Annotated in this window: 43 protein-coding genes (1 of these 43 running past the window's edge); 36 read left to right on the top strand and 7 right to left on the bottom strand. The window is 38.6% G+C overall.

Annotated elements, in window-relative coordinates:
• The 28 genes from EO114_RS05520 to sufU form a co-directional block, all read left to right on the top strand.
• A partial coding sequence (locus EO114_RS05520) for an ATP-dependent endonuclease (protein ID WP_127062000.1) occupies positions 1-1,643 on the top strand: 1,643 nt, incomplete at its 5' end.
• Complete coding sequence (locus tag EO114_RS05515) at positions 1,631-3,544, top strand: UvrD-helicase domain-containing protein (RefSeq protein WP_127061998.1); 1,914 nt, start codon at positions 1,631-1,633, stop codon at positions 3,542-3,544. The genes EO114_RS05520 and EO114_RS05515, both read left to right, overlap by 13 nt.
• 731 nt (positions 3,545-4,275) lie before the next feature.
• Positions 4,276-4,578, top strand: a complete 303-nt coding sequence (locus EO114_RS05510; RefSeq protein ID WP_127061996.1) for a TRAM domain-containing protein — start codon at positions 4,276-4,278, stop codon at positions 4,576-4,578.
• Positions 4,579-4,584: 6 nt separating this feature from the next.
• Positions 4,585-5,013, top strand: a complete 429-nt coding sequence (locus EO114_RS05505; protein ID WP_127061994.1) for a hypothetical protein — start codon at positions 4,585-4,587, stop codon at positions 5,011-5,013.
• A gap of 210 nt (positions 5,014-5,223) precedes the next feature.
• The gene (locus tag EO114_RS05500; protein WP_127061992.1) at positions 5,224-5,463 is read left to right on the top strand and encodes a GlsB/YeaQ/YmgE family stress response membrane protein; all 240 of its coding nucleotides are present in this window, start codon (positions 5,224-5,226) and stop codon (positions 5,461-5,463) included.
• Between the two features lie 170 nt (positions 5,464-5,633).
• A complete protein-coding gene (locus tag EO114_RS05495; RefSeq protein WP_127061990.1) occupies positions 5,634-6,980 on the top strand; it encodes an anaerobic C4-dicarboxylate transporter in 1,347 nt (448 codons plus the stop codon).
• A 92-nt stretch (positions 6,981-7,072) separates the two neighbouring features.
• Positions 7,073-8,356, top strand: coding sequence for an APC family permease (locus EO114_RS05490; RefSeq protein WP_062403123.1), 1,284 nt, complete (start codon positions 7,073-7,075; stop codon positions 8,354-8,356).
• 390 nt (positions 8,357-8,746) lie between these two features.
• Positions 8,747-10,012 carry an N-acetylmuramoyl-L-alanine amidase gene (locus tag EO114_RS05485; protein WP_127011104.1) on the top strand — a complete coding sequence of 422 codons (1,266 nt, stop codon included), beginning with the start codon at positions 8,747-8,749 and terminating at the stop codon, positions 10,010-10,012.
• Positions 10,013-10,015: 3 nt separating this feature from the next.
• A complete protein-coding gene (locus tag EO114_RS05480; protein WP_009353602.1) occupies positions 10,016-10,570 on the top strand; it encodes a GerMN domain-containing protein in 555 nt (184 codons plus the stop codon).
• A 113-nt stretch (positions 10,571-10,683) separates the two neighbouring features.
• Positions 10,684-12,225 carry a glycine betaine ABC transporter substrate-binding protein gene (locus EO114_RS05475; RefSeq protein ID WP_127061988.1) on the top strand — a complete coding sequence of 514 codons (1,542 nt, stop codon included), beginning with the start codon at positions 10,684-10,686 and terminating at the stop codon, positions 12,223-12,225.
• Positions 12,226-12,954, top strand: coding sequence for an ABC transporter ATP-binding protein (locus EO114_RS05470; protein ID WP_127061986.1), 729 nt, complete (start codon positions 12,226-12,228; stop codon positions 12,952-12,954).
• Positions 12,955-13,170: 216 nt separating this feature from the next.
• On the top strand, positions 13,171-15,111 hold the full coding sequence (gene thiL, locus EO114_RS05465) for a thiamine-phosphate kinase (RefSeq protein ID WP_206168668.1): 1,941 nt from the start codon (positions 13,171-13,173) through the stop codon (positions 15,109-15,111).
• A complete protein-coding gene (gene tsaE / locus EO114_RS05460; protein WP_127061982.1) occupies positions 15,108-15,581 on the top strand; it encodes a tRNA (adenosine(37)-N6)-threonylcarbamoyltransferase complex ATPase subunit type 1 TsaE in 474 nt (157 codons plus the stop codon). The genes thiL and tsaE overlap by 4 nt, the downstream gene beginning before the upstream one ends.
• Positions 15,578-16,366: a tRNA (adenosine(37)-N6)-threonylcarbamoyltransferase complex dimerization subunit type 1 TsaB gene (gene tsaB / locus EO114_RS05455; RefSeq protein ID WP_164723774.1), complete on the top strand. Its 789-nt coding sequence runs from the start codon at positions 15,578-15,580 to the stop codon at positions 16,364-16,366. The genes tsaE and tsaB overlap by 4 nt, the downstream gene beginning before the upstream one ends.
• On the top strand, positions 16,366-16,818 hold the full coding sequence (rimI, locus tag EO114_RS05450) for a ribosomal protein S18-alanine N-acetyltransferase (protein WP_127061978.1): 453 nt from the start codon (positions 16,366-16,368) through the stop codon (positions 16,816-16,818). Before tsaB ends, rimI begins: the two co-directional genes overlap by 1 nt.
• Complete coding sequence (gene tsaD / locus EO114_RS05445; RefSeq protein WP_127061975.1) at positions 16,815-17,855, top strand: tRNA (adenosine(37)-N6)-threonylcarbamoyltransferase complex transferase subunit TsaD; 1,041 nt, start codon at positions 16,815-16,817, stop codon at positions 17,853-17,855. Before rimI ends, tsaD begins: the two co-directional genes overlap by 4 nt.
• Complete coding sequence (locus EO114_RS05440) at positions 17,848-19,308, top strand: sensor histidine kinase (RefSeq protein WP_164723773.1); 1,461 nt, start codon at positions 17,848-17,850, stop codon at positions 19,306-19,308. Before tsaD ends, EO114_RS05440 begins: the two co-directional genes overlap by 8 nt.
• Positions 19,286-19,858, top strand: a complete 573-nt coding sequence (locus tag EO114_RS05435) for an ANTAR domain-containing response regulator (RefSeq protein ID WP_127061971.1) — start codon at positions 19,286-19,288, stop codon at positions 19,856-19,858. The genes EO114_RS05440 and EO114_RS05435 overlap by 23 nt, the downstream gene beginning before the upstream one ends.
• Before the next feature lie 173 nt (positions 19,859-20,031).
• Entirely contained in the window at positions 20,032-20,310 is a 279-nt protein-coding gene (groES, locus tag EO114_RS05430) for a co-chaperone GroES (protein ID WP_038144714.1), read from the top strand.
• A gap of 42 nt (positions 20,311-20,352) precedes the next feature.
• Positions 20,353-21,981, top strand: a complete 1,629-nt coding sequence (gene groL, locus EO114_RS05425) for a chaperonin GroEL (RefSeq protein ID WP_009353625.1) — start codon at positions 20,353-20,355, stop codon at positions 21,979-21,981.
• A 365-nt stretch (positions 21,982-22,346) separates the two neighbouring features.
• The gene (locus EO114_RS05420; RefSeq protein ID WP_009353608.1) at positions 22,347-23,816 is read left to right on the top strand and encodes a catalase; all 1,470 of its coding nucleotides are present in this window, start codon (positions 22,347-22,349) and stop codon (positions 23,814-23,816) included.
• 345 nt (positions 23,817-24,161) lie between these two features.
• On the top strand, positions 24,162-24,581 hold the full coding sequence (locus tag EO114_RS05415) for a DoxX family protein (protein ID WP_127061969.1): 420 nt from the start codon (positions 24,162-24,164) through the stop codon (positions 24,579-24,581).
• Positions 24,582-25,234: 653 nt separating this feature from the next.
• On the top strand, positions 25,235-26,488 hold the full coding sequence (locus EO114_RS05410) for a diaminopimelate decarboxylase (RefSeq protein WP_127061967.1): 1,254 nt from the start codon (positions 25,235-25,237) through the stop codon (positions 26,486-26,488).
• Positions 26,489-27,096: 608 nt separating this feature from the next.
• Positions 27,097-27,840 (top strand): Fe-S cluster assembly ATPase SufC, encoded by a 744-nt coding sequence (gene sufC, locus EO114_RS05405; protein ID WP_127061965.1) that lies wholly within the window; start codon positions 27,097-27,099, stop codon positions 27,838-27,840.
• Positions 27,841-27,849: 9 nt separating this feature from the next.
• Entirely contained in the window at positions 27,850-29,259 is a 1,410-nt protein-coding gene (gene sufB, locus EO114_RS05400) for a Fe-S cluster assembly protein SufB (RefSeq protein WP_009353634.1), read from the top strand.
• 9 nt (positions 29,260-29,268) lie between these two features.
• Entirely contained in the window at positions 29,269-30,318 is a 1,050-nt protein-coding gene (locus EO114_RS05395) for a SufD family Fe-S cluster assembly protein (protein ID WP_009353616.1), read from the top strand.
• Positions 30,319-30,332: 14 nt separating this feature from the next.
• On the top strand, positions 30,333-31,562 hold the full coding sequence (locus EO114_RS05390; RefSeq protein ID WP_127061963.1) for an aminotransferase class V-fold PLP-dependent enzyme: 1,230 nt from the start codon (positions 30,333-30,335) through the stop codon (positions 31,560-31,562).
• Positions 31,563-31,575: 13 nt separating this feature from the next.
• Positions 31,576-32,001: a Fe-S cluster assembly sulfur transfer protein SufU gene (sufU, locus tag EO114_RS05385; protein ID WP_009353628.1), complete on the top strand. Its 426-nt coding sequence runs from the start codon at positions 31,576-31,578 to the stop codon at positions 31,999-32,001.
• A 109-nt stretch (positions 32,002-32,110) separates the two neighbouring features.
• Here the strand turns inward: sufU and EO114_RS05380 are convergent, their stop codons facing one another.
• Positions 32,111-32,335 (bottom strand): (2Fe-2S)-binding protein, encoded by a 225-nt coding sequence (locus EO114_RS05380; RefSeq protein ID WP_009353629.1) that lies wholly within the window; start codon positions 32,333-32,335, stop codon positions 32,111-32,113.
• A gap of 221 nt (positions 32,336-32,556) precedes the next feature.
• Between EO114_RS05380 and EO114_RS05375 the strand changes: the two genes are divergently transcribed.
• Entirely contained in the window at positions 32,557-33,228 is a 672-nt protein-coding gene (locus EO114_RS05375; RefSeq protein WP_127011092.1) for an HAD hydrolase-like protein, read from the top strand.
• A 236-nt stretch (positions 33,229-33,464) separates the two neighbouring features.
• Here EO114_RS05375 and EO114_RS05370 read toward each other — a convergent pair whose 3' ends face one another.
• Entirely contained in the window at positions 33,465-34,691 is a 1,227-nt protein-coding gene (locus EO114_RS05370) for an aminopeptidase (protein WP_127061961.1), read from the bottom strand.
• Between the two features lie 85 nt (positions 34,692-34,776).
• On the opposite strand from EO114_RS05370, the gene EO114_RS05365 reads away from it, so the two are divergent.
• From EO114_RS05365 to EO114_RS05335, 7 genes are all read left to right on the top strand, one after another.
• Positions 34,777-35,373, top strand: a complete 597-nt coding sequence (locus EO114_RS05365; RefSeq protein WP_127011090.1) for a helix-hairpin-helix domain-containing protein — start codon at positions 34,777-34,779, stop codon at positions 35,371-35,373.
• A gap of 65 nt (positions 35,374-35,438) precedes the next feature.
• Positions 35,439-37,580: a ComEC/Rec2 family competence protein gene (locus EO114_RS05360; RefSeq protein WP_206168667.1), complete on the top strand. Its 2,142-nt coding sequence runs from the start codon at positions 35,439-35,441 to the stop codon at positions 37,578-37,580.
• Between the two features lie 10 nt (positions 37,581-37,590).
• Positions 37,591-38,559: a DNA polymerase III subunit delta gene (holA, locus tag EO114_RS05355; protein WP_127061957.1), complete on the top strand. Its 969-nt coding sequence runs from the start codon at positions 37,591-37,593 to the stop codon at positions 38,557-38,559.
• Positions 38,560-38,566: 7 nt separating this feature from the next.
• Positions 38,567-39,919 (top strand): VanW family protein, encoded by a 1,353-nt coding sequence (locus EO114_RS05350; protein WP_127061955.1) that lies wholly within the window; start codon positions 38,567-38,569, stop codon positions 39,917-39,919.
• Positions 39,920-39,943: 24 nt separating this feature from the next.
• Positions 39,944-43,642, top strand: coding sequence for a PolC-type DNA polymerase III (locus EO114_RS05345; RefSeq protein WP_127061953.1), 3,699 nt, complete (start codon positions 39,944-39,946; stop codon positions 43,640-43,642).
• Positions 43,643-43,654: 12 nt separating this feature from the next.
• Entirely contained in the window at positions 43,655-45,208 is a 1,554-nt protein-coding gene (locus EO114_RS05340) for a gluconokinase (RefSeq protein ID WP_062403057.1), read from the top strand.
• Between the two features lie 18 nt (positions 45,209-45,226).
• The gene (locus tag EO114_RS05335; protein ID WP_009353623.1) at positions 45,227-46,546 is read left to right on the top strand and encodes a gluconate:H+ symporter; all 1,320 of its coding nucleotides are present in this window, start codon (positions 45,227-45,229) and stop codon (positions 46,544-46,546) included.
• Between the two features lie 49 nt (positions 46,547-46,595).
• On the opposite strand, the gene EO114_RS05330 is transcribed toward EO114_RS05335, so the two are convergent.
• From EO114_RS05330 to EO114_RS05310, 5 genes are all read right to left on the bottom strand, one after another.
• A complete protein-coding gene (locus tag EO114_RS05330; protein ID WP_127061951.1) occupies positions 46,596-47,777 on the bottom strand; it encodes a sodium/glutamate symporter in 1,182 nt (393 codons plus the stop codon).
• 303 nt (positions 47,778-48,080) lie between these two features.
• The gene (gene pflA, locus EO114_RS05325) at positions 48,081-48,851 is read right to left on the bottom strand and encodes a pyruvate formate-lyase-activating protein (RefSeq protein ID WP_127061949.1); all 771 of its coding nucleotides are present in this window, start codon (positions 48,849-48,851) and stop codon (positions 48,081-48,083) included.
• Positions 48,852-48,857: 6 nt separating this feature from the next.
• The gene (gene grcA3 / locus EO114_RS08010) at positions 48,858-49,097 is read right to left on the bottom strand and encodes an autonomous glycyl radical cofactor GrcA3 (protein WP_009353611.1); all 240 of its coding nucleotides are present in this window, start codon (positions 49,095-49,097) and stop codon (positions 48,858-48,860) included.
• Positions 49,098-49,099: 2 nt separating this feature from the next.
• Positions 49,100-51,229: a formate C-acetyltransferase gene (pflB, locus tag EO114_RS05315; protein WP_062403048.1), complete on the bottom strand. Its 2,130-nt coding sequence runs from the start codon at positions 51,227-51,229 to the stop codon at positions 49,100-49,102.
• Between the two features lie 246 nt (positions 51,230-51,475).
• On the bottom strand, positions 51,476-52,822 hold the 3' portion of the coding sequence (locus EO114_RS05310; RefSeq protein ID WP_127061947.1) for a nitrilase-related carbon-nitrogen hydrolase. Its footprint extends 756 nt past the window's final position; only the last 1,347 of its 2,103 coding nucleotides appear in the window; the start codon falls outside the window, past its right edge; it ends in the stop codon at positions 51,476-51,478.

Below are 52,822 nucleotides of genomic sequence, written 5' to 3'. Positions count from 1 at the left end.
AATTTATTAGTAAAAATTTTACAAAATTCTTTGAAATAAAAAAATATTCAAGGGGATTTGATGTTGGAAGCAATTTAATCAGGCAAGATAGATCAGAAGAATTTGATAATAAAGATATTCAAAAAGTTATCAAAGTTGCAGGCATAAGAGCTGATCGAGCGGTTTCTAATGATGATAGGAACCATGTTTTATCCGCTTTAACTAGTAAATATTTCAGTTCATATAAAACAGCAAAAGATAAAAGTGAGTCAGTTTTTACAAGACTTGAAGAAACATTATTGGAAGCTGACCAAGAATTATATAAGATTTATAATGGAGAAAAAAGTGAAAGTGGAGAGCTTATTAATGGTATTTTTAGTAATGTTATAGAGGCTGTAAAAAAATATAGCGGTGCAGAAAATGGAATTGATATAGCAATAGAGTCATCTATTTCAGAGAAAAATTTGTTGCTAGATAATACAAACCTAAGTTATAGACAAGGAGGAAATTCCTCACTTCCAGAAACATATAATGGATTAGGGTATTTAAATTTAATTGGTATTGTATTTGAGATTGAAACTAAAATACAAGAATTATTTGAGAAACTAGCAGATATAAATCTCATATATATTGAGGAGCCCGAAGCTCATACTCACCCTCAGTTACAGTATATATTTATAAGGAATATTAAATCTCATATTAGAGAACATAAAAAAAAATTTCTTGAAGACAAGAATAAACAGTTACAGATTTTAATCACATCACATTCATCACATATCGTTTCTGAATGTAACTTTGATGACATTATATATTTAAGAAAGGATGGTAATGGGGTTGAAGCTAAGAGTTTTAATTCTTTAAAAGAAACATATAGTGGAGATGGGCAAAATGGGTTTAAATTTGTAAAGCAATATCTGACATTAAATAGAAGTGAATTATTTTTTGCAGATAAAGCTATTTGTATAGAAGGAGATACCGAACGTATACTAATGCCAATGATGATGCATAAGATTGATAAAAAAGAAAAGGTAAACTCAGATTCTATTCCACTATTATCACAGAATATTTCTATAATTGAGGTTGGAGCTCATTCACATATATTTATACCTTTATTTTCTTTTTTAGGAACAAAAGTTTTGTTTGTTACGGATATTGATTCTGCAAAAGCTAAAAAAACAATAGATAAAAATGGAAAAGAAAAAACTGTATATAAGAGCTGTCACCCTGATGAGGGAACACATACAAGTAACAAATCTATAAAAAATTTTTTTAAAGATACAGGAATTGATGCAGTGGATAATCAATTTAAGGTACTTGTAGAGAAAAAATCTGAGGATAAAATTAAAGATAATATGAGAATAGCCTATCAGATACCAGAATCTAATGGTGAGTATCAAGCAAGTAGTTTTGAAGATGCATTTATAGCTTTAAATAAAGATTTTATATTAAAAAATAAAGAAGGACTTTGTGAATATGGAGCTTTAAAAGATTTTGAAATTAATGAAATAGAAAGTGGCGACTATTATAAATTTGTATTAAATAAAGTTAAAAAGAAGCCAGCATTTGCATCAAGTTTATTATATTTCGATATAGAGGATGGGAATAAGGATGAAAAATGGCTAGTTCCACGCTATATTGAGGAAGGCTTATTATGGATACAGTAACTTTAGAAAAGGAAGTTGTAGAAGCTTTTGAATGTATAAAGAATGGTAAAAATTTTATTTTAGAGGGTGGAGCTGGAAGTGGAAAAACATATTCCTTAATTTCCTTAATAAATACACTGATAGAAGAATTGCCAGATATTAAAATAATATGCATAACATATACAAATAATGCAGTTGCAGAAATTTTATCAAGAATAGAAAATGAGAATATTTGGGTTTCAACAATACATGAACTTATCTGGAATCTTATCAGAAAGTATCAAAATGAAATTAAGGGTGTTTTAGTCGAACTTATTAATGATGAAGAAGAAAAGATCTTTAAAAAGCCGAAAGATTTTTACGAGGGTTTAATTTGTAAAGATTACTTTAATAATCTATATGTAGATTATGACGAATATTATTCTATGACTCCAAACCATGAGAATAAAATTAAAATTAGCCATGATCATATTTTGGTTATTGCAGAGAAAATATTCAAGAAATACAAAAAAATAGCAGATATTTTAAAGGATAGTGCAGACTGTATTTTTATTGATGAATACCAAGATACAAGTCCTTTAGTCGCTGATATATTGTTAAAACATCTTGAACAAAGCAACAAGACAAATGTAATTGGCTTTTTTGGGGATTCAATGCAATCTATATATGACAGCGGGGTTGGTAACTTAAATAAATATAGTTTGACTAAAATAGTAAAAACTCAAAACCGAAGAAATCCAAGAGTCGTAATTGAACTAGCTAATAAATTTAGAGAAGATGGTATTATACAAGAACCTTCAGTTGATATAAATGCACCTAATATGGAGAATGGTGCTATTATAGAAGGGGATATTAAGTTTTTATATGGTAATGGAAATGTTAATTTTAATTTTATAAATATAAAACAAAAGAGTGTTTTTAAATCTTGGGATTTTTCCGATGAAAAGCAATCAAAAGAGCTAAGGTTAACTCATAAGTATAATGCTGAAATGGCTGGATTTAAAGAACTATATGATTTATATAATTCTGATTTGATAATTACACTTATAAACAAGATAAAAGAAAAAGTTGATAAGGGAAAATTAGACAGTACTAAAACTTTGGGAGAGTTGTCATTAGCTGTAAAACCAACATATAAGAAAGTAGACTTACTGAATCAAATTAGAGAAAATGAAGTTTATCAGTCAATATATAGTATTCTAGAAGATATGACATGGGAAGAAGTTTGTGAAAAATGCAGAGTTACTAAGGAATCACTTATGTCATATAAATTAAACGGTATGAGTGGTAGATATGAAGCTAATTCTTATAGAGATAGGATTTTACGTAGATTAGATATATTAGAGGAGGTTATTGAATTATATTTAGCTAATAAGTTTAATAATTTCCTACGAATGACAAATTTTTCTATCCATAATAGGTATGATAAAATTCATATAAAGCAAGCGATTGATTATGTTATGGTTGAAGGTAATCAAACAATAGAAGATGTTTTGAAACTTGCGGAAGAAAAAGGATTACTCAAAGAAGATGAATTATTTGATGCTTATATTTTAAATAAAGGGTTTTATTTATGGGAGAGGATAAAGAAAATAACATTTAGTCAATATAGAAAAAGTATTTTATATTTAAAAGAATTTTCACCAATTTGTACACAACATAGTGTCAAAGGTAGTGAATATGATAATGTACTTCTTGTATTAGATTCCAATTGGAATAAATACGATTTTAATACATTATTTGGTAAAGGGTCAGTAAATTATGATGTTCAGCAAAGAACAAAAAAATTATTTTATGTATGTATAACAAGAGCAAAAAAGAACTTAGTAATATATATGCCTACTAATGATTCTGACATATTGAAAAAAGCAAAGGATCTTTTTGGGAACGAAAATGTTATGGATATTTCTTTGGTTGAATAAAGGAACTACCTATTTCTTACTTTCTTTTCTCATATAATGGCATATTTTCTAGGCTATAAAGCGTATCCACAATAGATTTTGGGATGGTATTGTAATAAAATAATCTGATTAAACAAATTTTCTACGTATTCTTTATAAGTGATGATTATAATCGCTTACATTTATATAGATAAATCAATTGAAAGAATCTTTAGAATAGAATTGGTGATCTCTCTTGGTATACCGTGTTAAATGCTCATTTTATGATTTTAATAATATTGGGGCTATAAAAGCTAAACTGGATGCTTTGAGAAATTTGTAAGAAAGTAAATAAGCAGGTTATTTTAACGTTGAAATCAACGTGCATCTAACACTATTGATAAAGGCTGTTGTTGAATATGTTGCAACATATTTTATCCAGCACATTAAACTTACTATCCTTCATCAATGAAAAATTTATTATTCCACCATAGTGGATAATATTATTTCGATTATTCGATTACAGAAATCCAAAGACCTTATATTGTTTTGACAACGTGGTACACTATGGGAGTTTGGAGGGTGAGCTTCTTAAAGGACTAGTTATTAACCAAACCAATTACTACATTTCTAAAAAGTAGGTAGGACGATGTCGAATTTGCTTGCATATAGTACTGAAGTACATACCGTATTTCAGTTATTTGGAAACCACGAAAATGATATAATAACAAAATAATGATAAAATTCTATTATATGTATTAAAGGATATATAGATGAGCGGGAAGAAGAAACAACAGAAAGCACCGGTGTGCGTTGGAACTACATATACCATAGAGATTCATGGGATGGGTAGTAGTGGTGAAGGAGTAGGTAGATACGAAGGGTTTATCGTATTTGTACCCTATGCTTTGCCCAATGAAACGGTACAAGTGAAGATTACTTTAGTAAAGAAAAATTATGCTGTAGGTGATATCGTATCAGTTATGACACCCTCTGCAGAGCGAGTGGACCCGCAATGCGAAGTATATGGCAATTGTGGGGGCTGCCAATTACAACATGCATCGTATACAGAATAATTGCGATTGAAAACAGAATCTGTAAAAGCTGTCGTCGAACGTATTGCTAAATGTGACCCAGAGTTGGTATTACCTTGCATAGGTCCAGATGAACCTTGGCGCTATCGTAATAAAATGCAAATGCCTGTAGGGGGCACCGTAGGTAATGTCCGCATGGGCTTTTATCAAAAAGGTTCTCATAGCATTATCAATTACGAACAGTGTCCTATTCAAGATACAGGCAATGATGATATACGTAGGGTTTGCTATAATGCCATGAAAGAACTAGGAATGGAACCTTATGATGAACATAGAGGAATCGGGGTAGTTCGTCATGTAGTAGGTCGTATCGGTAAAGAGGAATGGATGGTTATTCTTGTAAGTCGGATAGCTAGCATTCCTCGCGAATCGGAATTGGTAATCCATCATCCATGGCCCGAGATAAAGAAATATTGACGAAACAAGGTTACGAATTGGTAAAAGTCCAACCAGTGGATATGTTCCCGCAGACGTATCATACAGAAGCAGTGGCATTACTTACTAGGAATGGATCGAATTTGATTAATCATAACAGTTGATGTAGAATACAATTGAAGTCTTCATTACAGGAGCCACTAGAGATAGTGCTTCTATATAAATATATACATTTTATAAAGGAGGAGTAGTATGATTTGGTCATGTATCATTGGTGGATTGATTGGATTTATTGCTGGTAAAATTACTAAAAAAGCTGGATCTATGGGGATTATTGCTAGAATTATTGCAGGCTTAATAGGTTCTTCTGTGGGACAAGCAATTTTTGGCACCTGGGGACCAAGCTTAGCTGGAATGGCATTGATTCCTTCAGTTATTGGTGCAGTGATTGTTATTGCTGTGGTATCTTTTTTCTTTGGTAAGAAAAATTAAATAGTTTTATGGTTATTTCTTAATACTAGAACATGCTAAACATAAATACTATAACTAACTTTCATGCAAAATATATCCTATAGAAGCGGTTTATCACTGTTTTTATTACGTCACTTGCCGTATAATGATTACGGCAAGTGTTTTTTTATTAGAAAGGATTTAGTAATTTCATGATTATTTTATTCGGATTTATTCTATTGTTAGCTTGCTTAATTGTTGGTGTAAGACATGGTGGCTTAGGTTTAGCCGCTGTATCTGGTATCGGTCTTGCTATTTACGTATTTGTAATTGGTCTTGTACCCGGTAAACCACCAATTGACGTAATGCTAACGATTATGGCAGTAGTAACGTGTTCTGGTTTCTTACAAGCCTCCAAAGGCTTGGATGTCATGCTTGTATACGCAGAAAAATTTCTTCGTAGCAATCCAAAACAGATTACTATTTTAGCGCCGATCACAACATGGTTCTTAACTGTGTTATGCGGAACAGGACACGTAGTGTATACGATGTTCCCAATCATCTATGACATTTCTATCAAAGAGGGGATTCGTCCAGAACGACCAATGGCTGTGGCATCCATAGCTTCTCAAATGGGGATTTGTGCATCTCCAGCATCCGTTGCGGTTGTATCTGTAGTAGCTATGTTAGGGGCAGTCAACTTCCCAGCTAGCGTGGTAACGATTTTATCTATCACGATTCCAGCTACCTTCGTAGGCGTTATTGTTGCTGGGATCTGGAGTATGCGTCGTGGTAAGGAATTGGCGAACGATCCAGATTTCCAAGCACGTATCCAAGATCCTGAACAACGTGCCTATATCTATGAAGAAAATAAAGAAGCTAGTGTTGTAAAAGAACTTCCTCGCACAGCATATTGGGCAACTATCATTTTCTTACTAGGTATTTTGGTCATTGCTTTATTCGGTAGTTTCCCTAACCAATTATTGCCATTAGTTCCTAATGCAAAAGGTCTATGGAAACCATTATCTATGACTCCAACAATTCAAATTGCTATGCTTGTGATGGCAGCTTTAATTTTGTTGGTATGTAAAGTAAAAGTTAGCGATGTAACAAGTGGTTCTGTATTCAAATCTGGTATGATTGCTGTTGTGTCGGTATACGGTGTAGCTTGGATGGCAGAAACCTATTTTGGTGCCTATATTCCACAATTCAAAACAACTCTATCGAGTGTGGTAGTAGAGCATCCATGGACCTATGCACTTGTATTGTTTATCATTTCTAAATTGGTTAACTCTCAAGCAGCAGCACTTGCTATCGTGGTGCCAATGGGCTTAAGTGTAGGTGTAGATCCATTGATTGTGTTATCCTTCATACCTGCATGTTATGCATACTTTGTATTGCCAACGTATCCATCTGACTTAGCATGTATTGGTTTTGACCGTTCTGGTACAACACGAATTGGTAAATTTGTTATTAATCATAGCTTTATTATTCCAGGTATTATCGGAGTATTTACAAGCTGTGTTGTTGGGTATTTTATTGCTCACGCATTATTCTAATATGATGTGATGATATGTATATACTGTCTGTATATACATTCTAGTAGTACAACTATGAGCTTTGAAAGGCAACAGTACAAGGAGAAAGTAGTATGTTAAACAACAAGTTAGGCCTCATGAGTATCATACTCTTAGGGGTGAATGCAATTATTGGTACAGGAATTTTCCTGCTTCCAGGTAAAGCGGCTGCGTTGGTAGGCGTCAACAGTTTATGGGTTATCGTATTCGATGCTCTACTAGTGATGTCCATTGCCTTATGTTTTGCCGAAATGGGCGGTATGTTCAATAAGAACGGCGGTCCATATGTCTATGCAAAGGAAGCATTTGGTAACTTCGTAGGTTTTGAAGTTGGTTTTATGAAATGGGCAATTGCAACAATTGCTTGGTCTGCTATGGCAGTAGGTTTTGCTACTGCTCTTGGTGCGGTATGGGAACCAGCAAGTACAGAAATGGGTAAAAATGTGATTGCCACATTGATTATCGTGGTACTTGGTATCATGAATATCATGGGTGTTAAAATTTCAAAAATTATCAATAATATCGTAACTATAGGTAAATTGTTGCCATTAATTTTCTTCATCCTAGTAGGTATTTTCTATGTGAAAGGTGTTAACTTCCAACCAATGCAATCTGTGCCAGATATGACGCAAGCAAGCTTTGGAGCGGCAGCTTTAATTATTTTCTACGCTTTCACAGGTTTTGAATCTATTGCGGTAGCAGCGGAAGATATGGAAAACCCTGAACGCAATGTGCCAAAAGCAATTATTCTTGTATTAACACTGGTATCTATTGTATATATCTTAATTCAAGCGATTTGTATTGGTATCATGGGTGATTCCCTTGTTACATCTAAAACTCCTGTAGCCGATGCAGCCTTTGTGTTCATGGGACCTTTGGCGAAAGCAATTGTTACAGCAGGTACACTGATTTCTATCGGTGGTATTAACGTAGCATCTTCCTTCTTGGCACCACGTTCTGGGGTAGCTATGGCGGATGATGGACTGATTCCTAAAGTAGTATCCAAACGTAATAAAAAAGATGCTCCTTATGTAGCTATTATTGTCACTGTAGTATTTGCAGTTGTATTATCTTGGACTGGTAGTTTTGAAAAATTAGCAGCTATTTCCGTAGTATCTCGTTTTGCTCAATACTTACCTACATGCTTAGCAGTACTTGTGTTCAGAAGCAAACGCCCAGATATGGATAGAACGTTCCGTGTTCCAATGGGACCAGTGATTCCAGTATTAGCTATTGTAGTTAGTGTTTGGTTGATAACACAATCTTCTTTGGAAAAAGTATTCTGGGGACTTGGTGGCTTAGTAGTAGGTGCTGTATTGTACTACATTATGAATCGTAATGGAAAACAAACAGCTTAGTCGCCTAAAATAATAAGTTCATAAGATATTTGTGGGTTCTTATCATTAGAGGATTATAAGTAGGTTATGAATGATTGAGCGGAAAGCTCTACATAACATGTATATATAAAAGTAAGAAACATAGGTAGGCATGTAATATAGTCAGTTTTGATGGATACATAAAGCCTACTTATGTTTCTTTTTTATTTTCTTTTTATATACTGTATGAAATGCTCAATGTAGTGAATCTTTTCTAGAAATACACAAGCAGATGCTAGTTCTGGATTTTAGATAAAATTGTAAAAAGAATAACTTTCATTACTTTTTCATGTATATAGCTCACAAGTATGGTATAATAAGGATACTGTCTAAAGAAAACTATCCAGTGCAATACAGATTGGAGTGAGATATTTGCGTAAGTTATTTGCCCTATTGGGTATGTTAGTATTGGTGTTACCAGTTCTGTTTGGTGTCACGAAGGCTGCGAATGTGACAGATCTTCATTGGGTGACAAGAAATGATGCACCAATTCCTTTTGTGAGAATGGTCTTTAGTTTATCAAGTCCTGTTCATGCTACGGCTTCTATTAGTGCTAGTGGTACATCGACTACATTAGTGCTAAAAAATGCTACTCTAGCAGGAGCACCTACATCAATTATGATGGATGATGGTATTGCTAAAAGTGCTACACTTTCACAACAAGGACAAGATACGCTAGTAAAAATTGAAACACCAAAAGCTATTGATGTAGAAGATTTAAAAGTATTTACATTAAAAAAAGACACTGTAAATAATAAGCCATACCGTATGGTGGTGGATATTCAGAAAAAAGGGGTGGCTCCACGAGAAAACTACTATGGGAAAAAGCCTGTAGTGGAGGCTAAATCTGCTGTAGCTGCTAAACCAGTGGTAGCTACTACATCTGCAGAGGTAAAACCTGTTGTACCTAAGGAAATACCAAAACCAGTGGCTAAGGTGGAGAAACCTAAGGCAAACTCACCGGCAAAAACAGAATCCAAGGAAGGACCTAAAAAACCAATTGTCTTACCAACAATCCCAGAAAAACCAGTGCCACAATCAGTAAGTTATCGCACATCTGGTGGCATCAAGGGTAAGATTATTGTGTTGGACCCTGGACATGGTGGTAGTGATCCAGGTGCTATTGGACCAACCGGATTACAAGAGAAGCAAGTGACCTTGCCTATATCAGAATATTTAAAATCTATACTGGAAGCGAAAGGTGCTAAAGTTATCTTAACTCGTACTACAGATGTAGATGTGTATGGTCCACATGCAAGTGGTGTTGATGAATTACAAGCTCGTGTAAATGTGGCAAATGCTAATCAAGCTGATGCATTTATCAGTATCCATATTAATTCTTTTTCCAATCCTAATGTAGGTGGGATTGCCACCTATTATTTTGATGGATCTGAGCAGTCGAAAAAACTAGCTTCTTCTGTACAAGGTCAGATTGCTGATCATAGTGGATTTAATGGTGATCGTGGTATTCAACCAGGAAATCTGTATGTATTACGACACTCCTTTATGCCATCTATATTGGTAGAGTTAGGATTTATTTCAAATCCTAAGGAGGAAGGTCATTTAAAAGAATCATCTACACGACAACAATTTGCTAATGAATTAGCAAAAGGGTTGGAAATCTATTTTGGAGGTTAATTCATGAAACAATCATTACGCTATGGCTTAGTGGCTATGATGAGCGTTTGTGTCATTGCTTTGGCGGGGTGTAATTCTCAAGATTTGAAACTAGATCTAGGAAAACAAACAACCGTTCAATCGACTACATCAGAAGATAAAAAAGCGATGGATAAGATGACAAAAATTGTGGTCTATGTACCGCGACAAGATGGGAAAGGCGTAATGCCACAACCGCTTACGATTGATAAAGAGCGTAAAACGGTAAAAGATGCCATAAATTTGATGATTGAGCAAGATGGTCGTGCAGAATATCCAGTCTTTGCAAAAGGCACAAAAGTAGTCGAAACATCAAAACATGATGATACAGTCACAGTGGTTTTAAATGATGACTTTTTACAGGATGCTACAGGTTTAACAGCCACACTTCGCATTGCATCTATCGTCAATACAGCAGTGGAATTTGATGGTGTACATAAGGTGTATGTAAAGGTAAAAGGAGTGACCTTGCCGACTTATGGTAATATTGATTTAACGCGTCCATTGAAACAAATGAAAGATAAAATCGTAAAAGATTAAGTACTATGTTGGGGGACTCTTCATAAAGAGCCTCCAACATTTTTATACTTTAAATTCATGGTAATTTAGCATGAAAAAAGATCTACAAACATATTGTAAAAAGGGAGGATTTGATGATACAAAATTTATTAGAAGAGTTAGGGAAGAACTGGCCATTTTATATGCATTTATTGCTAGAGCATATAGGAATTACTTTTACAGCAGTCATCATTGCCACGATTTTGGGTTTGGCTATAGGAGTGTTCATCACACGGAAGCAAAAATTGGCTAATTCTGTTATATCCGTAGTGAATATTGCTTACACCATACCCTCAATTGCTTTGTTGGGCTTTTTGATTTCTTTTACTGGTGTGGGAAATACGACGGCTATTATTGCTCTTACCATCTATGCGTTGTTACCTATCGTGCGTAGTACCTATGTAGGGATTACCACTATTGATCCAAAGATTATTGAGGCTAGCCGTGCTATGGGTAGTACAGATAGGCAAATTTTATGGAAAATACAGTTACCGCTAGCATTTCCTGTTATCTTCGGAGCTATTATGAACATGGTGACTATGACCATTGCCTTAGCAGGGATTGCCTCCTTTGTAGGGGCAGGGGGTCTAGGTGTTGCCATTTACCGTGGGATAACTACTAATAATGAAATATTGATTTGGATTGGAGGCATTTTGATTGCTGTCTTAGCTTTGGTCATAGATGGCATACTAGGCTTCATGGGTAAATTAGTAGAACAGCACAAGATGCATACGGTAGTGAATAAAAAAATAGGCTATGCATTGGGAGCTATCTTAGTGATTATTTTTGGTGTCGTGGGAATGCAACAGTATAGTAAAAATGATACCATTCACATTGCATCAAAACCTGTATCGGAAGGATACATTTTGGCGGAAATCGTGGGTACTCTCATTGAGGCTGATACTGACTTGAAGGTTAAGTACACCCATGGTGTAGGTGGTGGCACATCTAATATTCATCCTGGCATGGTGCGAGGCGACTTTGATATGTATCCAGAGTATACAGGGACATCTTGGCAAGTCGTGTTAAAACATAAGGAAGAGTACAAAAATGACAAGTTCTCCATGTTGACTGGGGAATACAAGGATAAGTATCACTTCCTATGGAAAGGTATGTTTGGCTTTAATGATACCTATAGCATTGGTATTCGTGCAGACTTAGCAAAGGAATATGGTATCCGCACATTTACTGATTTGGCGAAGTATGCAGGACAGCTAACATTTGGTGCAGAATATGATTTTTTTGAACGTGAAGATGGTTATAAAGCGTTAGCTAAAGCCTATAACTATCACTTCAAAAAAGAAGTAGATATGGACAATGGATTAAAATATCAAGCCTTGTTTGATAAGAAAATTGATGCGATGACTGTGTTTACTACAGATGGTCAACTGTCTGATCCACGGGTTGTAGTATTAGAGGACGATCGAAACTTTTACCCAAGTTACATGGCAGGCATGGTTGTACGTGAGGAAACGTTGCAGAAACATCCTGAGCTAGAAAAGGTATTACATCGTTTGGATGGTATCTTAGATGAAAGTACTATGGCACAGCTGAATAAAAGGGTAGAAATTGATAAGGAAGACCCGAAACAAGTGGCAAAGGAATTTTTGCAATCTAAAGGATTGGTGGTGAAATAGATGAATCAAATTATAGAATATAAAAATATTGGAAAATCCTATCAAGGCAAATGGGTGGTGAGAGATTGCAATTTAACAATCAATGAAGGTGACTTTCTTTGTATTGTGGGTACATCTGGGTCAGGGAAAACGACACTCTTAAAAATGATTAATGGATTGATAGTACCCGACGAGGGAGATATTACTATTTTTGGAACTCGTGTTATTGATCAGGATATTATTTCTTTGCGGAGAAAGATTGGCTATGCTATTCAAGGGGATGGACTGTTCCCCCATATGACAGTAGCAGAGAATATTGGGTATGTGCCTAGACTAGAGGGTGTATCGAAAGAAGAGGTAGATGCTATTGTAGAACGCATGCTTTCATTAGTGGGCTTACCACTAGATAGTAAGGAAAAGTATCCTAAAGAATTATCTGGAGGTCAACAACAACGGGTTGGTATCGCTAGAGCCTATGCGAACTCGCCGAAGATATTGCTCATGGATGAACCATTTGGAGCGGTGGATTCCATTACGAGGTATCAACTACAAGAAGACTTGAAACATATTCATAAGCAAACGGACTGTACTATTGTGTTTATCACCCATGACATGCACGAAGCTTTCAAGTTAGGCACACATATCCTTGTCATGCACGAAGGTAAGATACAACAATATGGAACAACGGAGGAAGTAAAGAATCATCCGAGTAATGACTATGTGAAACAGCTAGTGGAGATGACGCGGTAGGGATATACAAATATACGGAAACATAGTAAAAGGGAATCCTTATAGGGGTTCCTTTTATTTTTGTTATCCTTTGGTCCCTAGTATGGTACAATAAGAACAACGTGTATAGAAAAGTGATATACAGATCTTATAGTTCAATTGCAATAGTATATCGTTATTATCCGTAACGGCATAGATACGTTAGTTTGTTATTACACAATGAAACGAGGTGGTACCATGCATAAGGATCCTTTTGAGGAATATATCCGTCAAGGTGAAGCTAGTCAATATGAAAAAGCTCAAGCCTGGAAGACAGCTATTGGTTTACAAGCTGTCGATGGGTTGACGCCGTCTGCCTATTTAGTAGACTTAGCAAAGAAGAATATTGAAGGGCAGATGTCCCTACAGGTTCTTCATACATTGTTGGAAAATTATTATGAATCCTATCCGAATCAAGAAGATAGAACAGCAGAAGCGGATATAGTATCACTTCGTATGTCGGAGTTGCTCTTAGAGAAAGCTTTCAGTTTTACGCCGAATGAGTACCTATCGATTCATAGACAATTGTTTACAGATATCTATGCCCATGCGGGCAGTATACGAGATTACAATATCACAAAAAAGGAATGGATTCTCGATGGCGATACGGTGACCTATGGTAGCATGTCTGAACTAGGGGCGACCTTACTCTATGACATAGAGCAAGAAAAAAATTTTTCCTATGCCAATTTGGATATGTCAGAGACGATTCGTCATTTGGCTACTTTTGTTGCCAGATTGTGGCAGATTCATGTATTTGGTGAAGGAAATACGAGAACGACCGCTGTATTTTTTATTAAATATCTCCGCACCCTAGGCTTTACAGTGACGAATGATATGTTCGCCAACTATGCGTGGTACTTTAGAAATGCCTTAGTACGAGCCAATTATCAAAATTTGAAACTAGGAGTGTATAGAACAACGGAATATTTAGAGCGTTTCTTGCAGAATTTGTTGTTAGACGAAAGCCATTTGTTATCGAATCGTTGTATGCATATTTATAGTACTAACGGGAACATACAGGAAGAAAGCATACAATATAATGACAATGGGTATACTATCAGCAGGGATGCTATATCAGATTATGATGCTACTTCGGAGAGTGAAACTGTGGAGGACATGCGCTGTCACATGGAAAATAGTACTACTGTACCTGAGGGTAGGGTATCGTCGCTTGACGAATTTGCTCTCATCAACAAATTAACCCAACACAGTATCTATAATCCTACGTACGTAAAGGTTGGTGTCGGCGATGACTGCGCTGTTTATGATACGCCTTGCGATGTGGATCAACTGGTCAGCACGGACATGATGGTAGAAGGCATCCACTTTAGTGAAAGCACAACCTCTCCTTTTGATGTAGGGTATCGATTGGGGGCAGCAAACATTAGCGACATAGCAGCGATGGGTGGCACCCCAAGGCATATGGTGGTGTCTATTGCAGTACCTAAGGGGCGACATACGTCCTATGTAGAAGAAGTGTATCAAGGTTTGCATGACATATGTGCGGAGTATAGTGTAAATATCATTGGCGGCGATACGGTGTCAACCGAGGGACCTTTTGTGATTTCTGCCACAGTGTTTGGAGACATTCCAACAAATCAATCTGTCCTACGCAGTGGAGCTCAAGATGGTGATGCAGTGTTCATCACGAATTGTCTAGGTTTATCTTATGTGGGTCTCCACAGTTTGTTAGAGGGCAGCGAGGACTATCCGGTGAGTAGGTCTGTCCATCAACGGCCCATTCCTCATATAGAATGTGGTATAATAGCAAGAGACTTAGGTGCCACGTCTATGAACGACATCAGCGATGGCTTGTCCAGCGAGCTTAACGAGATTGCCAAAGCATCGCAGGTGATTATTTACATTGATGAAAGTGCGTTGCCCATCCATCCAGAGGTTCAGGCCTATTGTGAAAGCCATCAGATGAGTCCTTATCTTCCTATGTGGACAGGGGGCGAAGATTTTCAGCTAGTGGGAACCATTCCAGCTGAGATGGCAGAACACTTGCCTACAGAGACTTTCACTATCATTGGGTATGTCAAAGCAGGCAATGCACAGGTATTAGTAGACCGTGATGGACAATGGATGAGAGTGGAACCTAAAGGATATAATCATTTGGATAAAGGAATACTATGAACACCATACAATATACAACACACTCCGTAGAGGAAACGTTGGCTCTAGGTTATAGCCTAGGGAATTTTATGAAAGACTATGAAAGTCCTATATGTATTGCCCTAGATGGCACGCTAGGGGCAGGGAAAACGCATTTTTCCCAAGGGATTGCAAAGGGCTTTGGAGTTACAGAAGAAGTGACAAGTCCTACATTCGCCTTGATGAACACCTATGAAGTAGATGGTTCTAACTTGTACCATTTCGATTTGTATCGAATGGACTCGGTAGAAGAACTGGAAACCATCGGCTTTTACGAATATACAGAGGAAACGAAGGCCGTTGTGGAATGGGCTAGTAAGTTTGTCAATGAATTACCAGATGCGACAGTGTGGATTGAGATTTCCATCGGTGATGATGGATCTCGTCAGTTTACAGTTCGTACGGACTTACTTTCAGAGGAAACATTACAATGCATAGGAGAGAACCTATGATTTTAGGAATTGAAACGAGTAGCGCCATTGCTAGCGTAGCGGTAGGAAATGACAAAGAAATACGAAGCGAACTCATTGTACAGGCAGGGCTTACTCATTCTGAGCAATTGGTGCCACATATTGAAGCGGTGCTGACAACGGGGAAAGTAAAGAAATCTGACATTACCGGCATTGCTGTAACCATTGGGCCTGGTTCCTTTACAGGCTTGCGCATTGGCTTGGGCACGGCAAAGGCCTTGGCTTATGCTTGGAATATACCCGTAGTAGGCGTGCTAACCACTGATGTGTTAGCCCAAAGTTTTATGTATTCTAACTATCGGGTATGCACTGTCATTGATGCACAAAAGAAACAGGTCTATGGCCGTCAGTATGATTGGAATGGCGCGGATATGATTGCTTTAGATACAATAGAAGTACATCAAGTAACTGAATTGTTAGAGAAACTAGTACAACTATCTGGAGATACTCCAGTGGTCATCGTAGGGGATGGTCTGAAGCGATTGGAAAAAGAATATGCTCTAGGTGTAGAAGCAGGTCGTATTGACCCTATTAGACTTGTTATCGGTCATGAATCGAAACAACGCCCACGGGCATCTCATGTTATTCAAGTGGCATTACCACAATTCGTGAGTGGTACGATTCCTGATGCGCAGTCCATTGAGCCATTCTATATTCGTAAATCGGAAGCGGAAGTGGTGTGGGATGAGAAAAATAAACACATCTTAGCTACTGGTAACTATGTGGAACCTACGGTAGTAGTCCGTGAAGCAGCAGGTGAACGATAATGGTCACATTACGAGAAGCCTTACGAAGTGATATTGAAGGTATCTACCAAATAGAGAAGGCCTGTTTTTCAACACCTTGGTCAAAGGAAGCTCTATTAGATGATTTAGAAGTAGAAGATAAGCTGTACCTTGTGGCAGAAGCAGAAGATGGCAAGATTATTGGTTATGCAGGATCTTGGCTAGTCTTGGATGAAGGACAGATTACGAATATTGCCATACATCCTGAACATCGTCGTGCAGGTTATGGAGCTAAAATGACTCGTAAGTTAACGCAAATGCTCCGTAAACAAGGTATGAAACATATTTTTTTAGAAGTGCGTGTCTCCAATATTGCGGCTCAAGCCATGTATCGTAGACTTGGCTTTACAGCGGTAGGAGTACGCAAACAATTTTATTCAGATCCAGTAGAAGATGGGCTGATTATGAGGAAAGAAATGGAGGAACTGGCATGAGTATCTACACACTAGCTATTGAAACTAGTTGTGATGAAACATCGGCAGCAGTGTTGCAAGATGGCAGAACGGTCGTTTCTAATGTAATTTCCAGTCAAGTACCCATACATAGAAAGTTTGGTGGTGTCGTGCCAGAAGTGGCGTCTCGACATCATATAGAACAGATTATGCCAGTTATTGACCAAGCTTTGGCAGATGCGAATGTAACATTAGATGATATGGACCATATCGGTGTCACTTATGGGCCTGGTTTAGTTGGGGCTTTGTTGGTAGGTGTGTCAGCGGCGAAGGCTCTATCTTTTGCAAAAGATATTCCCTTGATTGGCGTTCATCATATGGAAGGTCACATCTTTGCAAATTTCTTGTTACACCCTGATTTAGAGCCTCCCTTCTTGTGCTTAGTGGTATCTGGGGGGCACACTATGATTGTTCATGTGACAGATTATGAAAGCTTTCAGGTATTAGGACAAACACGTGATGATGCGGCAGGTGAAGCCTTCGATAAAATCGCTCGCGTATTAGGCTATCCTTACCCAGGAGGGCCACATATTGATGCATTGGCAAAAGAGGGCAATCCAGATGCCATCGATTTTCCACGGCCTTTATTAGAAAAAGGAAACTTCGATTTTAGTTTCAGTGGCTTAAAATCTGCGGTGCTTAACTATATCAATGGAAAACAACAAAAAGGTGAATCCATCTGTCATGAAGATGTAGCAGCCTCCTTTCAAAAGGCCATTACGGACGTATTGGTAGAAAAAATGAAAGAAGCGGCTCATACATTAGGAGAAACGAAGATCGCTTTAGCTGGTGGCGTGTCGGCTAACAGTGGATTGCAGCGAGATTTACAAGCCATGTGTGAAGCAGAAGGCTTGACGTACCTCACAGCAGGATCTATGTTGGCTACAGATAATGCAGCTATGATTGGTTGCCGAGCCTATTATATGGCACAAGCTGGTAAATTCAGTAACTACACTTTGAATGCAAAACCGTCCATTCCATTGGGCAGTGATTTGTGGAAAGGAAACCAACATGATTAGTTGGAAAGACAGCCTAGACAAAGAAACAGATTTATATCCTACACAACAGGCTTTACTATTGCAGTTCTCTGAACGATTAAGCTTTGGTAAAGCTATCAGTGAGCAAGGGGTGTCCCTCTTAGTGCAAGCTAAGGACGGACACCTTTTACTTAGTGGAGCGTTGGATAGTCGTCATACGGGGACAGTACAGAAATTAGACATACCCCTAGAGCATCCAATTCAACAGATATTAGATACAGGAAAACCTTTTGCAGGCCTATTGGAGTGGGAAGAAGAAACAGATAGTGGGATTACAGTAGAAACCTATCACGCTTATATCTATCCTATTGTAGATAATGGAGGCAAATGTATTGGTGCTTGTGCCTTTACTAATCCTGTGTCTGAAGTGTATTCTAATCGTTATGATGAATTTATGTCCATGGTATCACAGACTACGTTTCAAGGGATGTTAGTACCACAATTACAACAACCTGAGTTATATGATGGGATTTCCGTATTAGATGGAATTATTTTCTTTGAACAGGATGGAACTATTTTATATGCGAACCGTGCTGCGAAAAAATTAGGGGATATATTTGGTATCGACAGACGCATACAGGGTACATCAATCTATAGCAGCACATTGAAAGTAGGTCGTATTAAAAAGGCTTTAGAAGATAGACTAGGTACGATTGACGAAGAATTATATGGTGATATTGCCTTGCGACAAGTGATGATTCCCGTTGTTCTTGGAGTTAGATGGAAACGTGGTATTTTGGTGTTACAAGATAAGACGGAGCTTCGAAAACGGGATCAACAGTTACTAGTAAAAAATTCTGTCATTAAAGAAGTGCATCATCGAGTGAAAAATAATTTGCAATCTGTAGCGGGTTTATTGCGCATGCAAAGTAGAAGAAGTACTTCCGAAGATGTAAAACAAGCCTTACAAAACAGTATTCATCGGATTGAAAGTATGGCTCTTGTCCATGAAATCGTGTCTAATTTTGATGAAGACTATGTGGCGTTGCGCAGTATTATAGAAGAACTGTGGCGCTTGTTGCGACAAGGGTTAGGGTCTTCTGAGCAACGCATAGACATGGAATATATTGGAGAAGACATTATTATGTCATCTCACAAGGCCAGCTATGTGTCCTTGGTAATGAATGAACTCTTTTCCAATCTTTTTAAACATGCTTTCAAAGACAGAATAGAAGGTCAAGTACAGGTAGAGGTACGAGACGTAAGGGACGTTGGACATCATGACATGCTACACATTAGTATCCGTGACTCAGGCTGTGGTTTGCCAGACGATTTTGAAAGTACTAGAAAGGGCCATTTAGGATTACAGATTATAGAGAATTTAGTGCGAAATGAATTGGATGGAAGAATTTCTTGGACATCTAAAGGAACAGGGACTATGGTAGATATTTGGATTTATAAAGGAGAAGAGTATGCGCGTCTTAGTAGTCGATGATGAGTCGCTCATTCGCATGGACTTGCGAGATATATTAGAAAGCCAAGGTCATACCGTTGTAGGGGAAGGTTGTAATGGTGTAGAGGCTATTCAACTATGTCAAACAGTACAACCAGATATAGTATTGATGGATGTGAAGATGCCTGAATTAGATGGCATAGAAGCGGCTCGACAAATTCGCCATCAACGATTGGCTCCGGTGGTGTTATTAACAGCGTACAGCCAAGATGATTTAATCCAAAAGGCATCTCAATCCGGAGTGTATGGCTATTTAATAAAACCTCTACGAGAATCGGACTTAGGTCCAGCTCTACAGATGGCTATGGGTCGTTTTCAAGAAGAAGAAAACTTGCTAGAACAGGTCAAAGGATTGGAAAGTTCCTTAGAAGAACGAAAATATGTGGCGAAAGCGACCGGCATATTGATGGAACTACACGGATTCTCTGAGGAAAAAGCCTATGAAAAAATACGTGCTTTCAGTATGGATAAACGGATTAGTGTCGTAGATACTTGTAAGAAAATTATTGCAGCCCATGAAGCTAAATCATAAAAAAATTATGGCTGCTATGAAGCAAAGTTTTAACTATGAAAAAGTATTTAGTCAAAAAGTCAAAAAAGACTTGCAAAAATTTAAAAATGATTTATAATAATACTTGTGATTAGCACTCACCACTCTTGAGTGCTAACATCGATATTATAGTGTATAAGAGAAGAGGTATAACAATGAAACCATTAGGCGATCGTGTCATTATTCGTGTATTAGAAGTAGAAACAAAAACGGAAAGTGGTATCTTTTTAGCATCTTCCACAAAAGAACGTCCATCTGAAGGTACGGTTATTGCTGTGGGTCCTGGTAAATTATGTGACAATGGCGAACGTGTAGCACCAGAAGTTAAAGTGGGCGATACAGTTATGTTCTCCAAATATGCTGGTACTGAGTTCAAAATTGATGGCATTGACCATTTAATCATCAGCGAAAAAGATATTTTAGCAGTATTATAATCTGACCAAAGAAGGGGACAACCCCATATAGGAGGCTATACAATGGCAAAAGAAATTTTATTTAACGAAGAAGCACGCCGTGCATTAGGCCGTGGCGTTGATCAATTAGCAAATGCAGTAAAAGTAACATTAGGACCTAAAGGTCGCAATGTAGTATTAGAGAAAAAATTTGGTGCCCCAACAATCACTAACGATGGTGTGACTATCGCTCGCGATATTGAACTTCCAGATCCATTTGAAAACATGGGTGCTCAATTAGTGAAAGAAGTTGCTACTAAAACTAACGATGTTGCTGGTGACGGTACTACTACAGCGACTGTACTAGCGCAAGCTATGATTCAAGAAGGTATGCGCAATGTAGCAGCTGGTGCTAACCCAATGATCCTTAAAAAAGGTATCGAATTAGCCGTTAAAAAATTAGTGGCTGAAATTCAATCCAAAGCGATCGATGTAAACGGTAAACAAGACATCGCTCAAGTAGCGTCCGTATCCGCAGCTGATGAAGAAATCGGCGCATTGATTGCAGAAGCAATGGACCGTGTAGGTAATGACGGTGTTATCACTGTAGAAGAATCTAAAACATTACAAACTGAATTGAACGTAGTAGAAGGCATGCAATTCGACCGCGGTTACCTATCTCCTTACATGGTAACTGACCCAGATAAAATGGAAGCAGTTGTGAACGAACCATTGATCTTGATCACTGACCGCAAAATCTCCGTTATCGCTGATTTATTACCAGCTCTTGAAAAAGTTGTAAAACTTGGTAAAGAACTTGTGATCATTGCTGAAGACGTAGACGGCGAAGCATTGGCTACATTAGTAGTGAACCGCCTTCGTGGTACATTAAAAGCAGTAGCTGTGAAAGCTCCTGGTTTCGGCGATCGTCGTAAAGCTATGTTAGAAGATATCGCTATCTTAACTGGCGGTGTTGTCATCAGTGAAGAAGTTGGCTTGAAATTGGACAATGTGGACTTAGAACACTTGGGTACAGCTCGTCAAGTTCGCATCACAAAAGACGAAACTATCATCGTTGATGGCAATGGCAATAAAGACGTAATTGCTCGTCGTGTTGCACAAGTTCGCGCACAAGCAGAAGAAGCGACTTCTGAATTCGATAAAGAAAAATTACAAGAACGTTTGGCTAAATTGTCTGGTGGTGTCGCTGTGATCGAAGTAGGTGCAGCAACAGAAGTGGAATTAAAAGATAAAAAACTTCGCATCGAAGACGCATTGAACGCTACTCGTGCAGCTGTAGAAGAAGGTATCGTTGCAGGTGGTGGTACTACATTAATCGACATCATCCCAGCATTAGACGGTATCGAAGCAACTGGCGATGTATTGACAGGTGTAAACCTTGTTCGCCGTGCTGTGGAAGAACCACTACGCCAAATCGCTTACAATGCAGGTTTAGAAGGTTCCGTGGTAGTAGAACGCGTAAAATCTACTGAAAGCGGCATCGGTTTCAATGCATTAACAGAAGAATATGTAGACATGGTAAAAGCTGGTATCGTGGACCCTGCTAAAGTAACACGCTCTGCTTTACAAAATGCAGCATCCATCGCAGCATTAGTATTAACAACTGAATCCATTGTAGCTGACAAAGTAGATGAAAATGCTCCAATGATGCCTCCAATGCCTCCAATGGGTGGTATGGGCGGTATGATGTAATTTCAGATTGCATCAGTGGATCGCAGTATTGACTAAGTAAATACTATGGGGACTGTGAAAGAATAGGTGACTATTCTTTCATAGTCCCTTTTTGTTATATGGGATATATAGAAATGCCCTTGAATGCCTTGGGTATCCTTCTGGGGTATAGTTTCATATATATATGGATGATATATAATTAATAACTTGATAATGTTATAGTTAATAACATGAAGAATAATGAAAATTAATGGAAAATCATTATTGACAATACATAGAAAAAGTTTTATAATTACATCATAAAGTAACGGATAATTATTATCCGTTGTAAAAGATATAGGTTTTAATTTTATTATAATATGTATAAGTTTACAAAGGAGAAAGTTATGAAAGAAGAAAAATTGACAACAGCCTTTGGTGCTCCAGTGCCGGATAATAACAACAGTGCTACAGCTGGAAAACGTGGTCCTGTATTGATGCAAGATGTGTGGTTGATGGAAAAATTAGGCCACTTTGCTCGTGAAGTGATTCCCGAACGCCGTATGCATGCGAAAGGATCCGGTGCATTCGGTACTTTCACAGTGACAAACGACATCACTAAATATACAAAAGCAAAAGTATTCTCTGAAGTAGGTAAACAAACTGATTTGTTTGTACGTTTCTCCACAGTAGCTGGTGAACGTGGTGCCGCTGATGCGGAACGTGATATCCGTGGTTTCGCTGTGAAAATGTACACAGAAGAAGGTAACTGGGATTTAGTAGGTAACAACACACCAGTATTCTTCATCCGCGATCCATTGCAATTCCCAGACTTGAACCGTGCGGTAAAACGTAATCCTGAAACTAACTTGCGTGATGCTACTGCAAACTGGGACTTCTGGACTAGCTTGCCAGAAGCAATGCACCAAATCACAATCGTAATGAGTGATCGTGGTATTCCTGATGGCTACCGTCATATGCATGGTTTCGGTTCTCATACATATAGCTTAATCAATGAGAACGACGAACGTGTATGGGTGAAATTCCACTGGGTATGCCAACAACCAATTAAAAACTTAACAGAAGATGAAGCAGCTGCTATCATTGCGAATGATCGTGAAAGTGCACAACGTGACTTATTTGATGCGATCGCTAAAGGTGATTTCCCTCGTTGGAAATTATACATTCAAGTGATGACAGAAGAACAAGCAGAAGCTCTTCCATACAATCCATTTGACCTTACAAAAGTATGGTATAAAAAAGACTTCCCATTAATCGAAGTAGGGGTGATGGAATTGAACCGCAACCCAGAAAACTACTTCCAAGATGTAGAACAAGCAGCATTTGCTCCATCCACAATTATCCCTGGTATTGGATTCAGCCCTGACCGTATGTTACAAGGTCGTTTGTTCTCCTATGCAGATGCGCAACGCTACCGCTTAGGCACAAACTATCCATCCATTCCTGTGAATGCGCCTAAATGCCCATTCAATTCTTACCATCGTGATGGACAAGGCCGTGTAGATGGCAACCATGGCGCTACTATTGGATATGCTCCAAATAGCTTTGGCCAATGGGCTAACCAACCACAATACAAAGATCCAGGATATGATGTATCTGGTAAAGCATACCAATACGACTTCCGTGAAGATGATTCCGATTACTATACACAACCTGGTAAATTGTTCCGTCTCATGACTCCAGAACAACAACAAGTATTGTTTAGTAATACAGCTCGCAATATGGCAGGAGTTCCATTGTTCATCCAAGAACGTCATGCTAAACATTGCTATGCATGTGACCCTGCATATGGTGAAGGCGTAGCGAAAGCATTGGGTATTACAGTAGATTTCTCTACACCTGCTGACATCGGGTAACACTTGCAGCGCTATTCAGTCTATGGCGTTCCTTTGAAAATAGCATAATAGTAGGAGTGCGACACATTCTCTCACAAACGGTATTTCATAATGTTTGTTCGGGAACATGTCGCACTCCTTTTGTGTTGTCATTATTTTAGTAAAGGAAACGTCATAGACTTTTATGCACAACTGCGTTCAAAGGGATAGGGAAACATGGGCAATCGTATTAAACAGTTCTTGATAGGATATAAGGTATAGGGGTATGTGTAGAATTGTATTTAGGAGAGTGGTAAGGTGTTATGGTATACTTATGTATATTAGTTAATTAATTGCAAGAAAATTTGTTGAGGGAAGGATACACATATGGTTCATTTTTTATTGCGTGGTAAACCTACGTATGTTAACTTTGGAATATTGGTGTTGCGATTAGCTCTTGGTATCTCTATGGTCTATCATGGATATGTGAAGTTCTTAAGTGGCGCATCGGGGTTATATAAAGTAGGTGCTATGTTAGGATCATTAGGATTGCCTGGGTACTTTGAAGTGTTTGGAGCTTTTGCAGCATTCAGTGAATTATTAGGTGGTATTTTGGTAGCCCTTGGTTTATTTACACGTTTAGGATCCTTATTGTTAGCTGGGGTTTTATTTACAGCTACGATTCTTCATATAGATGCAGGTTTCTTTGCATGGGATTATCCATCACAAATGGGATTTGCTGCACTGGCTATATTCTTTATGGGTGGTGGACGATATAGTGTAGATGCGTCTTTATTTGGGAAGTAACTTGTTGTGCTATGTAGTCTGTGGTGTTCTTACTTAATACAGTGGGAAGAAAGACCGCAATGTACCTCTTCAGAAACGGTATTTCATAATGTTTCTTCAGAGGTATATTGCGGTCTTTTGGGTTTTATAGTGTATGCAGTAAGGAACGCCACAAGTCTACTACTCGTAACTACGTTTCTTGGGGGAGTTTATGCTGTTCGTTCGAGGGCGCACCATGCTCTTTTTATGTTTGGCTATTTCAGTGCAATATATCTCGCTATGAGATTACTACGCGAAATAGCATTCCTTAAGGGGCGGGGTACTAGGTATAAGTTTCCATGTTTAGTGGTAATAGGAGATAGAAGTGCTTGAAATAGCTAAATTGTATATGGTATATAGAATACGGTTCTTTTTACATGGAACATTCTATAGAATCTTTACAATTCTATAGAATGTATGTTACAATACGTTACGGTATTCCTGGATTACCTTTAGCTTGATGGCATAGTGTTATGTATATCTTTCATAGGTAATTATATATCTTATTAAGGCTTAGGCGAAATGTGTAACCCCTTATTGAGATAATACAGAAAGAGTGCCTATTGTTTAATATATTGCTATGTTACAGAAAGAGGCTGTCACATAGTACATTACAAATAGATTGAGGAGTTAAGATGAACGCAAAGACAACACCATTTACAAAGGAACAATTAGAAATGATTATCGCGCAATATCCAACGCCGTTCCATATTTATGATGCGAAAGGTATTATGGATAATATGCGCTCATTTTTAGATGCTTTCAGTTGGGCACCAGGGTTCAAACAATATTTTGCTGTGAAAGCAACGCCAAATCCATATATTATGAAAATGATGAAAGAAATCGGTATTGGTGCAGACTGTTCCTCTATGGCAGAACTAATTTTGAGCGAAAAGGTGGGGATCACAGGAGATGACATCATGTTCTCCTCCAATGATACGCCGTACGAAGAATACAAAAAAGCGATGGATTTAGGTGCGATTATTAACCTAGATGATATTACGCACATTGCCTATTTGGAACAACATGGTGAGTTGCCAGATCGTTTTTGTTTCCGTTATAATCCAGGTTCTTTAAAAGAAGGTGGTAACACAATTATCGGCCTTCCGGAAGAAGCGAAATATGGCATGACGGAAGCACAAATCATGGAAGCTATCAACTACTTAAAAGGAAAAGGTATTACTAACTTCGGTTTACATACGATGGTGGTATCCAATGAACTAGATGTTGATGGCTTAGTAGGCACGGCTGAATTGATGTTTAACCTAGCATTGCGTGTGAAAGAACAAACTGGTGTAGAAGTATCTTTTATTGACCTTGGCGGTGGTATTGGTGTTGCTTATAAACCAGAGCAGACTCCAGTAGATTATAAGGTGTTAAGTGCAGGTGTAAAAGCAGCCTATGACCGTTTGATTACAGGAACTGGTCATAGCCCGATTCAATTGGCATACGAGTGTGGTCGTATGGTGACAGGTCCTTATGGGTATTTGGTGGCTACAGCGATCCACAAAAAAGATATTTATAAACATTACATTGGCTTAGATGCATGTATGTCTAACTTGATGCGTCCAGCTTTATATGGCTCGTATCATCATATTACTGTGATGGGAAAAGAAAATGAGCCAGCTAACATGACCTATGATGTGACTGGATCTTTATGTGAAAATAATGATAAATTTGCCATCGATCGTCAATTACCAAAAATTGACATGGGCGACCGCATTGTGATTCATGATGCTGGTGCTCATGGTCATGCTATGGGCTTCAATTACAATGGTAAATTACGCTCCGCAGAGCTATTACTACATGAAGATGGCAGTGTCACACAAATTCGCCGAGCAGAAACACTAGATGATTATTTTGCTACATTAGATTTTTCTAATTTATAGGTAGAAATGTAAAGGGCTGTTCTTTACGATAGTTATTTAGGCTAATATAGACATATGCTTTAGTTACTTCTGAGACATTGTTATACATCTCAGGGAAATAGAGTATATGTCTATTTATATATAATTAGCATCTAATCGTGAGGGGCAATCTATTAGAGTTGGTATATAATTGTGTAGGATAAATTGCAAGTCTATATTTATAGAAATTGAGTGTAGTTATATGAAGAGAGTAAAATGCTTTATATCCCTAAAAAAATATGGGAATAGCATTTACAATATTGAGAAAATTCGGTATAATAAACATTGTCGAGTCTCTTGGTGGAGAATTTAAATTTCAATATGCTATAAATGAATAGATGATATGTTAATATATCATTAAAATCATAGTAAAATAGTAGAAATTACCTTGCGGTTCGAGTCTATACACAGTATAATATAAATAGTATATTTACTAAATTAGATTTAAGCCAAAGTGGCGTTCTCATGCTATGAATATAACAGCGGATTACACTTTGGTGGAATCCGTTTTTTTACGGTATTCAACATATGCTAAGACCTAACGAGTCTTCTTTTGTATATAGTAACTTATTTGATAAGGAGTGACATACGTGGCAGAATTACTTCGCGTAGAAAATGTGCGTGCCTCTATTGAAGAGAAAGAAATCTTAAAGGGCATCAATTTAACAATTAATAAAGGTGAAATCCATGTAGTAATGGGCACAAACGGTGCTGGTAAATCTACATTGGCCAATGTAATCATGGGCAACCCTGCTTATGAAGTAACAGAAGGCTCCATCGTATTTGATGGTGAGAATATCACTGAAGAAGCTGTAAACGATCGTGCGAAAAAAGGTATTTTCATGTCTTTCCAACATCCAATTTCCGTGCCTGGTATTACAGTAGAAAACTTTATCCGTACGGCTAAAAACACAATTACTGGTGAAAACGTACGTGCTTTAGCTTTCAAAAAAGAATTGAAAGCAAAAATGGAAGAATTATCTTTCGATACTTCTTACGCTAACCGTTATGTGAACGAAGGTTTCTCCGGTGGTGAAAGAAAGAAAAATGAAATTCTTCAAATGTCTATTTTGAATCCTAAATTGGCTATCCTTGATGAAACTGATTCCGGTCTTGATGTAGATGCTGTTCGTATCGTATCTGAAGGTGTAAACCGTTTCCATAATGAAGAGAATGCGGTGCTAATCATCACTCACCATAATCAAATTCTTCAAAAATTAAATCCAAACTATGTACACATCTTAATCGATGGCCGTATTGTAAAAACTGGTGGCCCTGAACTCGTTCGTGAAATCGAAGAAAAAGGCTACGACGCATATAAAAATTTAGTATAGGAGGATTTCATGGAAGCGAGAAAGAAAACTCAAATTGAGGAGATGGATCGCGGCGTCTATGACATTCGTAATGAATTTGATTTCTCCTATAAATCAGAAGCTGGTTTAACAGAAGATATCATTCGTGAAATATGGGCTAACAAAAATGAGCCACAATGGATGTTAGATTTCCGTTTAAAATCTCTTGAAATTTACAATCAATTAGAGGTTCCTAATTGGGTGCCAGATATTAGCGCCTTAAATATGGCAGATATTGTGACCTATGTAAAACCTAAAATTGATATGAAAGAAGACTGGAACGAAGTTCCAGAAGATATTAAAGAGACATTTGACCGTCTGGGTATCCAAGAAGCTGAAAAAACTTCTTTGGCTGGTGTAGGCGCTCAATATGACTCTGAGGTTGTATATCATAGTATTCAAGAAGACTTGATTCGTCAAGGCGTTGTATATACTGATATGCAGACAGCACTACACGAACATGAGGATATTGTAAAACAATATTTCATGACATTAGTGCCACCTACAGATCATAAATTTGCAGCTTTACATGGTGCAGTATGGTCTGGCGGTTCCTTCGTGTATGTACCAAAAGGAGTGACTGTAGATATTCCATTGCAGTCTTACTTCCGTTTAAATGCACCAGGCGCAGGTCAGTTTGAACATACTTTAATCATCGTAGAAGAAGGGGCAAAAGCACACTTCATTGAAGGTTGTTCCGCTCCAAAATACAATGTAGCTAACTTACATGCTGGTTGCGTTGAGTTATTCGTAAAAGATAATGCTACTTTGCGTTATTCTACTATTGAAAACTGGTCTAAAAACATGTACAACTTGAATACAAAACGTAGTCGAGTTGGTAAAAATGGTACAATCGAGTGGGTATCTGGATCCTTCGGATCTGCTGTATCTTGCTTATATCCAATGAGTATCTTGGCTGGTGAAGGCGCGCATTGTGAATTCACAGGCGTTACATTTGCTGGGGAAGGACAATATTTAGATACAGGGGCAAAAGTTATTCATGCCGCACCACATACAACAAGTAATGTTAACTCTAAATCTATTTCTAAGAGTGGTGGTACAGCGATTTACCGTGGTGTCTTGAACATCGGTAAAAATGCAGACCATTCTAAAGCGACAGTATCTTGTGAGTCCTTAATGTTAGACCAAGAGTCTCAATCCGATACCATTCCATCTATAACTATTGAAAATGATAATGTCGATTTAGGGCACGAAGCAAAAATCGGCCGTATTTCCGATGAAGCGATTTTCTACTTAATGACTCGTGGTATTAGTGAAGAAGAAGCAAGAGCAATGCTTGTACGTGGTTTCGTAGAACCAATTTCTAAAGAATTACCATTAGAATATGCCGTAGAAATGAATAATTTGATTACCTTAGAACTTGAAGGTTCTATCGGATAGGAGGTTAGGATGAGCAACACATTACATTTTAATGAATTGCCTAGACCGACTTTCCGTTGGTTAAAGGTAAATCATACAGAAGGCAATGTATGGGCTGGTACAGAACGTGCTACAGTGACAGTTGAAGGGTCCAAGCACATTGTAACAGACATTACAAATAAGGAACTATTAGAACCTTCTTATGAAGGTGTCCATGCTGGTGCGTTGCGCGATGCATCTCATCACTTTACACATGGCTATCACATTCAAGTACCAGCTGGTGCAAAGGAAGCATTGACCATAGTTCTTGATGTACAAGGTGCTGTCAGTGAAAGAACACGCTTACAAATCGAAGCGGAAAAAGACTCTACCTTAGAGTTAACGCTTTGCTTGAAAGGCGAAGCTACTGATGGTCATGTGGGATTACTTTCAGAAATCGTGTCCCACACAGGAGCATCTGTGGTGTTCAAAAAAGTGCAATTGCTAACTGGTAAGGTACAACAATTTGAACATCGTTATACACGAGTAGAAGAGTCTGGTCATGTAGAGTTCATCAACATCGAGTTGGGTGGTTCTGAAAACTTCTTGAATTATCAAGAAGATTTAGTAGGAGACTACGCAGAAGTAGAACATGATTTAGGCTATTGCGGTACAGGTATGCAAGTATTTGATATTGCCATGTTAATGAAACATATCGGTAGAAAAACAATCAGTAATATTAATAACTTAGGTGCATTGAATGGTTCTTCTAAAAAATCATTCCGTGGTACCTTAGATTTCTTGCGTGGTAGCTTGGCATCTGAAGGTGCAGAAGAAGATACATGTTTACTATTAACGCCACAAGTAAAGTCCATTTCTTTACCATTGTTATTATGTAAAGAAGATAATGTATCTGGTAATCACGCATCCAGTGCGGGTCAACTAGACCCAGCTAAATTATTCTATTTAATGAGCCGTGGTTTCAATGAAGAAGAAGCAAAACATATCATCGTAGAATCCATGTTACGACCATTGATTGATCGTATTGGCAATGAAGAAATGGAAGAAACTGCCTTAGCAGTACTACGACAAAAAATATAATTGAGAGGGATAGTATGAAACCAATAGCAGAGGCATATAAAGATTTTCCAATTTTAACAAGAACTCATCGTGGTAAACGTATTGCTTACTTGGATAGCGGTGCCACTACACAAATTCCAGTGCCAGTGATGAAAGCATTAGAAACGCATATGGCGAATCATAATGGAAATCCCCATCGTGGAGCCCATGTGCTTGCTATGGAAGCATCCGAGGCCTATGAAGGTGCTCGTGATGTGGTGCAACGATTCATTAATGCTCGTAAACGTGAAGAAATTATCTTCACTCGAAACACTACTGAAAGCTTGAACTTAATTGCTCATTCTTATGCTTTAAAACATATTAAGGCAGGTGATAAAATCGTCATCACTATAGCGGAGCATCATGCAAATCTTGTGACTTGGCAATATGTATGCCGAGTGACAGGGGCCACTTTGGAATATATGTACTTAGATGAAAATGGTCACATCAAAGATGGTGAAATGGATAAAATTGATGAATCTACAAAAATTGTATCCTTTGCCCATGTAAGTAATGTGTTAGGTATGGAATTTCCAGTAAAAGAGCTGGTGGAACGCGCTCATGCTGTTGGTGCCATTGCTATTCTAGACGGAGCGCAATCGGCTCCTCATCAAGCTATTGATGTGCAAGCCTTAGATTGTGATTTCTTTGTATTCTCAGGCCATAAAATGTGTGCCTCTCAAGGTATTGGTGTGGTATATGGTAAATATCACTTATTAGAAGACATGGATCCATTTTTATTTGGTGGGGACATGATTGAATACGTGAAAGAACAAACCACAACATTCAATGAAGTACCTTATAAATTTGAGGCTGGCACACCCAATGCACATGGTGCTGTCACATTAAAAGCTGCCATTGAGTATTTGGAACAGTTTGGTATGGATGCTATTCATGAATATGAACAAGAATTAGTGCGCTATGTATTACCTAAACTAGCGGCTATGCCACATATTCATTTATTAGGTAGTGCCAATCCAGAAGAAAAGCATGGAGTTATTGCTTTCACTGTGGATGATGTACATCCTCACGATGTAGCAACCATCATGGATAGCCATGGGGTATGCTTACGTTCTGGTCATCATTGTGCGCAACCACTAGGTGCTTACTATGGAGTACCGGCATCCAACCGTATTAGTATGTATATCTATACTAAAAAAGAAGATTTAGATCAATTTTTGGAAGCCCTGAAAACAGTTCGACCAACCATGGGCTTGTCAGAGTAAGGAGAACAATACCATGGAAATGGATCAAGTGTATACGGAACTGATTTTGGAGCATAACCAAGACAAGCGTAATAAGCGTTTGTTAGAGGTGTTTACTGCTAGTGAACATGGTCATAATCCAAGTTGCGGTGATGATTTAACATTGCAAGTGAATGTGGTAGACGGCATTGTAAAAGACGCTGCTTATACAGGTTCCGGCTGTGCTATCAGCCAAGCATCGGCATCTATGATGATTGATGTCATTACTGGTAAATCCTTAGAAGAAGCTTTCCAACTAGTGGACCTTTTCTTAGGAATGATCAAAAAAGAAGTGACTGATGAAGACGAATTAGAAGCCTTAGAAGATGCGATTGCTTTGCAAAATATTTCTAACATGCCTGCCCGTGTTAAATGTGCAGTGCTTGCTTGGCATACATTGCGTGAAGCATTAAAGAAATAAAAAGAAGGCTGCTACAGAATGATGTACATTCTTGAGCAGCCTTTTTTGTGTATATAAAAAAGATAGGTGATATGTATCACCTATCTTATGATTCTTATGTTGGTCGCGCTTACCATTGTCCTTCTTGGTGTTCCTTTAAAAGTTTCACCACTCGTGGGCCACAGCCTTTGCCACCGCATGCACCGGTACCAGCACTAGTGCGCTCTCTAATTTTAGGAAATGTATCGCAACCATCTAAGATTGCTTCTTTAATTGCTTTTCTTGTAATACTACGGCAAGTACAAACTTTTGTTAATTTATCTAAAATGGCCGTAGGAATTTGATTATCTTCCATACTGTCCTCCTACTATATAGAAACTTTTCTATATACAGTATACTCTTTACTGTATGACTTGTAAAGGTATTTTTCACAGCTAAGAAATGTATCCTGTACCTAAGAAGATATAGAACTAGTATACTTTTGAAAGTAGAACTGACACATGGAAACAACTAACGATTACTTATTATCTGTATTAACCTATATATTACCCCGCATTTATTTTGATAGGAGTCATTATGATTTGTGTTATTTTTGATTTAGATGGAACATTAACAGATTCTCATGAAGGAATTTTAAAATCTATACGTCATGCCTTAACGAGTATGAATCATCCTATTCCTGATGAGGACACATTACAATTATTCATTGGTCCACCATTGGCGGATTCTTTTAAAGAACATTGCCATATGACAGATGAAGAGGTGGAGCAGGCCTACAACTTTTTTAAAGAACGGTATGATTCCGTAGGAAAATATGAAAATGCAGTATATCCTCAAATTGAAGAAGCCTTAAAAGCGCTTCGTAAGACAGGTGCTTATGTTGGAATTGCTACGGCAAAACCAGAAGAACAAGCAAAGGATATTATTAAGCATTTTAAACTAGATCCATACTTTGAAGTAATTCGTGGAGCCAATCGTGAAATTGGTTTAGTCCATAAGCTAGATATTTTGAAAGAGGCGCTACAAGATATGGAGACAATTACAGCACAAAAATATAAAATCTCCCGTTGGTACATGGTGGGAGATCGTAAATACGATATGGAAGCTGCCAAAGCATTAAATTGTGTGGCTATGGGTGTATCTTACGGATATGGTTCAGTGGAAGAATTAGAATCTGCTGGTGCTGATTATATCTGTGAAAGCCCATCCGATGTACTAGTAAATATCGCTGTAGATACATTGCTATAAGGCACTATTTACAGTACAATTAGGTTATATATCTAGAAGATCATAGGGTCGTTATAGAATAGACTACTGGTATATGGCAGAAAATAAATAGACATAATAAAAAGAGATACCTTGCGGTCATGCAAGGTACCTCTTTTTTGCATTACCATATGTTAGTTCATATCGCTTCCCATAAGATGGGGAGTTCTGATGATTTTATGGGAAATATGCATAGTAGTATGTTAGATAGAGCGCCCTTATACTTGCAATCGGCCTTCAATCATAATAGGAACTTCTTTGCCATCTTTTGTAGTGCCTATGATGTTCATTTTTTCATGACCAATCATAAAGTCTGTATGTGCTAAGGATGTATTTAGTCCACGAGCGTGTAGTTCTTCTTGAGATAATCCATCGCTATGGGCTAAGCAAGTTGGATATGCAGCACCTAATGCTAAGTGGCAAGATGCATTTTCATCGTACAAGGTTTCAAAGAAAATCATATTGGATTGGCTAATAGGGGAGTAATGGTCTACAAGGGCTACTTCTCCAAGGTAGCAAGAGTTTTCATCCGTCTCGATGAGGTTTGTTAAATACTCACGACCTTGTTTGGCATCGTAGTCAACAACCTTACCATCTTTGAATGTCATATGGAAGTCTTCGATACGGTTTCCATCATAGATCAATGGTTTCGTAGAATACACGATACCGTTGGCACCTGCATAATGAGGAGCGGAAAAGACTTCTTCCGTTGGAATATTGGCATCAAAGATAATTCCTTTTTTAGATGATTCTTTACCACCTAACCATAAGTGCCCTTCTGGCATTTGTAAAGTTAAGTCTGTACCGTTTGGACAGGTATAATGTAAGGATACCAATTGTAAATCATTCAGTGTTTTGGTGCGCTTAGCAAGGCGATCTAAATGGTTGGCAAAGGATTCTTCTTCTGGTACGTGTTTCATACGACATAAGGTAAAGATAGTATTCCATAAGCGGTTGATTTTCTCTTCGTCTGTGCCCTCATAACCAAGCAAATCAGCCCATGTGAGAGTAGCTACTGAGGCTACACACCAAGTAAGGGTGGAATCCATAATGGCCTCGTGGTAAAATTTAGTTAACTTGCCCATGCTACGAGAGGCGAGGGCGATTTTTTCAGAAGGCACGCCTTCATAGGCAAATGGATTCGCACTGATTAAGGATAAAATACATGCGTTGGAATCAAGGATATGGTGATACATATCTTTAATCCAAGGCGCGGGATTAGATAAGACCTCATCTTTTACATGGGATAGACGAGACTTAGCTGTGATAGTGCTACGCCAATTAATGTGCACATCTTTGGCACCCAGTGCATAGGCCTCGTCCACAACGATGTATACAAAATCTTTATTTTCTACATCTCCATTAATGACTAACAGTTGGTTTTGTTGTAAATTGACTCCTTCTTGTAGTAAAAGACGGGCATATTGTTGTAAATCTTCTTTCATAATACCTCCCAATATATACTGGTAGTGAATTTTAAAGGATACTACTCATCTATGACGAACCTTTTGTTTGAAAGGATGTGATAGAATGAAAGTAACAAATCGAAAACGAATTGGCATCATCGTATGCCTATTCCTACTGTGTGTATGTGGATACTATCTTATTATAGCAGATACACCAATGAAAGGCGATGGATCACCATCTGATACCCCAAAGATTGTGAAGCAGTTAGACAAAGGAAATCGTGGTGGTCCAGTGGAGAAGGAAACGAAAGCAGATACAATTTTGGTGTATGTCACAGGAGCGGTAGAAGAACCAGGCTTGTATGAGCTACAAAGCCCTGCAACAGTGAAGTCAGCTATTGAGGCCAGCAAAGGACTATTACCCTATGCAGATGTGAATCATCTACATTTAGAAGATACCTTAGAGGAAAGCACACATATTCATGTAGATTTCAACTTTCACGGAAGTCCTGAGGAGTTACTACGAAAACAAAATATCTCTATTAATGATGGAACCGAAGCAGATTTACAAAAAATATCGGGCATAGGCCCTAAGATGGCGAAAAAGATTGTGGACTATCGTCAAGAACATGGTCCTTTCAAAAGTTTAGAAGAATTACGACAGGTGAAGGGCATAGGACCTGCATTGTATAAAAAAATTGTGGAGAAAGTACGATTATGAAAAGGTTACCCAAGCCAATAGATCTAGGTATCACCAGTGTGCTAGGAATGCTATTGGGAATTTGTATGAGCCTATACGAAAACGAATTACACACCTATCTTATGTATTGGTTAAGTATTATTACTATATTTGGCATCCTTGGGATAATAGGATTACGTGGATACGAACAACGTAATGAACATATGTATAAAATAATGCGATATGTGATGGGCTTAATGGGTATTATTTCTGTATTTACTGCTATAGGATATGTACATACAGATCGAGTCATCACACACTATTTTGAAGATAGACCGTTTTATTATGGTGCCGATGGTGCCTATTATGTGCAATTAACTAGTAACCCACAGCCTACGGTGACGCTAGATGGGATTATGACCATGGTAGATGCTGATGTAGAAGGTATGGATATAGATAAGAATGGCGCTACTGAGCATGTGCCAGCTAAGGGAAGTATTCGTATCTATGTGCCAGGAGAACCACCTATTCATATGGGAGACCGCTACGTCATTCGTGGTACTGTGAAAGGCTTTACCTATTACGAGCAAAGTGGTTCTCTGTCTATGAAAACGAGACATATCAATGATGGATTGCAAGGAAATTTGTACCAAGGTACCATAGAAGGTCCCTATACAGTAGAGAAGACCCTAGGCACATGGATAGCTGATACGGGGTATGCGCTGGGCGCTTATCTAGATAGAGTCCATCATTGGGTGGCACAACAATTTGAAGAGAATCTAGATCCATCCATTGCTAGCTTAGGCTCCTCCTTGGTACTAGGCGGTCAATATGCTATGCTACCAGAAACGATGGTAAAATTATTCAGTGAAACAGGGCTTATCCACATTTTGTCGGTGTCAGGGTCTCATATTGCCTTGTTATTTCTCATTATTTCTATCGTATTGCAGCGGGTGCATTTACGTAAAGGTGTAGAATTTTCCATCACTTGTGCTTTGATTTTACTGTACTGTACAATTGTGGGCTGGAGTCCGCCAGTATTACGATCTGCCATGATGGGACTATTAAGTGGATACGTTGTTATGCATGGTGGTATGTATCGTGCTTTACATGCGCTCCTACTATCTGCCTTATGTTTACTGTTATGGAAGCCATTATTCGCGGTAGATATTAGTTTTGTATTATCTTTTGGGTCTACCTTGGGGATCATCGGATTGTATCCCTATGTGTATCGGCTATTTCCGCCGAATCCTATCTCTAAAGGTGTGGCTTTATGTATCTCTGCACAAGTTCTTATATTTCCAATTGAATTATATTATTTTCATATACTTAGTTTTCTTAGTATTTTGTCCAACCTTATAGTAGGGCCCTTGCTAGATATAGCGATTATAGCAGGTCTTTTCTTGGCTATCCTAAATTTAGTATTTACTTTTACATTAGGTTGGTCTCTCTTAGGTTTTATTCTGAAAGCCAGTATGTCTCTGTTATTTGCTATCCGGAATCTAGGGCTACTGTGGTCACCGCCGATGCCTTTGTGGTTAGTGGTAGTGTGGTATCTAGGCGTGGCGTATATATATTGGTTGTTAGCACTGAAAGAGCCTATTCGTGTGGTATGGAATAGGATGGCAAGTATTGCACTCTTGATAGTAGGGATGTTGCCTTTAGTACTATCGTATGTGAAACTAACGGTGCAAGTCGTGCCTATTGCTATCTCCTCAGGACCAGCTTTCATGGTCTGTAAGACAGGCTTTTATAGGGAGGCATACCTATATATAGATGCTAAGAATGGAGATATTTCACCACGAGCGATGAAACAATGTATAGATGCCTTGCATCATCGTGGGTTTAGTCGTTGGAATGGTGTGTTTGTAGAAGGATATCAGAAGGGGTACACTCATATGGATACCTTAGAACATCTTTATAGTAAAGGGCAAGCAACTAAAGAGCTAACACTAGATTGGCTATCTGTACAAATTCACAGGAAAGCAGGCTATGAAATTATCGTAACAGGACATAGAAAGTTTCACTTTCATCCTAGAAAAGAAGGAGAAAAAGTTCAAGAAATAGTGTATAATACTAAGAGAGAAACGAATACAATATATGGCTTGACCGCTAGCAATCAATTATTGCATTATCAAGAACGAGGGGCAATGCATTTTATCGTGTGGAATACCTTGCACAGTCAATTTGATGTGGAGGAAGGCGTGTATATTGTAGGTAGTGATGAAAACAATGTAGTAACATTATAAGAGGTGCCAGATGGTTACATTACTCTATGGAGATGAACCACAATTATTAGAAGAAAAAAAACAGAATCTCTTACATCAATATACAGATCGGACCTTGCTTACCTTGCGTGAAGAGCAAGGTCCCGGTTCTATTTTAGGACAATTACAAGAAGTATCTCTCTTTGGTGAACCACGAGTATTTCTGCTTGTCCATTTGCCTATCTTTGATAAACCGAAGAAAAAGCTGGCTCCAGAGTGGCAAGGATTGCGAGACTATTTGCAAAGCTATACTGGAGAGGATCCTATTATTGTAGTGTATCCAGAAACCATTGATGGACGGTTGCAAGGAAATAAAGCATTTTTGGGAGCTGTAGAATCCTTTAAGTTTGAAAAAGTAGAGGGAGAAGCTCTCTTTCAGTGGATACAACAACATTGCAAGGCTCATAAGCAAAAGATAGATCCCGATGGCATGGCATATCTACGTGACTTGGTAGATTTGTGGAAGGATGTGCCTTTAGCATTTTTGCGCACAGAATTTGATCGATTGTTCCTACTGCTAAAAAAAGGGGAATCGATGACAGTACCATTTTTAAAAGAGCATATGACAGACTTTGGAGAGAAAAATATTTTCCGCTTTAAAGATGCTTTATTGGAGAAAGATGCGCGAACATTACTAGATTTATTCCCCTCTATGCTTAAGAATAAAAGTGTAGATATGGCGATGGCTTATGTGCATAATCAAATGCATTTGCAACTCATGGTCAGTGAATGTGCTTTTTATGGGATGACATTACCTGAGATTCAAAGCTTATTTAAGGAAAAAGGGATGAAAGCCAATCCCTATACAATTAAATTAGCCTTTGAAGCGCGTCGAAAAATTCAAATCCCAGCGGTGGCAACATTGATTAGCCAGCTATATCATTTAATTTTGCAAAGCCGTCAAGGTATAGCAGATATGAGCCAATTTCAAGATATTTGTTTAGCCTATTGCGCAAATTAGGAGAAGTATGAAACGAAAGTATATTGCCACTGTGTCAGCTCTTATAGCTCTCGTTGGGGGAGCTGTAACAGGGCTTGTATGGCCTACTGGAAACACTATTTATGGATTAACTATAGATGGTCATAGTATATCTCATCAAAGTATGGATGAAGTAGACACCTATTTACAAGAGCGGAACACACAGTCACAAAGGATTCGCATAGTAGATCCTAAGGGAAAAGAAACGACCATGAATTTAGCAGATTTAGGGATTACCATAGATAGGGTGGGAACCTTAACCGATGTAATGGATTATGGCTATGAAAGTGATGTCATGACCTATGTCATGCACCGAGTAGATGCGTTACTTCATGGAAAAGCGATGAACATTCGATATAAAGTAGATGGACCAGTGGCTGAGTCATATTTTTTGAATTATGCAAAGGCCATGGGACAAGTAGGAACTAATGCCACTGTTACTTTAGAAGGTAACACAGTGGTACATCAGCCCGCTAAGGTAGGCCGTAAGTTAGATGTGACAGCTACTATGAAGCGATTGCAAGAACAATTGCAAGAAGGTAAGGTAAAGACCCTAGAACTTGTTATCAATGAGTCTGCACAGCCTACGATAACAGATAAAGATTTAGTGTCTATCACTTCCATATTGGGGTCCTTTACGACTTATTTTGATGGCTCTAATACAAGCCGAGCCCATAATATTCATTTAGCATCTCAAAAAATTCATCAAACTTTTATTCCGGCAGGGGGTATTTTCTCCTTTAATCAAGTAGTAGGAGAACGGACTGCTGAAGCGGGTTATGACGATGCACCTGTATTTATGGGAGGACGTTTGGTGCCAGGTATTGGTGGCGGAATATGCCAAGTAAGTTCTACTTTATTTAATACTGCATTGTTATCTGGTATGGATATTGTAGAACGTGATACGCATTTTGCTCCTGTTTCCTATATACCAGTAGGCTTAGATGCTACTGTGGCGTGGGGATATATTGACTTTCAGTTTAAAAACCCTTATTCTAATCCCATCTATGTGATTGCCGAAGAAGGTGCTGGCTATGTGACAATTACTATATTAGGAGCTAAGGAAGATGTACCACAGTCTGTAACGATTACAAAGGGTAAAGAACAAAGAATTCCTAATAAAAAGATAGAAAAAATCGATGAGGCTGTGAAAGAGGAAACTGTAGAGGAAGCAGGTCATGAGGGAGTTTCTGTAGATACGACGAGAACCATAGTATATGGAGATGGGCGATCTTCTACCTATACCTTTAATTCTTATTATGAACCTGTAGATACGGTTGTTGTCACAGGTCCTAATGTGGTAAAAAAGCACAAAGAGGATTCTAGTAAAAAGAATGGATAGTTGAATCAATAAGGGAGTAGTACGATGAAATGCTATCATTTAGTACGAAGAGGAGAATCTAAAACAGATTTTTACTTTTACTTAAAAGATGGAAAATTGCATATATTTGGCTCTCCCGCTAAGGGGACATTAGATCCCGTGGTGCAACAACGCATAGAAGAGATTTGTCATGCTATTGGTTGTACCTACGAAGTGATAGATACTGGGGATTTCATGAACCAAATCATTCTCACTCGAATACCTAATGTAAACGTAGAGCAATTCCTTGGAGATGATTTAGGGAATAGTCCTCTGGAAGATGCAGAGTATCTTTTTTTACAACAGGCCAATGAAGTAGCAGATTACGATATCTATTGGGATATGGATGAAGAGAATCGATTCGATGAAATGGAACTCTATGTGAGTCGTGATGGTACCATAAAAACTTCGTCGGATTATGATGATTTATATGATGCGCCAGTGGTCATAGATCGTCCTAATACTCCGACTTCAACTGTGACTAGTAATTCTTCATATCCTATGCGTAGACGGAAGCTAACCACTGAAGATGGGATGTTATTAGGCCCTGTTTTTGATGAAGCTGACACGCATCGGACAGATGATTTCTTTGTAAGAACTGGAGAACAGGTTGTCATATCGGGACACTTTCACAGCTTAGATATACGAGAAATTCGACCTAAGGAAGATAGTAAGGCTGTACAAAAAGCACGTGAAAAAGGTGAGGAGCCTAAAAAACGGTATATTATTACTGGTCATCTAGTGGACGAGCACAATAGCTTGGCTATTAAACGATTTACCAGCCCTTCTGAAGATGGACCAAAGCTATTAAAAATTTTAAAATCTGTTGGGAGGGTGCAAATCAAAGGGGAAGTCATCTATGATGAGCAATTTGTACGAGATTATGTGTTAAATATGGATTCTGTGCGCCCTGTGGAGGATACGGAGAATGCGAAGCGCACAGATACTCACGAGGAAGCCAGAGTAGAACTTCACTTACATACAAAAATGTCCGAGAAAAATGCGCTAGTAGCAGTGAAAGATATTGTGAATCGTGTGAAAGATTGGGGACATCCAGCGGTAGCCATTACTGATCATGGGGTGGTACAAGCATTCCCAGAGGCACAAGCATACTCTTTGGAAAAAGGCGTGAAGATTCTCTATGGTGTAGAGGCCTATTTAATTGAAAAAGAGGACCAATCGACACCACATCATATTATTATGTTTGCAAAAAATATGGTAGGTTTACGGAATCTGTACAAGATGATTTCTATTAGCCATTTGAATTATTTTGATGAGTACCCAAGATTGCCAAGAGCTGTCATTGAAGACCATCGTGAAGGGATTCTTATAGGAACGGCTTGTAAATCTGGAGAATTGATTCAAGCTATGGTTCACGGTGCTACCGATGAAGAATTGCAGGAAATTGCTACATTTTATGATTATTTAGAAATTCAACCTCATGATAATTACAAGAGTTTTATAAAAGAAGGCTTGTTAAAAAATGAGGAAGATTTAAAAGAGATTAATCGTCGTATCGTCGGTTTAGGGGATACCTTGCAAATGCCTGTAGTAGCTACAGGTAATGTGCATTATATGGATCCTAAAGACAAAATGTACCGTGAAATCATGCTTACCGCTAGCGGTGTGAAAGATGCAAAAGACAAAGCAGATCAGCATATGCGTACCACTGATGAAATGTTGGAAGAGTTTGCTTACTTAGGAGAAGACAATGCCTACAAGGTGGTAGTGACCAATACGAGAGCTATAGAGCAAAGTATTGATTATATTGTACCGATTCCTAATGGCACCTATTCACCAAAAATCGAAGGGGCTGATAAAGCCTTGGAAGATATGTGCTATGCGAAAGCAAAGTCTATCTATGGAGATCCCTTGCCAAAGACGGTGCAAGATCGATTGGACTATGAACTTAAGAGTATTATCGGCAATGGTTTCGGTGTATTGTACTACATTGCCCATAAACTAGTAAAAAAATCTTTAGATGATGGGTACTTAGTAGGTTCTCGTGGTTCTGTAGGATCCTCCTTTGTAGCCACCATGGCGGATATTACGGAGGTAAATCCATTAGAGCCACATTATGTTTGTCCACAGTGCAAGTGGAGTGAGTTCTATTTGAAAGGGGAATATGCGGGGGGCTTTGACTTGCCACGGCGCAATTGTCCTGAATGTGGTACGCCACTTATCGCGAATGGTCACGATATTCCTTTCGCTATCTTTATGGGATTCCATGGGGATAAGGTCCCAGATATTGATTTGAACTTCTCTGGCGATTACCAAGGTCGTGCCCATAAATACACGGAAGAATTGTTTGGACGAGATAATGTATTTAGAGCTGGAACCATCGGTACCATTGCGGATAAAACGGCGATTGGCTATGCCTACAAATATGCAGATGTGAATGATTTACAAAAACGACGAGGTTTTATTGAAAAGTTATCTACAGGCTTTACAAAAGTAAAGAATACCACAGGTCAGCATCCGGGAGGCATCATGGTTTGCCCTCGAGATATGGATGTACATCATTTCACACCAGTTCAATATCCAGCTAATAAAAAAGAAAGTGGCATTATTACCACACACTTTGACTATCATTCTATTGAAGGTCGTATGACCAAACTAGATATACTGGGCCATGATGATCCTACTATCATTCGTATGTTAGAAGATATGACGGGTATACCATCTACGAGTATTCCTTTTGATGACCCCGCCACATTGAGTTTATTCTCCTCAACGAAAGCATTAGGCTTGACGCCGGCTCAATTACAAGGGGATAAAGTGGCTACCTTGGCAGTACCTGAATCAGGTACTGGATTTGTACGGGCTATGCTGGAAGATTCAAAACCACAAACCTTTTCTGACTTAGTGCGGATCTCTGGTTTCTCTCATGGTACAAATGTATGGGTAGATAATGCGCAGACCTTGATTAAAACAGGGACATGTAAATTGAATGAAGCTATCTCTACCCGTGATGATATTATGAACTTTTTGCGTAATCACGGTGTAGCAGATAATGTAGCCTTTTCTGTTATGGAAAATGTGCGTAAAGGGAAGGGTATCGAAAAGCGTAATAAAGAGGGGATTGCCCAAACAGATTATGAAGACCAAATGCGAGCAGCCCAAGTGCCGGAGTGGTTTATTGGGTCTTGTAAAAAGATTTCCTATTTATTCCCACGGGCCCATGCCGTAGCTTATGTTATGATGGCATTCCGCATTGCGTGGTATAAGATTAATTATCCATTAGCATTCTATGCATCGTATTTTTCTATTCGAGCAAAAGCCTTTGACTTGAAAATTATGATGGGCTCCTTGGAAGAGCAGCAGCAAGAGTTTAAACGTTTGAAAGCATTAGCTGCGAAGTATGAAGCATCACCAAAGGAAAAAGATTTAATGTCTGCCTTAGAGGTATCCTTGGAAATGAAACAGCGAGGGTACTCATTTGCCAATGTAGAGTTATACAAATCTCAAGCAAGACGGTTTATGATTAAAGATGAAACCTCTTTATTACCGCCATTTGTAGCTGTTACTAGTTTAGGCGAAAAGGTAGCAGATGCCATCGTAGAAGAACGAGAGCAAGCAGAGTTCTTATCGATTAAAGATTTGCGGAGACGTACAAAAATGTCTCAAACCATTGCCAATCGCATGGTGGAATTAGGTTGTTTAGGCGACTTACCAGAAGATGAGCAAATGAGTTTATTTGGATGATAGGAGGTATATATGTCAGAAGTTAGAGAAGCAGTATGGATAGGCGTTGATGTGGGAACTACAGGCGTGCGTGCTATGGCATATACAGCACAAGGTAAATCTGTAGCTGTACGAGATGCTTTTTATCCATTAGAAACACCACAATATGATCGAGCAGAGCAGAATCCTCAACAAATATATGATGCGGCAGAAGAAGTCATTGCTGGAGTTGTAAAAGATTTACAATATAAACTAGTCACTATATCCGGGATTGCTTTAAGCTCAGTGATGCATAGTTTTATTCCTCAAGATGAACATTTTGATTTATTAGGGAATATGATTACTTGGGCAGATAGCAGAAGTTCCAACACTGTACACCGTATGGAACAAGACGAAACGTGTAAACAATTCTACTATAGAACAGGCTGTCCGCTACATGCATCCTATCCATTGGCAAAAATCATATGGGTCAAAGAAAATCAACCTGAAATCTTTGCTCGTATGGCGCATATTGGATCTATTAAAGATTACATGTTCCGTTTGATGACAGGAGAATGGGTAACAGATAAATCAGTGGCATCTAGTTCTGGTTTATTTAATGCTTTTACAGAAACTTGGGATTCTGAGATTTTAGACTATGTAGGAATTCAAGAAGAACAACTACCTAAGGTAGTATCTACTACGTATAGTGGTAAGTTAGTAGCAGGCGTAGCAGAGCGTTTAGGTTTACCTGTGAATACACCGGTTGTCATCGGTGCTACTGATGGAGTACTGGTGAATGTTGGTATTGGCGCTGTATCTAAAGGGCAGTTAAGTGCTACTATAGGTACATCTGGGGCTATACGCATGCTTACAGAAAAGCCGCAAATGGATCCAAAAGGTCGTACTTGGTGCTATAATTTAACAGATACCATGTGGGTGGCTGGTGGAGCTATCAACAATGGCGGTATGATTTTGCGCTGGATGCGAGATCGTATCCTGCATTATCATGGCTCCCAAATGGAACAATTATCGGTGGATCCTTATGATTTAATGACCATGAAAGCAAGACATGTACCGGCTGGATCTGGTGGCTTGTTATTAATGCCATACTTTACTGGTGAACGAGCTCCTTATTGGAACTCTGATCTGCGTGGTGCTTTCGTAGGTTTATCCTTAAATCATAGTCGCTCTTACATGATTCGCGCCACAATGGAAGGGATTTGTTATAGCTTACGGTTTGTTCTTGATGCATTACGTGAGTTTGAAGAGGTAAAAGATATCCGCATTAGTGGTTCTTTCACTAAATCTGAATTATGGGTACAAATTATGAGTGATATATTCGGTGAACATATCACCCTACCAAATAATAGTGAAGGTGCCTCCTTTGGCGCCGCTGTGTTAGGGTTTATTTCTGATGGAACTTTATCAGATATTAAGGATACAGCAGAGCTAGTACAGCCTGAATGTATTTATCACCCTAAGGAGCAACATCAAGCCGTATATGAAGAACTTTTCTCTATTTATGAAAGTTTGTATACTCATATGAAAGACGATTTGGCACGTCTTGTTCAGTTCCAAAAGGAACATCCATTTAGTCGTTTGTAATTAGAAAGGAGACTAGAAATGCCATTAGTTATTCTTGCATTAGGAATTATTTTACTATTTTTCCTAATCGTAAAAGTAAAGATGAATAGCTTTTTATCATTGCTATTGGTCTGTGTATTATTAGCCTTTGGAGAAGGATTGCCGCTTGACAAAATTTTCCCAACCATCCAAAAAGGCTTAGGAGCTACCTTAGGTGGTTTAACAATCGTAGTAGGCTTTGGCGCTATTTTAGGTAAATTGATGGCCGATAGCGGTGGAGCGCAACGTATTGCAACTACATTGATCAACATGTTTGGTCGTAATAATGTAAGATGGGCTGTATGTTTAACTGGATTTATTGTAGGTATTGCTTTATTCTATGAAATTGGTTTCGTCTTATTGATTCCTTTGATCTTTACCATTGCTAAATCTGCGGATATTCCATTGTTAGAAGTAGGTATGCCAATGGTAGCAGCCTTATCTGTGACACATGGTTTCTTGCCTCCACATCCAGGTCCTACAGCGATTTCTGTATTATTTAATGCAGACATTGGATTAACATTGGTGTATGGTATTTTAATCGGTATTCCTACAGTTATTTTGGCAGGTCCATTATTGTATAATACTGTGAAAGATATCAAAACAGATATCCCTGAAGGCCTTCATAATGATAAGGTATTTACAGAAGAGGAAATGCCATCCTTTGGAGTATCTATCTTTACAGCATTAGTACCAGTTATCTTGATGGCCGCTACAGCTATTGGTAAAATGATGAATCTACCAAAAACATCTACCATTATGGTCATTCTTAACTTCATTGGTGATCCTTCTGTAGCGTTGACAATTTCTATTATTATTGCTTTCTATACGTTTGGCTTCGCTCGTGGCAAATCTATGAAAGATATTATGGCTACTTCTGAAAAAGCGATATTAACAGTAGCTATGATTCTATTTGTTGTAGGAGCTGGTGGAGCACTAAAACAAGTATTGATCGATAGCGGTGTGGGTACCTATATCGGTGAATTAGTGATGCAAGTGAATGTATCTCCATTAGTATTAGCTTGGTTAATTGCTGTGGTGATTCGTATTGCTGTTGGTTCTGCTACAGTGGCAGCTATGACAGCTGGCGGCATTGTGGCGCCGTTAATTCCATTAACAGGTGTAAGCCCTGAATTGATGGTAATTGCAGTAGGTGCTGGTTCTGTATTCTTTAGCCCACCAAATGACCCAGGATTCTGGTTATTTAAAGAGTTTTTCGGATTATCTGTCAAACAAACATTACGCTCTTGGTGTATGGTAGAAACAGTGATTGCCGTATGTGGATTAATTGGTGTAGAAATCATTAATTTATTCTTATAATAAAAAATCCCCAGTCCAGTGAATGGATTGGGGATTTTATATTATATATTTACCAATAGAACTGCATGATCCAATGTAAGATAGGTATACCCAATACATTGATTAATACAGTAGCTGTAATTGGAACAACTAGGAAAGCTTTTACAGATTTTCTGTAGCGACCACCGAGGGTAGCGATAGTTGCTACCGTGTTTGGTGTGATTCCTAAGCCGTGGCCAAGGAGGGCGGCGCCGATGACAACGCCGTCGTAATCTTTACACAGCACAGGGAATACGATGAATCGTGTAAACAGAATAATCGCAATGACTTGTACCACAAGAATCACAAGCATTGGTCCTGTAAGCGCACGTAATGCGATGACAGGTACGCTCATGAACACAGTAGTTAAGAAGATGGTAATACTAATTTGACTAAATAAGGCAATAGCTTTAGAATTGATGAACGTTTGGCCCATGGCATCGCCACCATTACGAATAGCAATGGCCAATAACATGGATACAATGAACGTAGGAATGTGCAAACCGAAGGTATCTAATAAGTAGTGGGAACCGCCGATGCCGATGCTGACACAGATTAGAACCAACAATAAGTTGATGATAATCCCAACCGGTGTCGGTGCTGGTGAATCTGGTGGAGGAGGTGCTGTTTCATAGCGATTGAACTTTTCGATTAAATATTGTCCCATAGGACCGCCGATGAACACACCGATAATGGTAGTGAATGCAATGATACCATGTGCCACAGTTTCACCATTTAAGGCATTCCCTAAGTCATGACCTAAGGCGGACACAAAGTTGTAGCTGCTTTCAAGAGATAAAGAGCCTAATAAAATAGCATAGTGTTTGTCTAATCCAAATAGACTAGCTAGTCCTAAGCCAATGCTGATTTGCATAATCACAAGCAAAGTACTCATGCCCCAGTAGCGAGGGATTGCTTTTAACGAAGATGTACAAATTTGCACGGGCGCTACTAGCCCCATAGTGGCGAAGAATGCCACCATAGCAGGAACGAGAACAGCCTTGTCCAGAGTAATGAGTATAAGACCAGAAATTTGTAGTAGAAATACAATTATTGCTACAGTTAAACCACCAATAGCAGGCACTGGGATAGCCCAACGATGCAAGATGTTAATGTGCTTGTGCATAAAGGTTCCAAGTAAGAAGGAAAACAGTGAGAGTATGACCGTTTCTACAGCGCCAAGATGTAATTGTAGCATGTACGACGATGCCATGAAATGCCTCCTAACTTTAGGTACAAAAGACTATGATGGTGCAGTAGTGCTCATAGGATTCACTTGCACCAAAATCATAGTGAGATAGTCTGAAATAATACCCTCCTATTATACAACTAAACATCTAATATGTAAAAGCTATCCATAAGAAATGAATATCAATACATGAACACAAAATACTAATATAACAGATACATAGGAATATATACATACCGATATGTCTACGGAGGTATACAGAAAAAGCGCACTGTCCACGAAGGATAGTGCGCTTTTATGAAAGATCAGGAAAGTATTATTATGAGTTTAACTTTCTGGTGTTTTAAGAGGACACAATAAACCTCGGCGGTAGTCGCGTATTCCAGAAAGGACAACGCGGAGTGCACGCTGTGCGTCAGCTTTTGAGAGGGGCGGTATTCCATCTAAGCGATAGGAAATGCCAAGACTTTCATATTTATTAACCCCCATGACGTGGTAAGGTAAGCAATCTACGGCTTTCAAATGTTTGAAGGAACCTAGAAAGAAACCAAGCCGATACCAGCGATCGCGATTATCTGTGATGGTTGGGACTACCACGTGGCGCACCCAAAAATCTGTTCCATGAGCGTCTACAAATTGAGCGAACTCTAGGACCGCATCATTAGGTTTGCCGGTTAGTGTTTCGTGTATAGAGGAATCGATCTCTTTCACATCAAGAATGACTAAATCCGTTACGTCAAGAAGCAGTTTGTACTCTCTAGCCTGTTCCTGTGTGTAGCAAATCCCGCTTGTATCTAGACAAGTATGAATTCCCTTTCCGTGAAAGAAAGTAAAGAGTTCGATAATAAAAGGGAGTTGCAACAATGCTTCGCCACCAGTGACAGTAATGCCTCCAGTGATATAAAAGTCTCGATTCCTTTCAAATTGTGTCCACACATCTGCCACCGTCATTTCTTGGGCATACGTAGAGGGATCCCAAGTATCTGGGTTATGGCAATAGGCACATCGCAATGGGCAACCTTGAAGGAAGAGGACAAATCGCATGCCCGGACCATCCACAGTTCCCATAGTCTCAATGGAATGAATACGACCTACCATAGTGTATTACATGGATTGATGGAATGTACGAGCAATCACTTCGTCTTGTTGAGCTTTTGTCAACTTATTGAAATGAACTGCATAACCAGATACACGGATAGTCAATTGTGGATACAATTCAGGATGTTTTTGAGCATCTAATAATGTTTCACGATTGAATACATTCACGTTTAAATGGTGGCCGCCTTTTTTGCTGTACCCATCTAATAACTGTACTAAATTATCAACTTGTTGTTCGTTTGTCATAGTTACTCCTTTTCTTCAGGGAATGTAACATTTGGCTCACGGCAAGCTAGATTTTCACAACCATCGGCTAATGCATGTTCAATATTGCCTAGGTCTATATCTAGGTCCAAGTCGCCTAATGTAACCATAGACTCTCCGGATTTACCAAGAGAATCTGGAATAATAGAGAATGTATTAGAAATACCATCGCAACAATCACGCCATGGCATTTTAGCAACAGATGCTAGGGAAGAGATAGCCCCGTGTTCGTCACGACCATGCATAGGGTTGGCACCAGGAGCAAATGGAATACCTGCTTTACGTCCGTCAGGAGTAGCACCAGTGGCATTACCGTATACCACATTCGATGTAATGGTTAATAGTGACATAGTAGGTACGGATTGACGATAGGTTGGATGTTTACGAATTTTATTCATAAACCCAGATACCACCGTAGCAGCTAAATCATCTACACGATCATCATCATTACCATATTTAGGGAATTCGCCTTCAATTTCAAAATCAATAGCAATACCATTTTCATCACGTATAGGTTTTACTTTCGCATATTTAATAGCGGATAAAGAATCAGCTACTACGGAAAGTCCAGCAATACCTGTAGCAAACCAACGTGTTACCTTACGGTCATGCAATGCCATTTCCAATTTTTCATAGGCGTATTTGTCATGCATGTAATGAATGATATTTAAAGCATTCACATATACACCTGCTAACCATTCCGTCATATCTTCAAAGCGTTCCATGACTTCGTCGAAGTCAAGGTATTCTGAAGTAATAGGGCGGAATTTTGGACCTACTTGTTTTTTCAGCTTTTCATCTACGCCACCATTGATTGCGTATAGTAAGGCTTTCGCTAAGTTACAGCGAGCGCCAAAGAATTGCATTTCTTTACCAATACGCATAGGGGATACGCAGCAAGCGATGGCGTAATCATCGCCAGAATTTGGACGCATGATTTCGTCGTTCTCATATTGAATGGAAGATGTTGCAATAGAGAGCTTCGCACAGAACTTTTTGAAACCTTCAGGAAGGGAAGGAGACCAAAGTACTGTTAAGTTTGGTTCAGGAGCAGGACCAAGGTTTTGCAATGTATGTAGGACACGGAATGCCGTTTTAGACACTAGTGTACGTCCATCAGTGCCCATACCACCGATAGACTCAGTTGTCCATACAGGATCACCAGTAAATAAATTGTTGTATTCATGGATACGTGCGAAACGAACCATGCGCAATTTCATAATGAAGTGATCCACCATTTCTTGGATTTGTTCTTCTGTATATTTACCAGATTTCAAATCACGTTCTGCATAGATGTCCAAGAAAGTGGAGTTACGTCCGATAGACATAGCTGCACCGTTTTGTTCTTTGATAGCACCCAAATAGCCAAAGTATAGCCATTGGATAGCTTCTTTTACATCGGTAGCAGGTTTGGAGATATCAAATCCGTAGGACGCAGCCATCTCTTTTAACTCTTTCAAAGAACGGATTTGATCTCGAATTTCTTCGCGGTCACGAATGACATCTGGCATCATATCGCCCATGGTGATATTGAATTGATCTTCTTTATCCTTGATCAAATAATCTACACCATATAAGGCTACACGGCGATAATCACCGATAATTCGGCCGCGGCTATACGCGTCAGGTAGGCCCGTAATAATGTGAGCAGAGCGAGCAGCTCGCATCTCAGGTGTATATACATCAAATACACCATCATTATGTGTCTTACGATGAGTTTTAAAGAATGCTTCAAGAGTTGGATCCATTTTGTAACCATACTCTTCGATAGCACTTTTAGCAGTTCGTAAACCACCATAAGGGAACATGGCACGTTTCAAAGGATAATCAGTTTGAAGACCTACAATTTGTTCATCTTCTTGAATAATATATCCAGGGGCATGCGCCGTAATATGAGTTGCTACATCAGTGTCTGCATCGATGACAGAACCTTTTTGTCGTTCTTCCTCATATAAATCTAATACCCGTTGCCAAAGTCTAGTAGTTCGTTCTGTAGGACCTACTAGAAAAGAATCATCGCCTACATAAGGCACATAGTTTCGTTGGATAAAATCGCGTACGTCCACGGACTTATCCCATACACCTGTATTGAAGTCTTTCCATGCTTGTTGCATAATATACCTCCAAATACACATTAAAACGCAACCCATAGGGTTAACTTTATTGTAATCTATAATAATTATCATTACAATATAAAAGTTTTTATGGGTTATATTATTTTTGAAAGAGATGTATGAGTAAATAGTCAAACAATAAATAACGCTATATACAGGATGTAAGATATCTAATAAGGTATATTACAAAGTTGTATATAGCGTTACTATAGTATAGATTTATATTTTAAAAATTAAGAAATATACTCACTTTTTGGTGTGGTGATATAGAACTCTCTCTTTAATGATATGGTAAGTACGTGAGAAATACGGTTTTAATTGACTTTCACTTAGGTCACTACCAAAGGCACGTTCACTGACAAGGAACAGTGGCGGAGATTGGATGCGTTTTGCCACCGCTAAGCCGTTGAATGATTTCCACCAGCGTTCAAGGTCGTTGATAAACTGTTCTGTGGATGTGAAATAGTGAGAAATTGGGTTTGGCAATCCTAATAGGTGTTCCAATGTACCGTTCTCGTAGGTGCACAAGATATCCTCAGGAGGCAAACGCTGATGAGGCAGTGTATGTGGTGTACCCTCTACGAAGGCACGGAACAAGCAATCATGGTATTCGTATTGCAATGGGTCACCTAGTCCTTGCGTTACATCCTGTGCATCGGAAAGCTCCGCACTAGGGACCACATCGATGGATCCTTGAGGGATTAATTCATGCTTAAAAATGTGCTCATTCATGTAGCTAGCCAAAGCATACACATCTGTTTTCCACACATCTCCCGTTACAGCGAGGAAACCTGCCAAATCACCGTACATCGTAGCATAACCGATGGTGAACTCTGTTTTATTGCCATTGCACGTGAAAGCCCCGTTCACAGCGGATGCTATACCAGCTAGGATACGAGATGAACGATCACGAGCTTGGATGTTTTCTTTGGCAAGGGTAGATAGCTGTAAGAATATGGTAGTATCTAAGTCGGTATCCACATGAGTTTGCTCAATATGATTTGTAGTAATTTGCTGCGATTCACATATAATATCTGTAGTAGAATTGGAGATAGTAGCATCATCTGCTGGTATATGCTTATGTACATGACCAGAGGCCTTTAGAGGGGATTTTGTAAAAGTCTGACCTTCTAGTTGTGCAATAGTGGCGTTCACACCTTCCTCGATAGGGAATACGCCATAATGGCAACCGATGTTCTGTGCTAATTGGTAGGCCAAATCTTTCGTCATATCTGAGTTGTAACGGCTTGGCATATTGACTAAGTATAAATTTTCTGGTGCTAATACAGTGCTGTACAAAGCAGCATTAAGGGCAGAGTCAATGCCACCAGAAGCACCGATGACAATTTTTTTAATCCCAGTTTGTGCTAAAAATTGACGAATGCCGTATTGAAGGGCTTTGAATAGGGTAGGGATGTAGTTAGGTACTGTCCCATATGTATTATCTGAATCGTTTGAGGCATGTGAAAGTGGCTGCCATAAGGTATCTTTCAATAAGGTAGGTCGTACAGTGTTTTCAAAAGCAGGTACTTCCTCCACAACAGAACCGTTCACGTCATATAGCGTGGAGCAACCGTCATAGATGCAGATATT

Source organism: Veillonella sp. 3627 (assembly GCF_003992195.1).
Taxonomy (GTDB): domain Bacteria; phylum Bacillota; class Negativicutes; order Veillonellales; family Veillonellaceae; genus F0422.
This window is presented reverse-complemented; position numbering and strand designations above follow the sequence as displayed.

Excerpts from the sequence above, each read along its gene's own strand:
- sufU (WP_009353628.1), top strand. The coding sequence starts at position 31,576 with ATGGAAATGGATCAAGTGTATACGGAACTGATTTTGGAGCATAACCAA.
- EO114_RS05395 (WP_009353616.1), top strand. The coding sequence starts at position 29,269 with ATGAGCAACACATTACATTTTAATGAATTGCCTAGACCGACTTTCCGT.
- tsaB (WP_164723774.1), top strand. The coding sequence starts at position 15,578 with ATGATTTTAGGAATTGAAACGAGTAGCGCCATTGCTAGCGTAGCGGTA.
- EO114_RS05415 (WP_127061969.1), top strand. The coding sequence starts at position 24,162 with ATGGTTCATTTTTTATTGCGTGGTAAACCTACGTATGTTAACTTTGGA.
- sufB (WP_009353634.1), top strand. The coding sequence starts at position 27,850 with ATGGAAGCGAGAAAGAAAACTCAAATTGAGGAGATGGATCGCGGCGTC.
- EO114_RS05335 (WP_009353623.1), top strand. The coding sequence starts at position 45,227 with ATGCCATTAGTTATTCTTGCATTAGGAATTATTTTACTATTTTTCCTA.
- grcA3 (WP_009353611.1), bottom strand. The coding sequence starts at position 49,097 with ATGACAAACGAACAACAAGTTGATAATTTAGTACAGTTATTAGATGGG.
- EO114_RS05470 (WP_127061986.1), top strand. The coding sequence starts at position 12,226 with ATGAATCAAATTATAGAATATAAAAATATTGGAAAATCCTATCAAGGC.
- EO114_RS05390 (WP_127061963.1), top strand. The coding sequence starts at position 30,333 with ATGAAACCAATAGCAGAGGCATATAAAGATTTTCCAATTTTAACAAGA.
- EO114_RS05440 (WP_164723773.1), top strand. The coding sequence starts at position 17,848 with ATGATTAGTTGGAAAGACAGCCTAGACAAAGAAACAGATTTATATCCT.
- EO114_RS05420 (WP_009353608.1), top strand. The coding sequence starts at position 22,347 with ATGAAAGAAGAAAAATTGACAACAGCCTTTGGTGCTCCAGTGCCGGAT.
- EO114_RS05330 (WP_127061951.1), bottom strand. The coding sequence starts at position 47,777 with ATGGCATCGTCGTACATGCTACAATTACATCTTGGCGCTGTAGAAACG.
- rimI (WP_127061978.1), top strand. The coding sequence starts at position 16,366 with ATGGTCACATTACGAGAAGCCTTACGAAGTGATATTGAAGGTATCTAC.
- EO114_RS05480 (WP_009353602.1), top strand. The coding sequence starts at position 10,016 with ATGAAACAATCATTACGCTATGGCTTAGTGGCTATGATGAGCGTTTGT.
- EO114_RS05360 (WP_206168667.1), top strand. The coding sequence starts at position 35,439 with ATGAGCCTATACGAAAACGAATTACACACCTATCTTATGTATTGGTTA.
- EO114_RS05515 (WP_127061998.1), top strand. The coding sequence starts at position 1,631 with ATGGATACAGTAACTTTAGAAAAGGAAGTTGTAGAAGCTTTTGAATGT.
- EO114_RS05345 (WP_127061953.1), top strand. The coding sequence starts at position 39,944 with ATGAAATGCTATCATTTAGTACGAAGAGGAGAATCTAAAACAGATTTT.
- groES (WP_038144714.1), top strand. The coding sequence starts at position 20,032 with ATGAAACCATTAGGCGATCGTGTCATTATTCGTGTATTAGAAGTAGAA.
- pflA (WP_127061949.1), bottom strand. The coding sequence starts at position 48,851 with ATGGTAGGTCGTATTCATTCCATTGAGACTATGGGAACTGTGGATGGT.
- EO114_RS05475 (WP_127061988.1), top strand. The coding sequence starts at position 10,684 with ATGATACAAAATTTATTAGAAGAGTTAGGGAAGAACTGGCCATTTTAT.
- holA (WP_127061957.1), top strand. The coding sequence starts at position 37,591 with ATGGTTACATTACTCTATGGAGATGAACCACAATTATTAGAAGAAAAA.
- thiL (WP_206168668.1), top strand. The coding sequence starts at position 13,171 with ATGCATAAGGATCCTTTTGAGGAATATATCCGTCAAGGTGAAGCTAGT.
- EO114_RS05365 (WP_127011090.1), top strand. The coding sequence starts at position 34,777 with ATGAAAGTAACAAATCGAAAACGAATTGGCATCATCGTATGCCTATTC.
- groL (WP_009353625.1), top strand. The coding sequence starts at position 20,353 with ATGGCAAAAGAAATTTTATTTAACGAAGAAGCACGCCGTGCATTAGGC.
- EO114_RS05375 (WP_127011092.1), top strand. The coding sequence starts at position 32,557 with ATGATTTGTGTTATTTTTGATTTAGATGGAACATTAACAGATTCTCAT.
- EO114_RS05500 (WP_127061992.1), top strand. The coding sequence starts at position 5,224 with ATGATTTGGTCATGTATCATTGGTGGATTGATTGGATTTATTGCTGGT.
- tsaD (WP_127061975.1), top strand. The coding sequence starts at position 16,815 with ATGAGTATCTACACACTAGCTATTGAAACTAGTTGTGATGAAACATCG.
- EO114_RS05495 (WP_127061990.1), top strand. The coding sequence starts at position 5,634 with ATGATTATTTTATTCGGATTTATTCTATTGTTAGCTTGCTTAATTGTT.
- tsaE (WP_127061982.1), top strand. The coding sequence starts at position 15,108 with ATGAACACCATACAATATACAACACACTCCGTAGAGGAAACGTTGGCT.
- EO114_RS05370 (WP_127061961.1), bottom strand. The coding sequence starts at position 34,691 with ATGAAAGAAGATTTACAACAATATGCCCGTCTTTTACTACAAGAAGGA.
- EO114_RS05410 (WP_127061967.1), top strand. The coding sequence starts at position 25,235 with ATGAACGCAAAGACAACACCATTTACAAAGGAACAATTAGAAATGATT.
- EO114_RS05510 (WP_127061996.1), top strand. The coding sequence starts at position 4,276 with ATGAGCGGGAAGAAGAAACAACAGAAAGCACCGGTGTGCGTTGGAACT.
- EO114_RS05435 (WP_127061971.1), top strand. The coding sequence starts at position 19,286 with ATGCGCGTCTTAGTAGTCGATGATGAGTCGCTCATTCGCATGGACTTG.
- EO114_RS05490 (WP_062403123.1), top strand. The coding sequence starts at position 7,073 with ATGTTAAACAACAAGTTAGGCCTCATGAGTATCATACTCTTAGGGGTG.
- EO114_RS05350 (WP_127061955.1), top strand. The coding sequence starts at position 38,567 with ATGAAACGAAAGTATATTGCCACTGTGTCAGCTCTTATAGCTCTCGTT.
- EO114_RS05380 (WP_009353629.1), bottom strand. The coding sequence starts at position 32,335 with ATGGAAGATAATCAAATTCCTACGGCCATTTTAGATAAATTAACAAAA.
- EO114_RS05340 (WP_062403057.1), top strand. The coding sequence starts at position 43,655 with ATGTCAGAAGTTAGAGAAGCAGTATGGATAGGCGTTGATGTGGGAACT.
- pflB (WP_062403048.1), bottom strand. The coding sequence starts at position 51,229 with ATGCAACAAGCATGGAAAGACTTCAATACAGGTGTATGGGATAAGTCC.